This window comes from Hansschlegelia sp. KR7-227 (assembly GCF_049446035.1).
Classification (GTDB): domain Bacteria; phylum Pseudomonadota; class Alphaproteobacteria; order Rhizobiales; family Methylopilaceae; genus Methylopila.
The window spans coordinates 2,915,012-2,969,350 of the sequence record NZ_JBMSEA010000001.1 but is presented as its reverse complement, the minus strand read 5'-3'; the positions used below and the strand labels follow the sequence as shown (position 1 = coordinate 2,969,350).

Genomic DNA, 54,339 nt, shown 5'->3' with positions numbered 1-54,339 from the left:
AGGTCGGCGACCTCGTCGGTCAGCACGTCCGGCGTGTTGGTGACGACGATCCCGCGCGCCTTCGCGGCCGCGACGTCGATCGTGTCGTAGCCGACGGCGAAGGTCGCGATCAGCTCGAGCCTGGGCAGCCGGTCCATCAGCGTAGCGTCCGTCGGCCCGTGGCCACGCGTCGTCATGGCCCGGATCGCCGCGCCATGCTCCGCGATGATGGCGTCAAGCGTCTCGGGCGTCGCCGGCAGCACGGCGAAGCGGCGCGACAGCCGCTCCTCGACGCCCGGCATGAACGGTCCGAGGCACAGCACGGGTTCGGGTTCGCTGGACGGCATCGGCCTATCGATCTTCGGTAAGTTTCACGAGCCGCATGCCATCTTTGTGCGGCCAATGCCCAGTCGCGGTTGGAGCAGGATTCACCGCTTTGCGGCGCAGGTGGCCACAACTTTGTTGTCGGGATCTGCCCCTTGAACCTTCGTTGTGAACGCTCGGGCCGCGGCAAGGCATGCGTTTCGAGTCTCGAATTCTACGGTCGTCACGGCGAGGCTCTGGTATCCGCTTATCAATATGATCAGAACGTAGATCGCCACAGGTTGATCCTCCGTCGTGTCGCGGGGCACCCTACCATCGCCACCAATCGGCAACATCCGTAATGCCGCGGTCGCGCGAGGGGGGCTACGTTCAGCCTTCGCCATCGACGGCCTAACGAGCGGTCCGCGTAACGTCGCAGGCCAGCCCCAACGAGAGGCGGCCGAAAGGCCGAACGCCCATGCGTCGTCTACGCCGCGCCAAGATCGTCGCGACCGTCGGTCCCGCGAGCTCGTCGCCCCAGATGCTGAAGGCGCTGTTCGAGGCGGGCGTCGACACGTTCCGCCTGAACTTCAGCCACGGCGTGCAGGAGGACCACGCCCGGGTCCACGCCGCGATCCGGGCGCTCGAGGCCGAGACCGGCCGCCCGATCGGCATTCTGCAGGACCTGCAGGGCCCCAAGATCCGCGTCGGCGTCGTGAGAGACGGCGGGCTCGTGGTGGCGCCGGGCGACAAGATCGCCTTCACGCTCAATGGCGGCTCCGGCGAGAAGGACCAGATCCCGCTGCGGCATCCGGAGATCTTCGCGGCCGTCGAGCCCGGCCACCAGTTGCTGATCGACGACGGCCGGGTGCGGGTGCGCGTGACCTCGCCCGGCGCTGAACGGATCGAGGCCGAAGTGCTGGTCGGCGGCGTGATCTCGAACCGCAAGGGCGTCAACCTGCCGGGCACGGTGCTCGATTTGTCGCCGCTGACGGAGAAGGACCGCGCCGACCTCGCCTTCGGGCTGGAGCTCGGCGTCGACTGGGTCGCCCTGTCCTTCGTGCAGCGGGCGTCCGACGTGCTGGAGGCGCGCGGCCTCATCGGCGACCGCGCCGGCGTCATGTCGAAGATCGAGAAGCCGGCCGCGCTCGACCACATCGAGGAGATCATCCGCCTGTCCGACGCCATCATGGTCGCGCGCGGCGATCTCGGCGTCGAGATCCCGCATGAGGACGTGCCCGGCCGCCAGAAGGAGCTGATCCGCGCCTGCCGGCTCGCCGTGAAGCCGGTGATCGTCGCGACCCAGATGCTCGATTCGATGGTCGCCGCCCCGACGCCCACCCGTGCCGAGGCCTCCGACGTCGCCACCGCGATCTATGACGGCGCGGACGCCGTGATGCTCTCCGCGGAATCCGCGACCGGCGCCTATCCGCGCGAGACCGTCGAGATGATGGCGCGCATCATCAGCTCCACCGAGCGCCACAAGCTCTACCCGCAGATCATCAAGGCGACGGAGCCCGACGTCGAAACCACCCCGCCGCACGCGGTGGCCGCCGCCGCGGCCGATCTCGCCGAGGCGATCGGGGCGCCCGCGATCGTCGCCTTCACCTCGAGCGGCACAACCGCTGCGCGCATCGCGCGCAAGCGGCCGCCGATCCCGATCCTCGCCATGACGACCGAGGTCGCGACGGCGCGCCGCCTCAGCCTGCTCTGGGGCGCCCACAGCGTGCTGTCCGACGTGGTCAGGACCTATGACGACATGGTCGAAAAGGCGGGCGCCTGCGCGATCGCGGAAGGCTTCGCGAAACGGGCCGACCTCATCGTCGTGGTCTGCGGCATTCCCTTCGCGGTCGCCGGCACGACGAACAATCTGCGCGTGGTCCAGCTCTGACGCCCCGAATCGTGGTTATTTTTTCGTTAACGCCGCCCGCATACGTAGAATCGCGGATGACGGAAAGCGGCCGTTTTGCTTGCTTGCCGACTTGACGCTCGTCACGCCCGATCCCCTGGATGCGGCCGCGACGGGCGCGTGAGGGTCGGTCATGGACAAGCTCGTCGAAATCAGCGCGCAGGCCGTCGGCGGCGAGGACGCGCTGCGCACCCTTCGCGCCGCGGCGAGCCAGGGCGCGCTGTCCTTCGCCATCGCAGCCCTCGTCGCCGCGCCCCTCGTGGTCGTCGCGCTCGTGGGGCTCGGGCTGCGCTGACGGCGCAGGCGAAACCAGCCGCGCGGACAGATCAGCTAAGGCGTTCAGGGCTGACCGGACCGGTCGTACTTTGGTCGTGAGCCCGGAACTCTTTCCCAGGTCCGGCGGTTCGCTCCTCACCTGAAGCAAGCCGCGTCCGCAGACCCCCGGTTCGACCGGAGCGTCCGCCGCGCGAGCGACTGAGGAGCGATAAACCGTGCATCCGCTTGTTGGTACGCCGTTCGCGTTCTGGATGACCCAGATGATGTGCTGGAACGCCATGTTCCTGCAGCCCGCCCCGCGCCGATCGCAGCCCCGGTCGTAAGCGCCCTCCCGCCGCGAAGACCGTCATCCGAACTCGGACGGCTCCGCCGGCGCGCTTTCAGCTCAGATCACGCCTTGGCTTGCGCCGGCGATCCCGTTGCCCGGCGCTGTTCATCGCGCGGCGCCGGAACCGGCGGCGCGCGGGGACGTTTCACGCGAGGCGGACGGCATACGCCGCACCTGATCCGGAAAGGACACCGACATGGTCGACCGTTCGCGGGCGAACGCCCGATCGCTGGTCGCGCGCGCGGATTGCGCCGCCACGCTGCGTCTGGCCGCCGTCTGGGGCTTCGGGCTCTGGATCGCCGCGACGCTTCTCGCGGCGTGACGCGGCCTCCTCCCCGCCCGGTCCCCCGCGGTTCGGAGCAGCCGGGCGCGGCTCACGGGATAAGCGCCGCCATCCCGACGGCGTGACGCGCGGCCCGCAAGCCGCCGGAAGCAGGGAGAGTGACATGTCGATGATGCGCGCAATCGGCATCCCGTCGCTGGCGACGCTAGCGCTCGTCGCGGCCCTTGGCGCGGCCTCCGCGCAGAGCGGCGGCGGATCGGGCGGAAGCTCGTCCGGCGGGTCGGCGGGCGGCGGCTCGGGGACGAGCGGGTCCTCGGTCGGCGCAGGCGGGTCCGGCTCCGCGGCCGGCATGCCCTCGGTCTCGCGGTCGTCGCCATCGGTCCGCTCGGACCAGTCGACCGGCGCGTCGTCAGGCGGCGGAACGCACGCCCGCGGCGACACGACCGGCGGCCAGTCGACCGGCACGACGGATTCGGAAGTCCACGGCCGCACCGTTCATTGCCCGGACGGCACGCTCGGAAACACGGCTGCGGGCGGCTGTCTCGGCGGCTCTCCGACGCGCTGACGTCGAGCGGCGGCGGTCCGCGCGCGCAGGGCGCGACGCGGCCCGGCGCTTGACCTAGGCGCCGCGCGGCGCGATGGGACGTCCGCACGTCCCGTCGTCCGCGAGGAGCCGCTCATGTCATTCACGCTGGCCAAGACCGAACGCCTCGCCGCGATCCTGTCTCAGGCGCCCGTCATTCCGGTCCTGACCTTCCATGACGTCAAGACGGGCCTCGCTTGCGCGAAGGCGTTGCGCGACGGCGGGCTGACCGTGCTCGAAGTCACCATGCGCACCCGCCAGGCGCTCGAGGCGCTGAAGGCGATCGTCGACGAGGTCGACGGCGTCACCGTCGGCGCTGGCACCGTGCTCGAGCCCGAGCATGTCCAGGACGCGATCGTCGCCGGCGCGGCCTTCCTCGTCAGTCCCGGCTCGAGCTCCCGGCTGATGGCCGCGGGCAGCGAGGCGCCGATTCCCTACCTTCCCGGCGTATCCACCGTCTCGGAGGCGATGCAGCTCGCCGAGCGCGGCGCGACCTTCGCCAAGTTCTTTCCCGCAGGGCCCGCCGGCGGGCCGGCTTTCCTGAAATCGCTCGTCGCGCCGCTGCCGGGCCTGCATTTCTGCCCCACCGGGGGCATCGACCTGAAAAACGCGCCCGACTATCTCGCGCTCCGCAACGTGGTCTGCGTCGGCGGCTCATGGGTGACGCCGGAGGCCGCACTCGAGGCGGGGGACTGGGCGAAGGTCACGGCGCTCGCCAAGGAAGCCTCCGGACTGAAGGCGCGGCCCGGCGCCTGATCTTGCAGCAGCCCTGCTTCGGCACTACGTCCGGCGTCGTCCCATTTCCTGACCTGCCGGAGACCCCGACATGATCGACGCCAAGAAGATCCTCGATCAGTTCCTTGGCTCGAACGCCTCAGGCGGTCTCGGCGGCGCGCTGTCGCGCATGGGCGGCCCGGGCGCGCCCACCCGGCAGGAGCCCGCCACGCGCGGATCGGACGGCGGCGGATTCGGCGATCTTCTCAACCAGCTCGGCGGCGGGGCCAAGGGCGGCTCCGGCGGCGCTTTGGGCGGCCTGGGTGGTATCGGGGGCCTCGCCGGCGGCGCGCTCGCGGGCGGCCTCGCATCGATCCTGATGGGCAAGGGCAAGAAGTCTCTGCCGATCTCCGGCTCGGCCATGAAGCTCGGCGGCCTCGCGATCCTCGGCGGCCTCGCCTACAAGGCGTGGCAGAACCATCAGGCGAGCCAGCAGGCGGCCGGCGGCGGGCAGGCGTCCGCCCCGCAGCCGCTGCCGCGCGCCGAACCCGTGCCGGTCTCGCCGCCGCCTCCGGACTCGCCGTTCTCGCCCTCCTCGCCGGCGGAGGAGGAGCAGCTCGGTCTTCTCCTGGTGCGCGCGATGATCGCCGCCGCCCGCGCGGACGGCCATATCGACGGCGAGGAGATCGCGAAGATCCGTGAGGCGCTGAAGGCCTCGGGCGCCGGCGACGACGAACAGGGCTTCCTTCTGCAATATCTGGGCAAGCCGGACGATCTCGACGCCATAGCCGCCGAGGCGCGCGGCCCCGAGCTCGCCTCGGAGGTGTGGCTCGCCGCCCGTCTGACGGCCGACCCCGACACCCAAGCCGAGCAGGCCTTCCTGAAGACCTTCGCCGACAAGCTCGGCCTCGGCGCTCCGCTCGTCGCCCATCTCGAGGCGACCGCGGCGCAGGCGAAGCAGTCGGGCGTCTCGGCCGCCTGAGGGCCGATCGGAACGATCCCGGGCCGGCGTCGGTTCGGGCCACACAGTGAGCGAGAGGCTTTCTCATGTCCGAAACGGTCGTCACCCCCAAGCTCCGAGAGCGCGCCCGCAAGCTCTGGGTCGACGCCGGCTCGCCGAAGGGCCGCGAAGAGGACTTCCTCGAGCGCGCCAAGGAGCTCGCGGCGATGGAGTCGAACCCCAAGGCCGGGCTCGAGCCGAACCCGCTCGCCGACGGGATCGTCACCGACGCCGAGCGCGGCCGCTATGTCGAGGAGGCGAGCCTTCAGGACAATCTCGGCGAGTTCCCCGGCCTCCAGCGCGACCAGGGCGACAAGGACCCGACGCCCTGACGGGTTGAGCGTGGTCCCGGGCGGCGCGTAAGCGCAGCACGCCCGGGATCCCCTAGAACTTCGTCATGGTCCGGCTTGACCGGACCATCCATGCCGGACGCCGAGCGCGACGCCCGGCATGGGTCCTCCGGTCAAGCCGGAGGACGACGCGGCGTTTCATTCGCCCGTCGGAGAACCTGTCCAGATAGGCTGTCGGCCGCCGGGAAGACGTTTCTCGCGTCCTACGCCGCCGGCTTGCGCTCCTCCAGGAACCGCTTCATCCGCTGGAGCGCGCGTTCGATGTTCTCGGCCGAATTGGCGTAGGACAGCCGGACATAGCCCTCGCCGAGAATTCCGAAATCCGGGCCGCCGATGATCGCGACGCCTGCCTCCTCCAGCAGCGCGGAGGCGAGCGCCTTGGCCTTCCAGCCGGTCTCCTTGACGTTCGGGAAGGCGTAGAAGGCGCCCTTCGGCGTCGCCGCCGACACGCCCGGCAGCGCGTTCAGCCCCTCCGTCACCAGCTTGCGGCGTTTGTCGAATTCGGCGCGCATATGCGCGACGGCGTCCTGCGGGCCGTCGAGCGCGGCGATCCCGGCATATTGCGCGGACGCGTTCACGCAGGACCAGGCGTTGACCGCGAGCTTGCGGACGTCGTCGTACAGCGCCTTCGGCCAGACCGACCAGCCAAGGCGCCAGCCCGTCATGGCGTAGGTCTTCGACCACCCGTTCAGCACGATCAGCCGGTCGCGGATTTCGGGATAGGCGAGCAGCGTGCGGTGCTCCAGCCCGTCGAAGATCAGCTGGTCGTAGATCTCGTCGGACAGGATCGCGACGTCGGGGAAGGCTGCGAGGCCCTTGACGAGCTTCTCGATCTCGTCGGCCGGCGTGACGCCGCCGGTCGGGTTCGCCGGCGAGTTGATGATCAAGAGCCGCGTCTTCGGCGTGATCAGCGCCAGCGTCTCGTCCGCCGAGAAGGCGAAGCCGTTCTCCTCGCGGATCGGCACCGGGATCGGGTTGGCGCCGGTGTGCTCGATCATCGAACGGTAGATGGGAAAGCCGGGGTCCGGATAGAGGATGTCGACGCCGGGCTCTCCGAACAGGCGGATCGCGGCGTACATCGTGACCTTGCCGCCGGGCACGATCATCACGAGGTCGGGGTCGACCTCGACGCCGAACCGCCGGTGAAGGTCGCGCGCCACCGCCTCGCGCAAGGGCAGGATGCCCGTCGAGGGCGTGTAGCCGTGATGGCCGTCCCGGAGCGCCTTCACCGCCGCCTCCACGACATGCTCCGGCGTCGGAAAATCCGGCTGGCCGATGCCGAGATTGACGATGTCGCGGCCTTCGCCCGCGAGCTTGGTCGCGCGGGCGAGCACGGCGAAGGCGTTCTCCTCCCCGATCCGGTCGAAGGCGTCGACGGTCTTCAGCATGGGGGTCTCCGTTTGGCCGTGGCCGCCCCAAAGAACGTGGAACCATCCGCTGCGGCAAGTGTTCGATTCGAGGAGAGCCGGGTCGCGATGCGACCCCCGGCGGGCGCGCAGCCGAACGGCGCGACGCTCCCTCGGCTCGAGACAATTGAGGAGAACGACATGACCAACCGTCTCGACGGACGCAAGATCGCAGTTCTGGCCACCGACGGCTTCGAGCAGGTGGAGCTGACCGAACCCGTGAAGGCGCTGAAGGAGGCCGGCGCGACCGTGACGGTCGTAAGCCCGAAGAGCGGCGCCATCCAGGGCTTCAAGCACGACAAGCCGGGCGACCAGGTGCCGGTCGACCAGGATCTCGCAAGCGCCGACGCCGGCGCCTTCGACGGGCTGCTCATTCCCGGCGGGCTGTTCAATCCCGACGCGCTGCGCATCGACGACAAGGCGAAAGCCTTCGCCAAGGCGTTCTTCGACGCCGGCAAGCCGGTCGCCGCGATCTGCCATGGGCCGCAGGTGCTGATCAGCGCAGCGCTGGTGAAGGGCCGCAAGATGACGGCGTGGCAGGCCGTCCAGATCGACCTCGCGAACGCCGGCGCGATCGTCTCGGACGAGCCGGTCGTGGTCGATCAGGGCCTCGTCACGAGCCGCAAGCCCGACGACATCCCGGCCTTCAACGCGAAGATCATCGAGGAATTCGCGGAAGGCCGGCATCCGGGCCAGAGGCGCGCCGCCTGACGACAGGCGCCGCTTCCGACGCACTTATCGAACGGCGGGCGCAAGCCCGCCGTTTTTGCGTGCGAGAGGCAGGTGCACAGGGAGCTCGGACCCATGCGGAACGGACCAATCGTTGCGGCGCTCGCCGTCGCGCTGTCGGCGTCGCCGGCGCTCGCCGCGCCGAAAACCTTCGTGGTGGCGACCAAGGCCGGTCGCTCGAATGTCGAGGTGACGGTCGTGCTTCACCCCCAGGTCGACCGGTGCGCCAAACCGCTGGTCGCCGAGATCCGCAAGCAGGTCGCGCTGCAGGGCGCGGCGCATGTCCGCGCGCATCTGAAAACCGTGGTCAAGGCGAGCGGCACCGACGCGAGCGGCAAGGGGCAGTTCTTCGGCCTGAGCTTCCTCGCCGGCTGCCCGGCCGACGGCACGGCCTGGATCGCCTTCCCAGCGCAGGGCAAGGATAAGCAGGTATCGCGCTTCGCGCCCGGGCTCGGCTGGTCGCCGATGCAGCCGATCTGATCGACCCCATGCGGATCTGATCGACCCCATGACGAAAAATGGCTGGACGGGAGACGGCGCGACGGCGATGGACGGCGTCGACACCGTGCTCGGCGAGGCTGCCATGACGACCGCACCCGGACTCCAAGCCCCTGACGCCCTGCCGCGCGGGCCGGTCGTCGCCGGCGGCCCCTGTCCGCGCCCCGAGGCCGTGACGCTCGAGGGTCGGCATGTGCGCCTCGGACCGGTCGAGCCGGGCCGGGACGCCGCCGACCTGTTCGCCGCGACCTCCGGCCCGCAGAACGAGCGGCTCTTCGCCTATCTCTTCACCGGTCCTTACGCCGACGAAAGCCAGCTCACCGCCGAACTCGAGGCCGCGAAGGCCTCGAAGGACGTCGCGATCCTCGCAATCCGCGACCGGGCGAGCGGGCGGACCGTCGGGCGCGCCTCCTACATGCGCATCGAGCCTGCGCATCGCGTCGTCGAGGTCGGCTCGATCCTGTTCGCGCCCTCGCTCGCCCGCACGGCGGCGGCGACGGAGGCGATGCTGCTGATGGCGTCCCACGCCTTCGACACGCTCGGCTACCGCCGCTACGAGTGGAAATGCGACGCGCTCAACGCGCCCTCCCGGGCCGCGGCGCTGCGCCTCGGCTTCCGCTTCGAGGGGATCTTTTCAAAGCACATGATCGTCAAGGGCCGCAGCCGCGACACAGCCTGGTTCGCGATCGTCGACGATGAGTGGCCGCGCGTGAAGGCGGCGATGGAGGCCTGGCTGGCGCCCGGCAATTTCGACGCCGACGGCCGCCAGAAGCGCGCCCTCGCCGACATCCGCAAAGCCCTGTAGCCCGCGGGGGCCTATTCGTCCGGCTCGTCGTCGATGTCGGCCTCGGGCGTGGTCCCGCCGAGCCTGGTCGTGACGTTGCGCCCGATCTTGCGGAGCAGCTTGCGGAGCCGCTTTTTGTCCTTGCCGTCGAGATCGTCGACCGCCTCGCGCTCCAGCGTCTGCCAGATGTCCTCGACCGCGGCGGCGCGGCGCCTGCCCTCGTCGGTGAGCTCGACGCGCACCATGCGGCCGTCTCCGTTGGAGGTGCGGCGCTCGACGAGCCCCTGCGCGGCGAGGCGGGCGACGGTCTTCGACGCCGTCGGCGGCCGCACGCGCAGTTCGGCTGCGAGCTCGCTCATGGTGCGGCCGTTCTCGGCCGCGAGCAGCGTCAGCACCTGTTCCTGGCCGGGAAACAGCCCGATCTCCGTCAGCAGCTGCGCGCTGCGCACCCGGTGAAGCCGGGCGGCGTGCAGCAGCTCGTAGCCGACGCTCTTCGTATAGGGACTTTTCATGCGCATGCTCCCCCCAACCCGGCGGCGTATTCGCCTTGCCGACAAAGCATATGTTGTTCGTATGACGGTATGTCGAGCGATCCAAAGGATTGATGAATGAGCGGTTCCGCGGCGGGCGCCAGGTCTTTGCCGGCGAAGGGAGGAGGTTAGGCGTTGAGTCTGCTGATCACCGCCTTCGGCCGTTTCGACGGCGGCCCCAACTGCTCCGAAGCGCTGCTCGACCGACTGCGCGCCGAGCGCGGCGCGCTCGAGACGGAGTGGGGCGCGCCGGTGGCCTGCGAACTGCTCGCCGTCGACACCGCGGGCGTCGACGCCGCTCTGAAGGCCGCGCTCAGCACGCATCGGCCGACGCATGTCCTGCTCACGGGGCAGGCGGCCGGGCGCGACGCGCTGACCTTCGAGCGCGTCGCCCGCAACCGGCGCGATCTCGGCGTCGCCGACTGTCGCGGCCGGATCGGGCCGCTCGGGCCCGTGCGCGCAGGCGGTCCGGACCGTCGGGCCGCCACGTGGCCGGATCTCGACGGCCTCTGCGCCGCCCTGGCCGCGGACGGGCTTCCGGCGCGGCCGTCCGACGACGCCGGGACGCATCTCTGCAACCAGACGCTCTATCTCGCGCTGGAGGCGGCCGAGACGGCCGACCCGCCCTTCGTCGCGACCTTCCTGCATCTGCCGCTTCTGCCCGAGCAGGTGGCGGCCGCCGTGCCCGCCGCGGCGCGGCTAGAGGCCTGCTTCGCGCTGCCGCTCGACGACATGGCGCGTGCGGTCCGGCTCGTTCTGCGCCATACCCGGCGCGACGCCTGACGCCCGAGGGAGACCGCATGGCCCTGCCGCGCCGCCGCTGGACCGAGATGACGACCGAGGATTTTCGCGATCCCGACGTCGGATCGTGGATCGCGGTGCTGCCGGTCGCGGCCGTCGAGCAGCATGGCCCTCATCTCCCGCTCGGCGTCGACGCCCTGATCGGCGCGGCCTATCTCGCGGCCGCCGAGCCGCTGATCCCGGACGACCTGCCCGTCACGGTCCTGCCGATGCAGGCGGTCGGGACATCGGTCGAGCACGAGGCGTTCCCCGGCACGCTGGCGCTGTCGCCCGAGACGGTCGTCCGCGCCTGGATCGAGATCGGCGAGGCGGTGGCCCGGGCGGGCGTCCGCAAGCTCGTGCTGATCAACAGCCATGGCGGCAATTCGGCAGCCCTCGAGCTCGTCGCCCGCGCCTTGCGCGCTCGCTTCCGGATGCTCGCCGTGACCGCCTCCTGGAGCCGCTTCGGCTATCCCGACGGGCTGTTCTCCCCCGAGGAGATCCGTCACGGAATTCATGGCGGCGCGATCGAGACCTCGCTGATGCTCGCAGCCCATCCCGAACTGGTGCGGCGCGACAAGGTCCGCGCCTTCCCCTCGGCGGCGGCGGAGATGGAGCGCGGCTACGCCTGGCTGCGCCCGGACCGCCCCGCAGGCTTCGGCTGGATGGCGCAGGACCTCAATCCCGAGGGCGCCCTCGGCGACGCGACGGCGGCGACGGCCGAGGCCGGGCGCGCGGCGCTCGCGCACGGCGCCCGCGCCTTCGTCGAGCTGCTCGACGACGTCCGCCGCTTCCCGCTCGATCGGCTCCGGCCGGGGCCGGCGGGAGCGTAGGTCGAGATCGCCTCGCCCGACCCCGCACAAGATCCCCCGCCGTCATCCCGGGCCTGTCCCGGGATCCATTCCCGCCGCCGGCGACAAACCATTTCGAGCGCGGAGGATATGGGTTCCGGGACAGGCCCGGAACGACGCCGGCGCTGGACGCCGCGATTCCAACAACCTGGTCTGGTCTGCGAGGACGGGTCGACAATCGCGCCCCGGCGCACCACCATGGTCGAAACGCCGGCGGGCGAAAGAATTCTCAGGAAGGGGACGGCCTATGGGCGAAGTGCGACAGGACGAGCGGCTGATCGAGGGTCTCAGCGTCATCGAGACCTCCGAGACCGACAACGTGCTGCGCTGGGACGGAACCGCGCTCTATGTCGAGCACGACGTCTACCACAACGGCCAGCTGGTCCACCGCCGCTACCGCCGTCGCGTCACGGCGGAGGTCGCGCGGGTCCTGCTGTCGGTCATCGCCGGAAAGGCCTGAGCGCCTCGCTCATCCCTTCAGGAAAGCCATGATCCGCTCGAAGGCCGGCGCCGCGTTGGGCTCCGGCAACGACGTGAAGACATGCGCCGAGCCCGGCCAGAGCGAGAGCTCCGCCGCGCCGCCGGCCGCCGTCCAGCGCGCCGCCATGAACAGCGTGTCGTCGACCAGCGCGTCGCGGGTCCCCACCGTGAACAGCGCCGGCGGCATGCCTGAGAGATCGGCGTAGAGCGGCGACACGTCGGGATCGTCCAGGGCCTCGCCGTTCTGCAGGTAGTGCGCCGCGAACATGCGGATGTCGCGGGTGTTCAGCACCAGATGCTGCGTGCCGAACCGCCGCGCGCTCGGCGTCAGGCCGAGATCGTAGCTTCCGGCCGAGAGGTTGGCGCGCGCGAAGGGCGACAGCCCGTGCCGGTCGCGCAGCCGCAGCAGGGTGACGACCGCGAGATGGGCGCCGGCCGATTCGCCGCCGATCAGCAGCGTCTTCGCGCCGAACCGCGCCGCGGCCTCCCGCGCGACCCAGAGCGCGGCCGCCTCGCAATCGTCGGGGCCTGCGGGGTAGGGGTGTTCGGGCGCGAGCCGGTAGTGGACCGAAAGGCAGGCGATCCCGCATTCGGTCGCGAGCCGCTCGAGCCGCGGATCGTCCTGGTCGGCCGAGCCGAGCGTCCATCCGCCGCTGTGAACGTGAAGATAGACCGCCGACGGCGTCTCCGGCGCGATGACGCGGAGCGCAAGCGGGCCGCCGGGGCCCGCGATCGTCAGCGTCTCCGCCCGCTGGCTCTTCGGCTCGACCACGAACGGCGTCACCCCCTGCTTGCGCAGGTCGCGCACCGCCTGCGGCCCGAGCGACCAGATGTTCGGCGCCTTTTGCGCCGCCTCGATCAGGCGCTCATTGACCTCGATCGTGCCGGCCGGCGCGGCGTCGGGCCGAAAGGCCTCCGGATCGATCGTCAGCGGCGGTCGACTCATCGCGTCGGTCCTTGTTCGGGAAGGGCGCAGAAAACGCGGGATGGGGACTGGCCGCAAGTCCGGACCGGCCCATGATCCGGCCATGGATCGATCGACGCGCCGCCCTGACGTCGCAGCCGGCCCCGCCGGCCACCAGGCGATCGCGCGCTTCGAGGTCGAGACAAGCGGCCCCGGCCTCACCGACGTGACGTCCGAGGTCGCGCGGATGCTCGAAGATGGCGGGGCGGGCGATGGGCTCCTCACGCTCTTCGTCCGGCACACCTCGGCCTCGCTCACGATCCAGGAAAACGCCAGCCCGGAGGTGCGCGACGATCTCGTCGACGCGCTCGACCGGCTCGCGCCGCGCGACGCCGGCTGGCGGCACGACGACGAGGGCTCCGACGACATGCCGGCCCATGTGAAATCCGTGCTCACCGGCGTCTCCGTCGCCGTTCCCGTCATCGGCGGCCGCCTGGCGCTCGGGACGTGGCAGGCGATCTATCTGGTCGAGCACCGCGACCGGCCGCACCGCCGCTCGCTCATCGCTCATTTCATCGGCTCGAGGTCCGGCGGCTGACCGCGGGGGCGCCCTTCGGCGCGTTAATTCGGCAACGGATGCGGTTGCATGTGAATAGAGGCGTTCTATCGCATCGATTTTACGTTTGCGAAGCGGTATCACGTCCTCATGACGAGCGCCGATCCCGCCTATCGCCTTCTCATTGCTGACGATCATCCGTTGTTCCGCACAGCGCTCAAGGAAGCGATGTCGGGCGAGGCGGCCGCGATCCTCGAAGCCGGCTCCTTCGACGAAGCGTCGAAGACGCTTGAGGCCGACCCGACGCTCGATCTCGTGCTGCTCGACCTCAACATGCCCGGCGTCAGCGGCTTCTCCGGCCTGATGTATCTCCGCGCGCAGTACCCGTCGGTGCCGGTCGTGGTGGTCTCCGCCAATGAGGACCCCAAGGTGATCCGCCGCTGCATGGAGTTCGGCGCCTCGGGCTTCATTCCGAAGACGCTCGGCGTCGACGTGATGCGCAGCGCCGTGCGCGCCGTGCTCGAAGGCGACGAGTGGACGCCGCCCGGCATCGACCTCGCGGCCGCCGGCGACGACGAATCCGCTAAGCTCGCCCAGCGGCTCGGCACGCTGACGCCGCAGCAGGTGCGCGTGCTGATGATGCTGAGCCAGGGCCTGCTCAACAAGCAGATCGCCTATGAGCTCGGGGTCTCCGAGGCGACGGTCAAGGCGCATGTCTCGGCGATCCTCGCCAAGCTCGGCGTCGAAAGCCGCACCCAGGCCGTCATCGCCGCGGCGAAGATCGAAGCCGGCCAGTGGCCGGAGCGCGCCGCGAACTGACGCCGCCGTCGTTCCGGGCTCGTCCCGGAACCCACTGCCTCAGCGTTTCGCACGGATTGGCGCCGGCGGCGGGAATGGATCCCGGGATAAACCCGGGATGACCGGCGAGGATCTCGCGCTCCCGCCTACCGCGGCCCCGCATAAGGCCGCCGCGACTTGCCCGACTGCTTCCAGAACCGTTTCTGCCGCGTCCGCGCCTCCCGCGTGAGGTCGAGGCCGAATCCCTCATAGACCTCCGCGATCGTCGCGAGCGGGCGGGCGGTCAGCCGCTCGTAGCGCAGGCCGAGCGCCCGCCCGGGCGGCAGCGCGCGCCAGTCGGCGTCGAGCCTGTCCATGACGCGGGCGTGCAGCCTCTCCGCCTCGTCCGCCGAGAACGCCGGCGCCGCGCCCTGCAGGGAGAACATGCCGGCCATGCCGTCCATCATCCGGCGGAGCGAGCGCAGCGTCTCGTCGCGATCGCGGTCGATGCGCAGGAAGCGCGCCGTGGGGTAGAGCGCGGCGAGCTCGGCGATCCGCGTGGAGTTCGCGGGGTTCTTCAGCAGCGGCGCGCGCGTCGGATGCTTGACGCGCAGCGTCTTCAGGAAGCGGCCATGCGCCGTGCTCCAGGCACGCCACGGATCGCCGCCGCCCTCGAAGAACAGCGCCTCGTCGATCAGCCGCGCCCGCGCGCGCGGGAAGTAGAAGGCGTTGAAGAAGGAGGGCGCGCCGAGCTGGGCGAGCGCCCATTCCTCCTCCTGCGGGCGGGTCGGCGCGATCTCAACGGCGTCGAAGCCGCGGCTCGCCGGCAGGGTTTTCGCCACCAGCTCGCGCTTTCGCCCGAGCAGGAAGGGCGCGTCGGCCGGGCACAGCACGTCGAGCAGGCTGGGCGCCGCGAAGGATTTGTCGCAGGCCATCAGCTCGTGCAGCAGCGTCGTGCCGCTGCGCCAGAAGCCGACGATGAACAGCGGCGGGCAGGCGAGGTGCCAGTCGTCTTGAATTTCGGCCGCCGCGGCCGCCGTCTTCGCGATCCAGGCCCGGCGGCGGAAGCCGCCGAAGGCGGCGGCCGCGAGCAGAGGGAGATGGCCAAGCGTCGAGGCGCCGCCGCGCGCGAGCGCCGCGCGGGCCGAGGCGAGGTCGGCGGCGGCGAGCGGGTGGGCGAAGCCGCCGCGGGGCGCAGGCTTCGGCGCGGCGGACCGCGTCGCGGGAGCGGCGGGCGTCTCCGGCGTCATTCCGCGGCGATGCGCTGGGCGATCGTCTGCGCGAGCAAAGCGCGCAGCGCCGCCGGACGCAGCGGTTTGACCAGGAGATGGATGTCTCTGTCCGCCGCGGCCTGCCGCACGCCGGGCGAGCGGTCCGCCGTCACCAGCACGGCCGGGATCGGCCGGCCGAGCTTCCAGCGCAGGCTCACGATGGTCTCGATCCCGTCGCTCTCGTCGAGATGGTAGTCCGCGATCATCACGTCGGGGGCGCGGCCGCCGGCCTTCATCAGCCGTTCGGCCTCCTTGCGGCTCGACGCCGTCAGCGCCGTGCAGCCCCAGCCGGCGAGCAGCGTCGACATGCCGTCGAGGATCGCCGGCTCGTTGTCGATCGCGAGCACCACGAGCCCCTGAAGCGCGGCGTTGCGGGGCCCCGCGAAGGCGTCGGAGGGCTTCGGCGCCGGCAGCGCCGCGGAGGTCGGCGTCTCCAGCGCGAACACCGAGCCGACGCCCGGCCGCGACCGGAGCGTGATCGGATGCTCGAGCACCCGCGCGATGCGCTCGACGATCGACAGGCCGAGCCCCAGCCCCGGGGCGACCTTGGCGCCCTGCTCCAGCCGCTTGAACTCGCGGAAGACGAGCTTCTGCTGGCCCGAGGCGATGCCGAGCCCGGTGTCCCAGACCTCGATGCGCGCCTTGCCCCGCAGCCGCCTCACGCCGACCAGAACCTCGCCGCGCGGGGTGTATTTGATCGCGTTCGAGACGAGGTTCTGCAGCACGCGGCGCAGCAGCCGGCGGTCGGAGCGGACGCTGACGCTGGTCGCCATCACCGTGAGCTTCAGGCCCTTCTCCTCCGCGACCGGCGCGAATTCGCGGGCGAGCTGGCTGGTGATCTCGTCCAGCCGGAAGGAGGTGATCTCCGGCCGCATCGCGCCGGCGTCGAGACGGGAGATGTCGAGCAGCGTCGACAGGATCTCCTCGACGGCGTCGAGCGAGCTGTCGACGTTGCGGGCGAGCCGGGCGGGCTCGCCTTCGCCGGCGCGCTCGACCAGGCTGGTCGCGAACAGCCGGGCGGCGTTCAGCGGCTGCAGGATGTCGTGGCTCGCGGCGGCGAGAAAGCGCGTCTTCGAGATGTTGGCCTCGTCGGCCTCGGTCTTGGCGCGGGCGAGCTCCTGGTTGAGGCGGGTGAGCTCGCGGGTCCGCTCGCGCACCCGGCGCTCGAGGTCCTCGTTCACCCGTTCGAGCGCCTCCTGGGCGGCGACCGTGTCGGAGATGTCGGTGTAGGTCGTGACCACGCCGCCGCCGGGCATGCGGGCGGAGCGGATCTCGATGACGCGTCCCGAGGGCTGCAGCCGCGTCCGCAGCGTCTCCAGCCGCACGACGAAGCGCTCGATGCGGTCGGCGATGAAATGCTCGGCGTTGACCGGGCCGTAGAGCCCGCGCGCGGCGTTGAAGCGGAAGATGTCGTCGAGCCCGACGCCGAAATGGATCATCTCCTCGGGCAGGTCGAACAGCTCGCGGAACTGCCGGTTCCAGCACACGAGCTTCATGTCGCTGTCGATCGCGGTGACGCCCTGGCGGGCGTGGTCGAGCGCGTTCTGCAGCACGTCGCGGTTCGACTGCAGCGCGGCGGAGGCGTCGTCGAGCAGCCTGAGCGCGTCGGAGGTCGTGACGTTACGCCGAGTCAGCAGCATCGACAGCACAATGCGCGACGACGCCGCGCCGATCGCGGAGGCCAGCAGATGCTCGGCGAAGCGGATGGTCTGGAGGTCGGCCTCGGCCTTCGGCTCCAGCGTGCCGCCGCGCGCGATGGCGAAGCCGCGGAACGCGGTCTCGGCGCGCTCCGGCCCGAGATAGCGCGCGACCGTCTGCACCACCTCGGCGGAGGTGGCGCGCGAGCGCCAGGGCCGCACCTTCCCCTCCACCGCGCGGCCGGGCTCGCGCGGCTCGCCGGCGTCGCAGAACGCCGCGGCCTGCTGGCGCTCGATCGGCGTGGGCTGGCGCGACAGCGAGAAGGCGACGAAGGCTGCCGCGTTGACCGCGAGGCTGAAGAACAGGCCGTGGACCAGCGGGTCGGCGAAATCCGCGCCGAACAGCGCCTCCGGCCGCAGCCACCCGATCCCGAACGGTCCCGCCGTCATGATCTGGTCGAGCGCCGCCGCGTGCGGCGCGAAGGCCGGCAGCATCAGCGTCCAGGTCCAGACGGCGAGCCCGGCCCCGACGCCGGCGAGCGCGCCGCGGGCGTTGGCGCGCCGCCAGGCGAGCCCGCCCACGAAGGCCGGCGCGAGCTGCGCCACGGCGACCATCGAGATCAGCCCCATGCTGGCGAGCGAGGCGGCGCCGGACGCCTTGTGGACCGCGTAGGCGAGCAGCATGATCGCGACGATCGCCGCGCGCCGCACGCCGAGCAGGCTGCGCATGTTGGGCCGCCGACCTTCGCGCCGCCTGAGCAGGATCGGCATCGCGAGGTCGTTCGACGCCATGACCGACAGCGCGACGAGCTCGACGATCACCATCGCGCTCGCCGCCGACAGGCCGCCGATGAAGGCGAAGATCGAGAGCCAGCGCCAGCCGGACAGCAGCGGCAGCGTCAGGACGTAGGCGTCCGCCGGGATGCCTCCGGGGGATGCGAAGGACATCAGCCCCGCAAGCGCGATCGGCGCGACGAAGGCCGCGAACAGCAGCAGATAGAGCGGGAACAGCCAGCCCGCGGTCTTCAGGTCGCGCGCGCTGCGGCTCTCGACCACCGTCACGTGGAACTGGCGCGGCAGGATCAGCACCGAGACCAGCGACAGCAAAGTGAGCGCGATCCACTGCGGCAGAGTGGGGCCCTGCGCGAAGGGGGCGGCGACGCCCGACGCGATCGCCTTGCCGACGAGGTCGCCGAAGCCGTCATAGAGGCCGTAGACGGCGAACAGGCCGACGCCCACGAAGGCCGCGAGCTTGACCACCGACTCCGCCGCGACCGCGAGCATCAGCCCGTCCTGATGCTCGGTCGGCGCCACCTGGCGCGTCCCGAACAGGATCGCGAACAGCGCGAGCACCCCGGCCGCGATCAGCGCGGGGTCGACCGGCAGCAGCGAGATCCGGTCGAGCATCACGCCGAGCGACAGTTCGATCGCCTTCAGCTGGAGGGCGACATAGGGCGTGACGCCGACGATCGCGGCCGCCGCGACAAGCGCCGCGACCCGCTCGCTCTTGCCGTAGCGGGCGCCGATGAAGTCCGCGATCGAGGTCGAGTTGTTCGCCTTGGCGAGGGCGATGACATGGGCGATCAGCGGACGGAAGGCGAGGAATGCGATCGCCGGTCCGAGCGACAGCGCAAGAAAGCTCCAGCCGGACGTGACCGCGAAGCCGACCGCGCCGAAGAACGCCCAGGAGGTGCAGTAGACGCACAGGCCGAGCGCATAGACATGCGGGCGGAGCCGCCCGAGCGCCCAGGCCGGCCGGCGGCGGTCGACATAGGCCGCCAGCGCGAACAGCGCTCCGAGGTAGCCCAGCGCGACGGTGACGACGCCCCAGTCCTGCAATGCGGCTGTTTCCTCGCCCTGTCGCCCGGACCTTGCGGGTCGCGTCCCCGCGCGGCGCCGCTCCCGCGGTTGCCTTGCGCTCGGACTTCTCGTTAACGTCTAGCGGGTCGACCGGCCCGCTGTCATCAGCTTGCGTAAGGGGGAGTGCGCGCATGACGATCCTTCAGGAATTCAGGGAGTTCGCGCTCAAGGGCAACGTCGTCGACCTCGCGGTCGGCGTGATCATCGGCGCCGCCTTCGGCAAGATCGTCGAAAGCCTGGTCGGCGACGTCTTCATGCCGATCATCGGCGCGATCGTCGGCGGGCTCGACTTCTCGAACTACTTCATCGGCCTGTCGTCGGCCGTCACCGCCACGTCGCTGGCGGAGGCCAGGAAGCAGGGCGCGGTGATCGCCTATGGCAACTTTCTCACCATCGCGATCAACTTCGCCATCATCGCCTTCATCCTGTTCATGATCATCAAGGGCATGAACCGCATGAAGCGCCGGGAGGAGGCGAAGCCCGCTTCGGTCAAGGAGACGCCCGAGGACGTCAAGATCCTGACCGAGATCCGCGACCTGCTGGCCTCGCCCGCGCCGAGGGCCTGACGCCATGGCCGCCCGTTTCGTCCTGCACCACCATCCGCAGTCGCGCGCCCAGCGCATTCTCTGGCTGCTGGAGGAGACGGGCGCGCCCTATGAGCTCGTCGACGTCGACCTGCAGGCCGGCGCCCACAAGCGGCCGGAGTTCCTGAAGCTCAATCCCGACGGCAAGATCCCGACGCTCATCGACCGCGGACCGGACGGCTCGTCCGCGGTCGTCGTCACGGAGAGCTCGGCGATCGTGCTGCATGTCGCGGACGCGGTCCCGGAGGCCGGCCTCGCCCCGGCGCCCGGCACGCCCGAGCGCGGGCTCTACCTCAACTGGGTCTGCTACGCGGCGGCCGCGCTGGAGCCCGCCTTCGCCGACGCGCTGTTCCCGCGCGCCGCGCCGCCGCCGCCGATGGCGATCGGCTGGCCGCCCTACGAGCAGGCGCTGGCGCGGACGCTTGCGGCGCTCGCGCCGGGCCCCTGGCTGCTCGGCGAGCGCTTTTCCGGCGCGGACGTGATGGTCGGCGCGCTGCTCGGCTGGGTGCATTCCTGGGGCAAGCTGCCGGAGCCCGAACGCTTCCTGCCCTATCTCGACCGCATCGCGGAGCGGCCGGCGTACAAGCGGGCCTACGGCGCGCGCTGACGTCGGGCCGCCGGCCCGGCGCTCACGTTCCCGCGCTTTGGGCTGCCGCCGGGGGCCCGCCGCCCTAGGTCTCCCTCTCAAGACCAAGAACCAAACGAGGGAGGCCACGCCCGTGCGCATCGCGCGAACTCTGCTTGCGGCCCTGCTGATCGCGGCGCCGGGCGGCGGCGCCTCGGCCGCCGAACTCGAGAAGCTCTGGGAGCTCGACGGCCTGAAATGGCCGGAATCGGCGGCCCCGGACGCCTCGGGCGAGACGATCTATGTCAGCAATGTCGACGGCGACATGCGCGCCAAGGACGGCAAGGGCGCGATCTCTAAAGTGTCGGCCGACGGCCGGATGATCGAGGCGGACTGGGTCACGGGGCTCAACGCCCCGAAGGGCCTCGCCCTCGCCGGCGGCACGCTCTACGTCGCCGATATCGACGAGATCGTGGCGATCGACGTCGCGACGGCCAAGCCGACGAAGCGCTGGAAGGTCGAGGGCGCGGTGTTCCTGAACGACGTCGCGACGGCGCCGGACGGGCGCGTGTTCGTCTCCGACACCATGACCAACACCATCTGGCTGATCCAGGGCGAGGACGTCCTGCCCTGGCTGAAGCACGACCGGCTGAACGGCCCGAACGGGCTGCTGGTGGAGGACGATCGTCTCGTCGTCGCGCCGATCGGCACGCTGCCGAAGGACGGCGATCCCGGCCAGCCGGCGCATCTCGTCACGGTCGCCTTCGCGGACAAGACGATCCGCGACCTCGGCGACGGGAACCCGGTCGGCTTCCTGGACGGCCTCGTCGCGCTCGGCGCTGGCTCCTACCTCGTGGGCGACTTCGGACGCGGGCCGATCCATCGCGTCTCGTCCTCGGGCCAGGTCGAGACGATGGCGACGCTGCCGGCGAGCACCGCCGACATGGGCTATGTCGCCCCGAAGCGGCTGCTGGTCGTCCCGCATTCCTCCAGCGGCAAGCTGATCGGCTACCGCGTGCCCGAAACCCGCTGAACCGGCGGGCCTCGCCTCGCCGCGCGATCCGTGCTTTACCGCGCGCCCTGAATCGACCGAAGGAGGGCATCCATGACCGGACGCCGCACTCTCGCCGGCGCCGCGCGCGCAGGCCTCGTTCCGGGCCTCGCTTTGGGCCTCGCTTTGGGCTTCGCCGCCGAGGGCCTCGCGCAGGAGAAGCCCGCGGAGACCGCGCCCCCGGCCGCGGAAGCGCCTGCCGCGCCCGCGGCCGAATCACCCGCGGCTCCGGCCGCGGAAGCCCCCGCGAGCCCGGCCGGCCAGGACGCGCCCGCCGCCGCGGCGGAGCCGGTCGACACGCTCTCCGTTCCCGGCCCGCTGAAGCTGCAGGGCGTGGAGTATGCCCTCGCCTCCGCGGATTCGCCGTCGCCCGGCTACGTCCGCCAGGGCTATCTGCCGAAGGGCGAGACGCTCGAGACCTATGACCGGATGGTGATGGTCGAGGTCGTGCTCGGCGACCTTGACCCCTCGACGGCCGCCGCCGCCAAGGTGCGGGAGCTCGGCCTGCGCAAGGCGACCGACCCGACGGTGAACTCCGCCGCCATCCGCGACGACAAGACCGGCGAGGTGCTGCTCGACTTCACGCTCAGCGGCCAGACGCCGGACGGCGTGGGCATCGCGGAATGGAACGCCTACCGCTATTCGCCCTACAAGGCGGGCGACCAGAAGGGCGTCGTGCTGTTCGCGCTCAGCCGGCGGGCCTATGGCGACAAGCGCGCGGCCTTCTTCAAGAGCCTGAAGAAGACGCGGCCCGCCGCGATCAAGGCGCTGATCGCGACGAAGCCGCCCGCGGTGAAGGCGCCGTCCGTCGCGCAATAGCGGGCGGATCGGCCCGGCTGACGCGCCGGCGCGTCAGGTCGATTTGTCGACGATGCCGGCGAGGCCCTTGACGTAGATGCCGTCGATCACGGTCTTCGCCGCGGCCTCGGCGCCCTTGGGCTCGAACTGGCCGGACCAGGTGACGACCGCGCCGCCCTTGCCGTTGTCGGTGACCGCGATGGTCGAGATGTAGTTCTGGACCGGGAGCGGGCTCTCCAGGATCACGTAGCTGTATTTCATCGCGACGTCGTCGCGGCCGGTCTCCTGCTCGACGATGGTCCCGCCGCCCTTGAGCGAGAGCGTGCGGATCGGCTTGCCGCCCTGTTCGGACAGCGCGCAGCCTTCCACCGCCGGATGCCATTTGGCGATGCCGCAGAAGCCGCCGATCGTGGCCCACACCTTGGCGGCCGGGGCGTTGACGGGGGTGGATTCGGTGACGTCGGCCGCGAAGGCCGGGCCGGCCGCCAGCATGGCGGCGGCGACGAGCGTGAAGCGCTTGAACATCCCTGGAACTTCCTTCTTGTCCGACGGTCGTGGTCGCCGTCTGCGCAAAGGTGTAGCGCCGGGGCCGCCCGCTGGTAAGGGCCGGGCCGTCGCGAGGAGGCGGGACGGGCGACGCGCCGCCGTCAGAAGAACGCCTGAATCCCGGTCTGCGCGCGGCCGAGGATCAGCGCGTGGACGTCGTGCGCGCCCTCATAGGTGTTGACCGTCTCCAGGTTCTGGGCGTGCCGCATCACGTGGTACTCCTCGTGGATGCCGTTGCCGCCATGGGCGTCCCGCGCCATCCGCGCGATGTCGAGCGCCTTGCCGCAATTGTTGCGCTTGATCAGCGAGATCATCTCCGGCGCCGCCAGCCCCTCGTCCATCAGCCGTCCGACCCTGAGCGCCGCCTGCAGGCCGAGCGCGATCTCCGTCTGCATGTCGGCGAGCTTCTTCTGGACGAGCTGGGTCGCCGCCAACGGCCGGCCGAACTGCCTTCGATCGAGCGTGTAGGCGAGCGTGCGGCGCCAGCAGTCCTCGGCGGCCCCCATCACGCCCCAGGCGACGCCGTAGCGCGCCTTTGTGAGGCAGCCGAACGGACCCTTCAGGCCGGAGACGTTCGGCAGCAGCGCCTCGTCTCCGACCTCCACCCCGTCCATGACGATCTCGCCGGTGACGGAGGCCCGCAAGGAGAGCTTGCCGTGGATCTTGGGCGCCGACAGGCCTTTGGCGCCCTTCTCCAGCACGAAGCCGCGGACCGCGCCGTCATGCGCCGCCGACTTCGCCCAGACGATGAAAATGTCGGCGATCGGGGCGTTCGAGATCCACGTCTTGGCGCCGGTCAGCCGATATCCGCCGTCGATCGCCTCGGCGCGGGTCCGCATCGCGGCGGGGTCGGAGCCGGCGTCGGCCTCGGTCAGTCCGAAGCAGCCGATCCACGCGCCGCTGGCGAGCTTCGGGAGGCATCTCCGCCGCTGGGCGTCGTCGCCATAAGCCTGGATCGCGTGCATGACGAGCGAGGACTGCACGCTCATCATCGAGCGGTAGCCCGAATCGACGCGCTCCACCTCCCGCGCGACGAGGCCATAGGAGACGTGGGACGCGCCGGCCCCGCCGAACGCCTCGGGGACCGTGACGCCGAGCAGGCCGAGCGCGCCCATCTCCTGGAAGATCGCGCGGTCGGTCTTCTCCTCGCGATAGGCCTCGACGATCCGCGGCGCCAGCTTCTCCTGCGCATAGGCGCGCGCCGTCTCGCAGATCAGCCGCTCGTCTTCGGCGAGCTGCCGGTCGAGCCGCAGCGGGTCGGACCAGTCGAAGGCTCCGGGCGGGGTCTCGATCATGCCGTGCATCCCTGCGACGGGCGGGCCGTCATCCGCCGACAGTCCCAGATTGCGCCGCCGCGGGCGAGCGTCCGTCAGCCGCCGAGATAGGCCGCCCGCACATGCGGGTCGTCGATCAGCTCTGAACCCTTGCCGTGCTTCACCACGCGGCCGGTCTCGATGAGATAGGCGGCGTCGCAGAGCTCGAGCGCCGCGAAGGCGTTCTGCTCGACCAGCAGGACCGTGGCCCCGTCGTCGCAGATCGTGCGGATGATCTTCAGGGTCTGCTCGACGATGGTGGGCGCGAGCCCGAGCGAGGGCTCGTCGAACAGCACGAGCTTCGGCCGCGACATCAGCGCCCGGCCGATCGCGAGCATCTGCTGCTCGCCGCCCGACAGCGTGCCCGCCGCCTGCCCGCGCCGCTCCGCGAGGCGCGGGAAGTGGGAATAGACCCGGTCGAGGTCCTCCCGCACATGGACCCCGTCGCGGCGGAGATAGGAGCCCATCGCGAGGTTCTCCGCGACGCTCATGTAAGGAAACACCCGCCGCCCCTCCGGGCAGTGCGCGATGCCGAGCGCGAGCACCTTTGCGGGATCGGCGCGCGTGATGTCCTCGCCGCGGAAGCGGATCGAGCCGCCGCGCGGCTTCACGAGCCCGGAGATCGCGCGCAGCGTGGTCGACTTGCCGGCGCCGTTCGCGCCGATCAGCGCGATCAGCTGGCCCTCGGCGACGTCGAGCGAGACGCTCTTCAGCGCCACGACCGGCCCATAGGCGCATTCGAGGTCGCGGATCTCAAGCATGGGCGGCCTCCCTCCGGACGTCGCGGGCGGCGGCGCTCTTGCCGAGATAGGCTTCGATCACCGCCGGGTTCGCGCGGATGTCGGCCGGCGCGCCGTTCGCGATCAGCTTGCCGTGGTTCAGCACGACGATCCGGTCGGAGACCGCCATCACCATCGGCATGTCGTGCTCGACAAGCAGGATCGTCACGCCGCGGTCCCGGATCGAGCGGATCAGCTTAACGAAGCCGTGGGTCTCGGAGGCGTTCATCCCCGAGACCGGCTCGTCCAGCAGCAGCATCTGCGGGTCGGTCGCGAGCGCGAGCGCCACTCCGACCAGCCGCTGCTCGCCATAGGACAGCGCGCCGGCGCGCTCGTCGGCGCGCGCGCCGAGCCCGACCCAGTCGAGGATCTCGCGCGCCTTCTCCCGCCGCGCCGTCTCGCCGTCGCGCTCGCGCTTCAGGTTGAGGATCGCGTCGAGCAGCCCCGCGCCGCCGGCGTGGCGGTGCAGGCCGATCAGCACGTTGTCGAGCACCGTGTCGTCGGCGAACACGCTGGTGCGCTGGAAGGTGCGGGCGAGGCCGAGGCGGTTGATCTCGTGCGGCCCGAGCCCCGACAGCGTCCGGTCCCCGAAGCGCACAGCCCCTTGCGTCGGCTTGAGGAAGCCGGTGACGACGTTGAAGGCGGTCGTCTTGCCGGCGCCGTTCGGGCCGATCAGGCTGAGAATCTCGCCCTTGCGGACGTCGAAATGGAGGTCGGCGATCGCGACGAGGCCGCCGAAGCGCACCCCGACATGCTCGACCGACAGCGCGACCTCGCTCATGGCTGCGCCTCCAGCCGGGGACTGGCCGCCCGGCCCGCGCTTCGCGCCCGCCGGCGCTCGGCGAACCAGCCGTCGACGTAGGGCGCGATCCCGCGCGGCATCAGGAACAGGATCAGGATCAGCACCGCGCCGTAGACCATCCACTGCGCCTCGGGCGCCATGTAGGGCCGCAGCGCGACCGGCAGAGTCCCGAAGATCACGCCGCCGATGACGGGGCCGGCGAGCGTGCCCTTGCCGCCGCTCACCACCATGATCACGATCGTGACGGTGTAGGTGAACAGGAACACGTCCGGATCGATGATGCGGAAGTAATGGGCGTAGAGGCTGCCCGCGGCGCCTGCGATCGCGGCCGAGATGGTGGCGGCGATCGTCAGCGTCCGCGTGGCGTTGACGCCGACCGACATGGCGAGCGCCTCGTTCTCCTTCAGGCCCCGCATCGCGCGCCCGAGCCTGGAGCGCACGATCCGCGCCACCACGAGGTAAGCGAGCGTCGCGACGCCGAGCATCAGATAGTAGTTCTGGACCTTGGTGCGGAACGTCATCTCGCCGAGGCCGGGCAGCCCGAGCCGCATCTGCGGGATCGCGGTCAGCGCGAGCGGCCCCTGCGTCAGCTCCACCCAGTTCAGCGCCACGAGCCGCACCACTTCGGCGAAGGAAATGGTGACGATCACGAAATAGGCCCCGCGCACCCGGAACGAGAGCCGCCCGACCACATAGCCGCAGAGGCCCGAGATCAGGATCGCCATGACGAGGCCCGCGAGCGGCGGCCAGCCGGAATGGGTCATCCGCACGTCGCCGAACAGGCCCGCGTCGAAGCCTAGCGTGGTCAGCGCGCTCGCATAGGCGCCGATGCCGAAGAAGGCGATGTGGCCGAGGCTGAGCTGCCCGGTGTAGCCGAGCAGCAGGTTCAGGCTGATCGCGGCGATGGTGAAGATGCCGCCGGTGATCAGCGCGTTGAGGAGGTACGGGTCCTTCAGCCCGAGCGGCAGGAGCGCGAGCGCGACGAGCAGGATGGGGGGGAGGTATTTCGTCATCCGATCCGCTCCGCCCGTGCGAACAGGCCGGTGGGCTTGGCGAGCAGCACCGCGATGATGATCAGGAAGCCCATCGCGTCGCGGTAGCCGGACGAGACGTAGCCGGCGCCGAACTCCTCGGCGATCGCCAGGATGAAGCCGCCGATCGCGGCGCCCGAGATCGAGCCCAGGCCGCCCAGGATGACGATCGCGAAGGCCTTCACCGCCGCGAGGTCGCCCATCTGCGGGAACACGACATAGACCGGCCCGAGCAGCGCGCCGGCCGCGGCCGCGAGGCTGGAGCCCAGCGCGAAGGTCGCGGTGTAGATCAGCCGCACGTTGACGCCCATCAGCGCCGCGGTGTCGGCGTCCTGGAAGGTCGCGCGCATGGCGCGGCCGAGGCGCGTGCCGTTGATCAGCGCATAGGCCCCGCCGATCAGCGCGAGCGCCGCGGCGAGCACGAACAGCCGGAGCCAGGAGATCGACACCGAGCCGAGCTGCAGCGGCGCGTCGGGGAAGGGCGAGGGGATCGCCTTCGCGACGCCGCCGAACAGCCACAGCGTGCCGGACTGCAGGATGATGCCGGCGCCGATCATCACCAGCATGGTGGTGTCGATGTCGGCGCCGCGCATCGGCCGCAGCAGGACGATCTCGATCAGCGCGCCGAGCGCGAGCCCGGCGACGATCGAGAACGGCAGCGCCACGAAGAAGTTGAGCCCGAGCGACGTCGAGGCGATCCACATCGCGTAGGCGCCGAAGGTGTAGAGCGCGCCGTGGGTGAAGTTCACCACGTTCATGATGCCGAAGATCAGCGTCAGCCCGATGCCGAGCAGCGCATAGGCGCCGCCGAGAACCAGCGCGTTGACGAGATGCTGCAGGAGTTGGTCCACGGCGTGGGCCTTCCGTGTTGGCGTCGTCGGCGCGACCGCCGATCTCACCGCGACCGTCATGCCGGCGAGGCCGGGCATGACGGTCACGAGGGTTCAGGCGTGGGGCGTCAGAGCTTCACTTCGCCGATCTGGCCGTCGGCGATCTGGATCAGGTAGACGCTGGGCTTGCTCTGCCCGCTCTCCTTGCCCTCCGGCCCGGACTTGGCGAAGGCGATCGGGCCGTTGAGGCCGGTGAGCTTGACGTCCCAGAACGCCTTCTGGATCGCCTTGGGCTCGGCCGAGCCCGCCTTCTCGATCGCGGCCGCGATGGTGCGGATGCCGTCATAGCCGCGAAAGCTCTCGGTCGCGCCCGCGAAGGGGTGGCCGCGCTTCTTCCACTCGGCGAGGAAATAGGCGGTGGCCTTCGGGTCGGGGGTCGCGTCGGGCGACCACGGCAGGAAGGTGGTGAGGTGCATGGTCTTGTCGGCCGCGGCTCCCGCCTGGGCGACGATCTGGTCTGGGTTCTGCGAGCCGCCGGTGGTGATGACGCGCTTCTTCACGCCCATCGCCGCCATCTGCTTGAACACCAGCGTCAGCTGGTCGACGGCCGCCGTGATCATGATCGTGTCGGCGTCGGTGCCTTTGATCTTGGCGAGCTGGGCGCTCATGTCCTGCGCCGACGCGTCCATCGTCTCGGTCAGTCCGACATCGACGCCCTTGCCCTTCAGCATCTTGCCGAAGTCGGCCGCCGCGCCGCGGCCCCAGTCGTTGTTGATGACGAGGAAGTCGACCTTCTTGACGCCGATCTTCTCGACCATGGGCGCGAACGCCTCGGCCTCGAGCGCGGACGGCGGCGAGATGCGAAACACGAAGGGGTTGCCGGAGGTCGTGATCTTGCCCGAGGACGAGGTCTCGACCAGCATCGGCACCTCGTACTCCTCGAGCTTCGGCATCACCGCAAGCGTGAGGCTGGAGCCCCAGGCGCCCATCATCACCGGCGTCTCGTCGGAGGTGATGAGCTTCTCCGCGACGGCGGCGGCCTCGGTCGGGTTCGACTTGTTGTCCTCGATCACGAGCTGGAGCTTCTTGCCCAGCACGCCGCCCTTGGCGTTGATCTCGTCGGCGGCGATCTTGGCGCCGTTGACGACATAGGCGCCCGAGGCCGCGAACGGGCCGGTGAGCGGCTCGTTGATCCCGATCTTGATCGTGTCCTCGGCTCGGGCGCCGGTGGCGGCGAGGCCGAGAGCGAGCGCTGCGGCCGATGCTATGCGGAACGTCGTCGACATGGCGTTCTCCTTGGACGTGGTCAGTCGGAAGCGCCGCGGGAGCCGCGGACGCGCGTGAGCCAGGACGCCAGACGGCCGAACAGCAGGCCGGCGACGAGGCGGAACGGGTTGAGGCCCGAAGGCGCTGCGGCGGGCGTCGGCCCGGCGTCGCCGCGGCCGGCGAGCTTCGCCTCGAGGTTGCGCGCGAAATCGGCCGTGAGCCGCCCCGCGATGTCGCGGACGAGGCCCGGCCGTCCGAACTGCGCGAGCGGGCCTTTGAGCGTGTAGCCGACGGCGAGCGCGACCTCGGACGTCCCCGGCTCGGCCCCTTGCGCGACGCGGTAGCGGACCTCGCCCTGCGCGGCCGACCTCCCGTCGGCGCCGGCGCCGAGGATGCGGCCTTCGCGGCTCGCCTCGTCGCGGGTGATCGCGGCGGCGCCCCGGAAGGCGGCGGAGATCGGTCCGACCTTGACGCGGATCCCGCCCTCGACCCGCTCGGGCGAGGGGACGGCGTCGACGAAGGCGCCGGGGAGGCAGGCCGCGACCTCCTCGACCTTGCCGAACAGCGCGAAGACCTCGTCCGGCGGGAACGCCACGGCGAAGCGCTGCTCGAAGCTGTGGGCCGGCGTGAAGTCCTGGATGAACGCGGCCGGCGCGGCGGCGGCCGCCGCCCGCTCCGGCCCGGCCGGCGTCCGCGCGCGCTCGGTCGGCCGGGCGCGGCTCGGGCGCGCGCCCACCGGACCGAGCCCGCGCCCCCCGGCGCCGCCCGGCGCGACGCCGCGGGCGCGGCGCTCGGCGATCACCGATTGGATCGCCTTGACGATGCCGGCGTAGCCCGTGCAGCGGCAGAGATTGCCGGCGAGACCGACGCGGATGCGGCGCTCGTCCGCGTCGGGCAACCGCAGGGCGAGGTCGCGGGCCGCGACCAGCATGCCCGGCGTGCAGAAGCCGCATTGCAGCGCGTGCTCGCGGTTGAAGGCCGCCCTGAGCTCCGCCGTCACCTCGTCGTCGTCGAGGCCCTCGATCGTCGTGATCTCGGCGTCGTCGCAGGTCGCGGCGAAGGTCAGGCAGGAGCGGGCGGGCTCGCCGTCGACGAGCAGCGTGCATGCGCCGCAGACGCCGTGCTCGCAGCCGAGATGGGCGCCCGTGAGGTTCAGGTCCTCGCGCAGGAAATCGGCGAGATGGGTGCGCGGCTCGACCGTGGCCGAAACCGCGCGGCCGTTGACGGTGAGCGCGATCGTGCGGGCGTCGGTGGTGCGGACGATCATGTTCACGCCGCGGCCCTCACATCCGCCGGCGCGCCGCCTGCGGCCTGCAGAACGGCGCGGCGCAGGGCCTCGACGCGGATATGCGCGTCGACCGGGCCCGTGACGCCGGAGGCTCGGACGGCCTCGGCCGCCGCGTCGCGGTCGAAGTCGGCGGAGAAGCCCGGGCGGATCGCGCCGCCGAACACGGCGCGCGCGTCCTCGATCACGAGCGGGGGCTGGTCGGCGCCTCCGACCACGGCGCGGCCCACGCCGCGCTCCGGATCGATCAGCGCGACGCCGATCGCATGGGCGAACTCGCCGACCTTGCTCGCATGCTTGAAGTAGCCGAAGCGCGCGGCCGGCGACGGCGCGGGCACGCGCACGGCGACGACGAGTTCGTCGGGCTGAAGCGCCGTCGACAGCGCGCCGGCGATGAAGCGCGACAGCGGCAGCCGCTTGCGGCCGGCGCGGGAGGCGATCTCGACTTCGGCGCCGAAGGCCTGGAGCGCGGACAGCCAGTCGGCCGCCGGGTCGGCGTGGGCGAGGCTGCCGCCGATCGTGCCGCGGTTGCGCACCGCGCGGTAGGCGATGCCGGAGGCGACCCGCGCCAGCATGCCTGTCCCGACGTCCGGCGCGCGGCCGTCCTCGATGTCGGCGTGGGTGACGCAGGCGCCCAGAACCAGCGTGTCGCCCTCGCGTCCGACCTGCCGCAGCTCCGCGAGCCCGGCGATGTCGACCACGAGGTCGGGCTCGACGAGGCGCAAATTCAGCATCGGCCCGAGCGACTGGCCGCCGGCCAGAACCTTCACGACCCGCGAGCCCTCGCCGAGCAGCGCCAGCGCGTCGGCGAGGTCGCGCGGCCGTTCGAGCGCGAAGCGGGCGGCCTTCATGCCGCGTCCCTCCGCTCGGCGGCGGCGCCGCGGGCCGCGAGCACGGCCTCCACGATCCGCCGCGGGGTGACCGGCGACGCCAGCATCTCGATTCCGAGCGGGCGCAGCGCGTCGTTGATCGCGTTGGCGATGGCGGCCGGCGGCGCGATGGCGCCGCCCTCGCCGATGCCCTTCACGCCGAAGCGCGTGTAGGGCGAGGGCGTCTCCATGTGGTCGATGCGCGGGTTCGGCACCTCGGCCGCGCCCGGCAGCAGATAGTCGGCGAGCGTCGAGGCGAGCGGCTGCCCCGAGGCGTCGAACGGCATCTCCTCGAGCAGCGCCGTGCCGATCCCCTGCGCGAGCCCGCCGAGGATCTGGCCGTCGACCACCATCGGGTTCACCAGCACGCCGCCGTCCTCGACGATGACGTAGTCGAGGATCTCGACCGCGCCGAGCTCCGGATCGACCGCGAGCGTGACGGCGTGGGCGGCGTAGGAGAAGGTGCCGCTGTCGCGCACGGGCTTGTAGCCCGCCGTCACTTCGAGCCCGCCGCCATCGACGCCGGCCGGCAGGTCCTGCGGCCGCCGGTACCAGACGCGCGCGATCTCGGAGAGCGCGAGGTCGCCGTTCGGGCCGATCACACGGCCGTTCTGGAAGCGCACCTCGGCGAGCTCGGCCTGGAGCAGATGCGCGCCGATCGCCCGCGCGCGCTCGACCAGCGCCTCGCAGGCTGTCGCGACCGCGCCGCCCGCCATCACCATCATCCGCGAGCCCCAGGCGCCGGTGGAGTAGGGCGTCATCGCGGTGTCGCCATGCACCAGCCGGGTGCGCGCGACCGGCACGCCGAGGATCTGGTGCGCCACCTGGGCCAGCGTGGTCTCGAGCCCCTGGCCGTGCGAATGCGCGCCGATCCGGAGCTCCAGCCCGCCGTCGGGCGTGATCCGCGCGCCGGCCTGCTCATGCCCCGGCACCATCGGAATGCCCCAGCCGGAATAGACAGAGGTGCCGTGGGCCGCCTGCTCGCAATAGATCGACAGCCCGAAGCCGATGCGGCGGCCGTCCGGCTCGCCCTCCTTCTGGCGCGCGCGCACGGCCTCGACGTCGATCGCGGCAAGCGCGCGCGTCAGCGCCTGCGGGTAGTCGCCGCTGTCGAAATGCTTGTTGGTGATGTTGTCGAACGGCATCTGGTCGGGCCGCACGAGGTTCTTCAGCCGCACCGTCTCCGGCGGCAGGCCGGCTTCGGCCGCGACCGCGTCGAGCGCGAGCTCCAGCGCGAAGCACACGCCGGTCCGCGCCACGCCGCGATAGGGCAGGATCGGCGCCTTGTTGGTCGCGACCGACCAGGTGCGGCAGCGATAGGCGGGGAAGTCGTAGGGGCCGGGCAGGATGCTCGCGACCTGGGCCGCTTCGAGGCAGGCCGAGAACGGGTAGGCGGAGTAGCAGCCGCTGTCGACGGTCGCCTCGCAGTCGACGCCGCGAATGGTCCCGTCGCGGTCGGCGTAGACCGTGATCTCGTAATGGTGCTCGCGGCAGTTGGCGTTGCCGGTGAGGTGCTCCCGGCGGTCCTCCAGCCAGCGCACGGGATGGCCGCAGCGCAGCGCGAGCCAGCCGAGGCAGACCTCCTCGGCGAGCAGGATGCCCTTGTAGCCGAAGCCGCCGCCGACGTCGGGCGCGACGACGCGCACCCCGCCCTCGTCCATGCCGAGGCATTCCGAAAGCCCCGAGCGCACGATGTGCGGCATCTGGCAGGCGGTGTGCAGCGTGAGCTGCTCGAGCCGCCGGTCGTAATGCGCGACCACGCCGCGGCCCTCGATCGGCGCCATGCACTGCCGGCTGGTCGAGATCGTCCGGCTGACCTTGATCGGCGCGTCGAAGGCCGCCGCGATGTCGATGTCGACCAGCGTCTCCAGGAAGACGTTGTCGCCCCAGTGCTCGTGGACGAGCGCCGCGCCGGGCTCGCGCGCCTTGAGCATGTCGTGGACCGCCGGCAGCTCCTCGAGGTCGAGCTCGACCATGGCCGCGACGTCCTCGGCCTCGGCGCGGGTCGGGGCGACGCACATCGCGATCGCCTCGCCGACCTGCCGCACTTTTTCGGTCGCGAGCGGCGGCTGCTCGGAGGGCTTGAAGCCGGGCAGGCCCGACACCGCGCGGATCGGGCTGACGCCGACGAGGTCGGCGGCGACGAAGACGCGGTCGCGCACCGCCTCCGGGATCGTGATCCCGCGGATGCGGGCATGCGCCAGCGGCGAGCGCACGAAGGCGACGTCCTGCATCCCCGCCATGCGGATGTCGCCGACATACTGCCCGCGCCCGCGCATGTAGCGGTCGTCCTCCTTGCGCGGCAGCCGCGCGCCGACGCCTTGCGCCGCGGGGGACGGCCCGCCGGTCACGCCGGGGCCTTTCCGGTGAGCGCCTGCTTGAGGATGTCCTGCGCCGCGCGGACCAGAACCCCGTCCGGCGAGACGAACTCCTCCAGAATGCTGAAATGGTCGGCGCCTTCGACCACGATGAGCGCGCCGGGCGCCCCGCCGACCGCGCGGATCTCCGAAAGCTGCTCGGAGTCGCGCATCAGCGCCGGAAGCTCCGCCGCGCCATAGACGATCGCGAGGGGCTTCGGCGACGGCGGCAGCCTGAGCGGCGAGAGCGTCGCGATCTCGTCGTCGGTGAGGTTCAGCGCGCCGTTGAGGAAGGTGTCGCGGATCGGCGCGAGCTCGTAGACGCCGGAGACCGCCAGTCCGGCCTTCACCGCGGCGTGGTCGAGCAGCAGGACCGCGAGCTGCGCGCCCGCCGACCAGCCGGCGAGCACGATCGGCCCGTCGACCCCGTGCTGCCGGCCTTCGCGGGCGAGCCAGTCGAGCGCGTCGCCGAGTTCGGCGACGATGTCGGCGACGGTGACCTCCGGCGCCAGCGAGTAGCCGGGCATCGCGACCGACCAGCCGGCGGAGCGCAGCCCTTCGGCGTAATGGGCGAAGACCTCGCGCGAGTTCCGCTGCCAGTAGCCGCCATGGATGAAGACGAGGCAGGGGGAGGCGGGGTCGTCCGCGGGATAGAGGTCGATCGCCTGCCGCGTTTTCGGCCCGTAGGCGAGGTCGAGCTTCGCCGGGTGCTCGGCGCGGTAGGCCGCGGCGAGCGCGTCGCGGCGCACGATCATGCGCGCGCTGCCGGGCACGGCGGCGTTGTTGTTGTAGGCCGCGTCGCGCTCCTCCTGCGACAGGCGGCCCCAGACCTCCTGCGGGGCGTCGCTCACGCCGCGATGGCCTGCGGCAGGATCGGCGAGTCGGCGTCGAAGCGCTTGCCCGCGCGCAGACAGAAGGCCGGCGTCAGCAGCCGTTCGGCGACCACGCGATGATCCTCGTTGTCGCGCAGGATGAAGCGGCCGCGCTCGTCGTTCAGCACCGAGACGTCCGCCGTGCGGCCGACCGCGAGCGCGCCCAGCGTGTCGGTCATGCCCAGCATCTTGGCGGGGTTCACGGTGACCATCGGCACGACCTGGTCGAGGCTGAGGCCGAGCGTCATCATCGAGCTCATCGCCTGCGTCAGGCTGAAGCGCGCCTGGCCCTTGAAGGGATGGTTCTCGTCGTCGACATGCTCCTCCGGCGTGCCGGCCGGGGCCGGATGCTCGGGCACCTGGGTGTTGTAGCCGTGCATGTCGGCGCCCAGCGTGTGGGGCACGACGCCGGCGTCGAGCGCCATGCGGGCGAGCCGGTAGGAGAAGTGGCTGCCATGGCCGACGTCGACCTTGAGGCCGCGGTCGAGCGCCGCCTGGATGACGTGGTGCACCTCGCCCTCGCGGTTCACGAAGCCGCCGGGATGGCGCGTGAACGGATGGGCGAGCACGTCGCCCTCCTTGAGCAGCGGAATGACGCGTTCGAGGATGGTGTCGGCGTCCTCGCCATTGGCGCCGCTCTCCGGCAGGCCCCAGAGCTGGCCGAAATGGACGTAGAGCGGCAGGTCGGCGCGGCGGGCGATCTCGGCCGCCATCTCCATGACGCGGATGCCCCAGCGCGCGAAGCCGCCGATTTCGGCGTGGCCCTTGATGCCGCGCACGATGTCCTTGTTGGCGTTGGCGGAGCGCACCGTCGCCTCGATGTCGACGCCGTCGGGGCTGTAGAGGTTGGGATAGAAATGGCCCTCAAGCCCGCCGACGAGATAGGCGGAGAGAAAGGCCAGAACGTTGGTCTCGGAGCGCTCGACGATGAACTTCCGGAAGCCCGGCAGCGTCATGCAGGACGGGCCGCCCTGGTCGATCACGGTCGTGACGCCGGAGCGCACCCCGACCATGTCCGGATCGAGCCCGAAGCGCCCGGTGACGTATTGGTAGACGTGCCCATGCGTGTCGATCAGGCCGGGCAGGACGAGCTTGCCAGAGACGTCGACCACCTTCGCGGCGCTGCTCGGGAGGATCGCCTCCTCGATCGCCGCGATCTTGCCGCCCTTGATCGCGATGTCGCGCACGCCGTCGAGGCCCGACGCGGGGCACATCACCCGTCCGCCCTTGAGCAGCAGGTCGTAACCGGTCGCTTCCGCCATTGTCGTTCTCCGTCACGCGACCGCCGGAGGCTTGCCCCCGCAGTCGAAAAAGCGAAGTATGCTTCGCAATTGGACATGCAGTCCGCATGCCAGTCAAGGGAACGAGATGAAGGCCGAACGCGCGGAAATCCCGCTGGACGCTGAGGAAAGCCAAGCGGCGTCAAACGCTTCTAACGAGACATGGCCTCTGCTGGAGCGGCCCGGTTTTCTCGTGCGTCGCCTGCATCAAATTCATGTCAGCCTGTTCGCAGAGCTCTGCGCCGAGTTCCGCATGACGCCGCTGCAGTACAGCCTGCTGTCGGCGCTCTCGGAGCGCGGCGTCGCCGACCAGACGACGCTCGCGCGCGCCGTAGCCCTCGACCGCACGACGACGACCGGCGCCCTGAAGCGCCTGGAGGCGCGCGGGCTGGTGCAGCGCGTCGTCTCCGAGCGCGACCGGCGCGCCCAGGCCTGCCGGATGACGCCGGAGGGCGAGGCGCTGCTCGCAGCCATGGAGCGCTCCGCCCGCGCAGCCCATGCGGCCACCGTCGAGGTTCTCAGCGAGAGCGAGCGCGCGACCTTCATCGCCCTGCTCAAGCGCATCGTCGACGCCCATGAGGGCAGCCGCGCCGCGACCCTGACCGATAAATAGGCGGAAGTTGCGCGTCTGTTGGGCGACCGGTCGCGCGGCGCCCGTCGGCGCCGGGATTTGCCGCGCGGGTTTCGCGCGGCTATCGGTCGGCGCCGTCCGTTTCTCATCAAAGGTCCGACCGTCATGACCGGAGCTGACACGAGGGGCCCCGACGGCCCTCTCGCCGGCCTGCTGGTCGTCTCGCTGGAGCAGGCGGTCGCCGCCCCGATGTGCACGATGCGGCTCGCCGACGCCGGCGCCCGCGTGATCAAGCTCGAGCGCCTCGACGGCGACACCGCCCGGCACTACGACCGCTCGGTCCAGGGCATGAGCGCGTATTTCGCCTGGCTGAACCGGGGCAAGGAAAGCGCGGCGCTCGACCTGAAGAACGAGCAGGACCTCGCGGTCGCGCGCGCCCTCGTCGCCAAGGCCGACGTGTTCGTCCAGAACGTCGCGCCGGGCGCGAGCGTCCGCCTCGGGCTCGGCGCGAAGGACCTCGTCGCGCGCCATCCCCGGCTGATCGCGCTCGACATCGTCGGCTACCGCCAGTCGACGCCGGCGAAGGGGCGCCGGGCCTACGACATGCTGGTGCAGGCCGAGAGCGGGATCTGCAGCGTGACCGGATCGCCGGACGAGGCCGTCAAGGTCGGCGTGTCGATCGCCGACATCGGCGCCGGCATGAACGCCCACGCCGCGATCTGCCAGGCGCTTTATGAGCGCGAGCGCACCGGCCGCGGCAAGGCGATCGAGATCGCCATGTTCGACTCCATGGCCGAATGGATGGCGGTGCCCTTCCTGCAATACGAGCAGGCCGGCCGCGTCACGCCGCGCACAGGCCTGTCCCATGCGGTGATCTTCCCCTACCACGTCGCGCAATGCCGCGACGGCGGGGTGGTGATCGCGGTGCAGAGCCCGGCGGAATGGCTCCGCTTCTGCGACGGCGTCATGGAGCGGCCGGCGCTCGCGGCCGACCCGCGCTTCGCCGACAACCCGGCGCGGCTCGCAAACCGCGACGCACTGGTCGCGATCATCCAGGAGGTGTTCGGGCCGGCGACGCGCGCGGAGATGATCGCGAGGCTCGAGGCGCGCCAGCTCGCCTGGGCGAACGTCTCCGACATAGCCGACCTCGCCGCCCACCCCGCGCTCACCCGCATGACGATCCCGCTCGACGACGGCGGGAGCTTCGACGTGCCGACCTCGCCGCTCACCGTGGCGCGAGAGGGCCGCAGGCCCCCGGCGCTCGGCGAGCACACCGCGGCGATCCGCGCGGAGGTGGCGCTGGGGGCATGACGTGTTCCCGGCGCAGTGGCGGCGCCGCGCCGGGGCAGCGAACGCGCCCCGGATCGCCGCCCCGGGCTAGAGCGCGATCACGTCCCCGGTATCGTCCGTCTCGCCCCGCGGCCGTCGTTCCGGGCTTGTCCCGGAACCCATTTCCTCGGCGTGGTCAATGGCATACCGCCGTCGGCGGGAATGGATCCCGGGACGAGCCCGGGATGACGGGCGAGGATCTTTCGCTTCAAAGCGAGGCGACCGCGCTCTAGGGCGCGATCACGTCCCCGGTATCGTCCGTCTCGCCCCCGCAGCCGTCGTTCCGGGCTTGTCCCGGAACCCATTTCCTCTTCGTGGTCAATGGCGTGCCGCCGTCGGCGGGAATGGATCCCGGGACAAGCCCGGGATGACGGGCGAGGATCTTGCGCTTCAAAGCGAGGCGACCGCGTTCTAGGGCGCGATCACGTCCCCGGTATCGTCAGTCTCGCCCCCGCAGCCGTCGTCCCGGGCTTGTCCCGGAACCCATTTGCTCTTCGTGGTAATTGGCATACCGCCGTCGCGGGAATGGATCCCGGGACAAGCCCGGGATGACGGGCGAGGATCTTTTCGCTTCAAAGCGAGGCGACCGCGCTCTCGACGCCTGCCTGTGCTCGCCGCGAAAGGACGAGCGATTGCAACGGGATACCGGGTCGTGCGGTCATCCGCCCGGGATCAACTTTTCGAGAGCGCCGCCCAGGCGGGTCATTTTCCTGTCATGGCCGGCTTGAGCTGGCATGCCACATGTGGCATTCCAGATACCGCATACCAGCCATGCGCTGACAAGGCGGCTCCGCCGTCTCGTTCAGCGCCGACGCGGGAGACACGCGTGGGCCGATCCTATCCTGCAAGCGACCGTAACGCGCCGGGCGTCGTCCGGCCATGCGGCCCGGGCCGTCAGGCCCCGCGCGGACGAACGCCGTCCGATCCGCTTCTCCCCTCCCGACCGCCGCGCGCGTGACGTCGCGCGGGGCCTGAGCGCCCTTCGCGCCGCGCTTTCGCGCGCCGAACGCCCCGAACAATCCAGTCCTCCCCACCGCCGCAGCGCGAGCGCGCCGCAGCGCCCGCAACCGCTTATCCCTTTGTCGGGATAGCCGAATTTCCACTACCCAATTCGCCGAACCACCGTCACGACAATCGGCCGACATGAGCCGAAGTCAAAACTTCGAGGGAACGCCACATGAGTGAAGCCACCGCCGCCGCGGCGCCGCCGACGGTCTCCAACTCCAAACGTTGGACCCAGATCGTCGTCGGCGTCATCTGCATGATCGCGACCGCGAACATCCAATACGCCTGGACGCTGTTCGTGCCGGAGATCCAGCAGACCTTCGGCTGGGAGCGCGCCTCCATCCAGTTCGCCTTCACGATCTTCGTCCTGGTGCAGACCTGGCTGACGCCGATCGAAGGCTACTTCATCGACAAATACGGCCCGCGCTTCATGGTCGCCACCGGCGCCGTGTTCATCGGCCTGGCCTGGGTGCTGAACTCCTACGCGACCTCGCTGATGGGCTTCTATGTCGGCGCGGCCGTCGGCGGCGTGGGCGTCGGCTGCATCTACGCGACCTGCATCAACAACGCGCTGAAGTGGTTCCCGGACCGCCGCGGTCTCGCGGTCGGCCTCACCGCCGGCGGCTACGGCGCGGGCTCGGCCGCCACCATCCTGCCGATCGCCGCGATGATCGAGACCGCCGGCTTCCAGCAGGCCTTCTTCACCTTCGGCATCATCCAGGGCCTGCTCGCCTTCTGCGCCGCCTGGTTCCTGCGCTCGCCGGAGAAGTCCGAGGTCCGGTCCTCCCACAAGGTGAACCAGACCCGCCGCGACTACACGCTCAAGGAGGCGATGAGCACCAAGCTGTTCTGGCTGATGTTCCTGATGTTCATCTGCGTCGTCACCGGCGGCATGATGGCGGTCGCCCAACTCGGCGTCATCGCGCAGGACCTCGGCGTCAAGAACTTCTCGGTCAACCTCTACTTCATCACCATGGCGGCGCTGCCGCTCGCCTTGATGCTCGACCGGGTCATGAACGGAATCTCGCGCCCGCTGTTCGGCTGGATCTCCGACCAGATCGGCCGCGAGAAGACCATGCTGATCGCCTTCACGCTCGAAGGCCTCGGCATCATCGCGCTCGGCTATTTCGGCTCCAACCCCTACGCCTTCCTGATCCTGTCGGGCGTGGTGTTCCTGGCCTGGGGCGAGGTCTACTCGCTGTTCTCGGCGCTCGCCGGCGACGCCTTCGGCACCAAGCACATCGGCAAGATCTACGGCGTGCTCTATTGCGCCAAGGGCATCGGCGCGCTGTTCGTGCCCGTCGGCAATCTGCTGATGGAGGCGACCGGCACCTGGTCGAGCGTGCTCTACACCGTCGCCGCCATGGACCTGTTCGCGGCCTTCCTCGCGATCGTGGCGCTGCGCCCGGTGCTCGCGGCCCATGTCGCCCGCTCGACGCTCGCCAAGCCCGACGTCGCGCTCGACGGCGAACCGGCGCTCGCCCGCGCCTGACCGGCCGTCGACACGTCCCCCGGCCATTGGCCGGGGGACAAGGGGAAGGGGCAGGCGTGTCGGCGCCTGCCCCTTTTTCATGCGCTTAGAGACCCCGCAGGCGGCGGAGGCCGCAGGGCGCGGGGCCGAACGACCTCATAGCCATCCGCGGCCGGTCTGCGGTACTCATGGGCGATGACCGCCCTTCAGACGTGCCTCGCCGCCCTGGCCGCCGCCGCCGCCAAAACGCCCGGCGAGGCCAAGGCGCTGTCGATCGACGCCATCGAGCGCTTCGCGGCCGGCGGCCCTCCGGAGGAGGCGCCCGCCCGCCTCCAGACGCTCGCCGACGGCTACGACGCGCTGAAGCTGGAAGGGGCCGTCGCGGTCCTGGTCCGGGATGCGATCGCGCGGCGGATCGCGCTGCTCGAGGGCGAGGGCTCCTCGCCCGCGGCGTAGTCCGTCAGCCCTGCGACAGCCGCACGACGTTCGCCTGCACGATCGCGCGATAGTCCTCGATGATCCGGTCGAGCGATCCGCCCGCGAGAAAGGCCGGCCCGTGGCGCAGCGCCGCCTCGGTCTTTTCCGACATCATCAGGATCGCCTCTTCCCCGGCGGCGGCCCCGCCCATGGCGGCCTTCATCATCCGCATGCCGATCACCTGGTGGCACTCGGCCGTGAGCAGGACCATGCTGTAGAGCGTGTCGAACATCTGCGCGCCTCCGGCAGAGACGCGTTCCGCTGCGTGCTGCAGCGCGTCAACGCCAGCGGCGCCCGGAGGTTCCCGCCTACCGTTCGTCCCCGCGCACGGACGGGCCGAAGATCCGGCGCACCTGGACGTCGGCCGCTCCCGCCGTCTCGAGGGAGGCGCGCAGCCTGAGCGCCGAGTCGAGCGTCGGCGCCTCCATCTCGATCCGTTTCGCGCCGTCCAGAAAACTCACGACAAACATCGCTTCGCGCCCCCGCTCGGCGAGCTTACGCGTGAGGCCGGCAAAAGGTTGCGCGCGATCTTCGCGCGCGCGTCAGGCGCGGCGCTCGGAACGAAACGCCCCGCCGGCCGCTGTCTCGGAAGGACACGGGAGGCCGGCATGGGCACGAGCCTGGACCAGACGACGCTCGACGCGATCGGCGAGATGCTGCGCGCCCGGCTGAGCGCGATCGAACGCCAGCCGCTGCCGCTGTCGCTCCTGCTGCTCACCGTCGAGCTCGAAATCCTCGCCGAGGCGCGCAAGGCCTTCGGCGAGGAGTAGCGCCGCCGCCGTGTCGGCCGCCGCCGCAGGCCCGCGCGTGCGCGCTTCCCGGTCATTTCGCGCGGGGCGCGCCCGCGGCGGCGCGCGCGACGCCCTATATGCTTACGACGACCATATGGGAGCGACGATGACGGGCCAGGGCAAGACGCTGTATGTCAGCGAGAACGGCGACCGCTGGGACCTGCTCCGCAACCCGGACGGCGAGATTTTCGTGCGGCACACCGGCAACGTCTCGTCCGGCGGCCACGTCGCCGACATGGGCCTCGGAATCTTCCTCACCCTCGGCCGCAACGGCCCCGAGCACCAGGCGATGTGGCGCCTGATCGGAACGCTGCTGGACGAGGGGGAGTAAAGGCTTGGGCGCAGCGCACGGTCTGCTCCGCCTCGATGCGGCGAGCCCGTGCGCATGCGGCTTTCGTTCATTCAGGGAGTATGGCTGCTGGCCGGCTCGACGTCCGGCGCCGCAGGCGGGACGTGATCCGCCGCAGGCGCGTGTCCGGGACCGGTGATCTCGGGACGAAACGCATCGCCCATATGCGACGAGGGCGCCGAGACGCCGCCGCTGAGCGAGAAGGGCTGATCCTTAGAGCGGATCACGGCGGGCGTGAGCGCCTTCAGGCGCCTGGCGATCGCCCGCTGCACCTTCTCGTCTATGGGCCTGCCGCTGGCCTGCATGAAGAAGGAGAGCTGCAGAAGCCGCAGGCCCTTCGTCTGCGAAACGGCGTCCGAGGCGTATCCCGCCAGAAACGTGCTGATCGCGATCTGCCCGCGAGGCAGCCCTTTCGGACCAAGCTCGGCAAGGGAGCTCAGGCAGGTGTCGAGAATCGGCATGTCGGGACGGTAGGATTTCGACTTTCCGTCCACAAGCCAGCGCCCAATACCTTTGGCGGGGCGCCCCTATCAATCGAGGTCGAGGGACCGCTCGAGAGCGGACGCGCTCACCTCCTTGTCGTCCTTGCCGAGCACGACGATGTCCCTGAAGCCTCGCCTCGCCAGCTCATGCGACCTCTCGAGCGCCTGCTCCGCGGTTCCGCACGCGAAGGTGACGGCGCGGCCGGTGTGGTCGACGGCTTTGACCTTGAACAAACAGAGCCTCCCTACATGCGTGGCGCCGAGCATAGAGGAGGCGAGCCCGATCCACGAGGGTCGTCAACCGCTGGCAGTTTCAAAATGAGACGCTGCCCGGCGATGGGAGATTGTGGAGATTGCAGCGGGAGGGCACGACCAAGACCGAATTGCAGGCGATCATCCGCGCCAACGCCGATCGCGAGCCCGCATCATGTCCGACGAAGGCCGTTGGCGCCCGGTTGCTGTCACCTCCGGAGGCCGACCCCCTTCGCTCGGCGGCGATTTGCGTTCGGGGCTACACGGGATCAGACTCCATCCCATGAGCAAAGATCCGCCGCCGCAAAGCCAAATCGACGAGTTCCGCGCCGCCGCCCGCGAACTAGGGACGGACGACGATGCAGAGCGGTTTGCTGAAAGGGTGCGAAAGCTGGTTAAGCCCAAAGCCACGATGTCACCTGCACAAGGCAGCGTTCGCTCTACCAAGCCGAACGCATAACGGTGACTTACTATCCTGTTTTCGACGTTTCGGCATGGCAAGCGTACCGCCCTGAAGCGCTTGGAACAAAAGAAAAGCGCTGGCTGACGTCACCCGCGGAGCATTCGCTGCCAGGCAGAATGCACCTTTTCAAGATCGGGCGAGCCGGCACTGGAGAAAACTGGTCTGAGAAGGTCGTTTCCGAAATCGCAAAAGGTATGGGCCTGCCATGTGCTCAGTATGATTTTGCGACCTCGGATAATGAAAAAGGAGTTATTACGCCTCGGTTTCTCGCTGATGGCGGAACGTTCTTCGCAGGAAATTTTCTACTTTCAACTATTACAGACGGGTACGACGGAGAAAAGCGCTTTCAGCAGATAAAGTACACGATTGATCGAGTGGTAAGCGTACTAAAGTCGCTACCTCTATTACATAGATATGACGGATTTGATAACCCAACAAATATAACTCCTATTGAGGTATTTTTAGGGTACCTTATATTGGATATATTAGTTGGAAATACAGACAGACACCATGAAAATTGGGGTGTTATAGCTAACGTAGGCGAGCGCGATGTCTCATTGCGACTTGCCCCAACCTTCGACCACGCATCATCTCTTGGGCGAAACGAGCCCGACGATCGACGGCGAATGAGATTGTCCACAAATGACAGGAGGGCGACGGTTTGCTCCTACGCACACAGAGGGAAATCCGCCTTCTATGCCGGGAAAAGCGAAAAACATACTCTTCTTTTGCGAGACACATTAGGTGTCATTAAATATTTGAACCCAAAGGCCTGTAGATACTGGGCTGAGACAGCAGTTGGACTTACGGAGACATTCTTTGAGGAGATTTTTTTACAGATCGATCCTTCTCTGATAGAATCATCGGCGATAGATTTTGCACTTGCAATGTTAAAATGCAACCAACGAACTATAAGGGAGGTGGGTCTTGACGCGTAGATTGTTTGTCGCATGGCAGGACGAGCAATCCCGAACGTGGCACACTATTGCACGCCTCACGAAAAGCGACTCATCTTATGAACTAGTGTTTACAAAGGGTGCCAGGCAACTCAAAGATCTGACTCAAGTTTTATTTGGAATGAATATGGGATATAGATATCAGTTTGATACTTTGATTCCTCTACTCAAAAATAAACTGCCCCCTAAGTCCCGCCTGGACTACCCGGCAATGCTTCGCTGGTTGAATCTTTCTCAACATGAAACCGAATTTGACCTGATCGCAAAATTCGGGCTCATTCCGGGGTCTGATTCTCTTATTATTTACCCGGAGCCTTCCGTTATTGGCGGGTTTTTTGAGTTGGAGTTTTTTGTCCACGGAATTAGGTATATGCATAGGGATGTAATGTCTTGGTGCTCTGGCACCAAGGAGGAGATAGAATTATTTCCAATGCTTGATGTTTGCAACCCATTTGACAATGACGCAGTCGCGCTCCGCCTCCGGGACGGAGGGCTAATTATCGGGTATGTTCCTATTTTCTATTCCCCCGTTATTTCGAATATTCTAAGAGATGAAACTTCACGCCGGACGTGCAGGATTGAGATCGTCCGATGTAACGACGACGCACCAAATCAACTAAAAATTCTTTGCAAAATTACTGCAGATGTCCCGATCAATTTTGATCCAGCGAGCGCTGAAGAGCAGCAGCCCGTTGACGCCTTTATCGCCTCATCTTTAGACGCGGCACCATCTACGCCTCGTAGCGTCTTTTACCGCCACTCAGAAAATTTTCCATTTAAGACGAGCTAGTAAGGTACGCCCCCCGAAAAAGGGCGGCCTTGAATGGTTCAAGCGCAATCTCGCCTAACGCGTTTGCAAGCTACATAATCGCGCCCGCTTGTTAAGAAAACAAAGAACAAGTCTTCCCAGACGTCGTGGATGCCCGGCTTCGCCGAGCATGACGGCGCAACGCCGCGCATCGGTCAGGCGCCGCCTCACCCCGCCAGCTCCCGCATCACCGTGATCAGATCCGCCTTGCCTTCAAACCCGATGCCCGGGAGCTCCGGCATTGTGATGCGACTGTTCTCGACCCGGACCGTGTCGGGGAATCCGCCATAGGGCTGGAACAGATCGGGGTAGCTTTCATTGCCGCCGAGGCCGAGGCCGGCCGCGATGTTGAGCGACATCTGGTGGCCGCCATGGGGGATGCAGCGCGACCAGGACCAGCCGGCGACCTTGAGCGCCTGAAGGGTGCGCATGTATTCGCACAGGCCGTAGGAGAGCGCGCAGTCGAACTGCAGCCAGTCACGGTCCGGCCGCATGCCGCCATGGCGGAGCAGGTTGCGGGCGTCCTGATGCGAGAACAGGTTCTCGCCGGTCGCCATCGGGCCGGGGTAGAATTCGGCGAGCGCCGCCTGCAGCGCGTAGTCGAGCGGGTCGCCCGCCTCCTCGTACCAGAACAGCTTGTACGCCCGGAGCGCCTTGGCGTAGGCGATCGCGGTCTCCAGGTCGAAGCGGCCATTGGCGTCGACGGCGAGCCTTGCCTCGGAGCCGATCTCGGCCAGAACCGCCTCGATGCGCCGGCAGTCTTCGGCGAGAGGCGCGCCGCCGATCTTCATCTTCACGACTGTGTAGCCGCGGTCGAGATAGGAGCGCATTTCTCCGCGCAGCTGCGTGTCGTCCTTGTCCGGATAGTAATAGCCGCCGGCGGCGTAGACGAAGACGGACGGGTTCGCCTCGACCCCGTTGCGCTCCGCGAGCAGCCGGAACAGCGGCTTCTCCGCGATCTTCGCGACCGCGTCCCAGATCGCCATGTCGAGCGTGCCGACCGCGACCGAGCGCTCGCCATGGCCGCCCGGCTTCTCATTGGTCATCATCGCGGCCCAGGCGCGGTCGGGGTCGAAATTGTCGCCGGCCTCGTTCAGCAGGGTCTTGGGGTCGGCCTCCAGAAGGCGGGGCGCGAAGCGTTCGCGGATCAGCCCGCCCTGGCCGTAACGGCCGTTCGAGTTGAAGCCGTAGCCGACGACCGTCCGCCCGTCGCGGACCACATCGGTGACGACCGCGACCAGGCTCGTCGTCATCTTTGAGAAATCGATATAGGCGTTGCGGATCGGCGAGGCGATCGGTTGCGTGATCTCGCGGACGTCGACGATGCGCATGAGGCCCTCCCAGGCGGCGCCGCGGGCGTTGCGCATGGTTGCGCGCGCCTTGCGCCGAATTGACCCGGCGTTTCACATGAATTGCGGCCCGCCTCCAATGCCGATGCGGCGCGTCGCCATGCCGGATCGGCATCGAGCCCGTGATAGGATGCCGCCTCGTGAGGCGGTTCGGGAGCGGCGGCGGTGGAGCTCGTCTGGCTGGAGGATTTCTTCGCGCTCACCGAGACGCGCAATTTTTCGCGCGCGGCGGAGGCGCGGCACGTCACCCAGCCGGCCTTCAGCCGCCGGGTGCGCGCCTTCGAGGACTGGATCGGGGCGCCTTTGTTCGAGCGCGGGCCGCGCGGGGCGGAGCTGACGGCGGCGGGCGAGCGGGTGCGGGCCAGCGGCGGCGAGATCGTCCGGCGCATCCATGATCTGAGGCGCGAGGTCCGCGCGCTCTCGGGCCGCGAAGCGGACGCCGTGCGCTTCTGCTGCACCCACGCGCTGTCCTTCACCTTCTTTCCCGGCTGGGTGCGGGGGGCGGCTCCCGGCCTCGGCGCGATCCGGCTGATCTCGGACAATCTCGCGGCCTGCGAGCAGGTGCTGCGGCGCGGCGAGGCCGAATTCCTTATCTGCCACAATGATCCGCAGGCGCCGGAGCGGATCGGGGAGGGGCGGCTTTCGAGCGTCGTGGTGGGGCGGGACCGGATCCTCGCCGTGAGCGCGCCGGAGGCCGGGGGCGGCCCGCTCTGGGCGCTGCCGGGCCCTGCGGGCGGGCGCGTCCGGCTGCTCGCTTACGCCGAACAGTCCGGGATCGGGCGGATCGTCGCCGCGCGGGTCCTGCCGCCCGCGGAGGCCGACATCGTGTTCACGAGCCATCTCGGCGCGACGCTGATGTCGATGGCGCTGGCGGGCGAGGGCGTCGCCTGGCTGCCGCTCGCGCTCGCAGGCGACGCGCTGCGCGACGGCCGGCTGGTGCCGGCGGCCGGCTCCGGCGAGGGGGACGCGATCGACGTCGAGATCCGCCTGTTCCGCGCCGAGGGCCGGCTCGGCCGCGCGGCGGAGGCGCTGTGGTCGGGGCTTGTGGGCTGAGCGCGGAGCGCTGAGCGCGGAGCCATACCGTTCGGGCATGGCGGCGGCGCGGCGCGCCTCAGCCCCTCCCAAGCGCTCCGGCGACCTCCCTGGATACCTCTATCGCGGTCGCGATCCCGTCCGTGTCGACGTCGAGATGGGTGGTGGCGCGGATCTCATAGGCGTCGGTCGCCCGCATCCGGACGCCCCGCTCGAGGCAGGCGCGCGCGAAGGCGTCGGCGGTAACCCCAAGAGATTGAACGGAAAACCGCAGGATGTTGGACTGCGTGGGGGCGGCGATCACGATCCCCTCGATCGCCCTGAGGCCGGCGTCGAGGGCCTGCGCGTTGGCGTTGTCGATTCTGAGCTGCTCGACGTGATGGTCGAGCGCATAAAGCCCCGCCGCCGCCAGAATTCCCGACTGCCGCATCGCCCCGCCCAGCCGGTACTTCCAGCGCCACGCCTCAATTATCAACGGTTTCGAGCCGCACAGCACCGCCCCGACCGGGCAGCCCAGCCCCTTCGACAGGTCGATCCAGGCGGTGTCGAAGCCCTGGACGTAGTCCGCAGCCGAAATCCCGGTCGCCGCGACCGCGTTCAGAAGCCGGGCCCCGTCGACATGCGCGGCGAGCCCGTGGCGCTTCGCGACGTCCCGGACGGCCCGCATGGTCGCGAGCGGCCAGACTGAGCCGCCGGAGAAAGCCGTTGTGTTTTCAACGGAAATCAGCGCCGACCGCGGCGCCGTGCGGATCTTCGGCCGCACCGCCGCCTCGGCGTCGGAGGCCGAAAACACGCCGTCCGCGGTCGTGATCGGCAGGCTCGAGACGCCCGCGATGGTCGCCGCGCTCGCCGCCTCGGTGTTGAAAATGTGCGACGAAGCGTCGACCACGATCTCGTCCCCCGGCCGCGTCTGCGCGAGGATCGCGGCGAGGTTGCACATCGTCCCCGACGGCATGAACACCGCGTCCTCCATGCCGAGCAGCTCCGCGACCCGTGCGCACAGCGCGTTCGTCGTGGGGTCCGCGCCCGCCTGCTCGTCGCCGACCTCGGCGCGCGCCATCGCCTCGCGCATGCCCGGCGTCGGCCGGCTCTGGGTGTCGGAGAACAGATCGATCACGTCAGCAAGCTCCCGGAGATCTCAGCGGGCTTCGGCGGCCACGGCGAAGTCGCATATAATATGTCAGTTGCACATCAATTTGCGCTGAATTAGGATCGCCACAAAAGGGGATGCGAGCAACGCGTCCTAACATGGGGAGGACTACATGAAGGCGTCCGCGCTCGCGGCTCTCGCGATTCTTGCGTTCCCGACCCTCGCGCAGGCGTGGGAGCCGACCAAGGCGATTGAGATCGTCGTTCCGTTTGGGCCCGGGGGCGCCTCCGACCAGATGGCCCGCACCGTGCAGGGCATCGTCCAGAAGCACAATCTCGCGCCGCAGCCGATCGTCGTCGTCAACAAGCCCGCCGCGACCGGCGGCGAGGCGATGATGGACATCCAGAAGTCGGTCCGCGATCCGCACAAGCTTCTGACGACGTCGAGCGGCATCTACATGACGCCGTTGTCGACCAAGCTTCCGGTGAACTGGCGGAACTTCACGCCGGTCGCGATGCTCGCGCAGGACGAGTTCCTGGTGTGGGTGAAGAGCGACGCGCCTTACAAGACCGTCCAGGACCTGCTGACGGAGGCCAAGACCGCCTCGCCCGCGCTCAAGATCGGCGGCGGCGGCTCGAAGCGCGAGGACGACCTCATCGTCTCCGCGATCGCGGCGGAATCGGGCGTGAAGCTGACCTACATTCCCTACAAGTCGGGCGGCGAGGCCACCAGCCAGCTCGCCGGAGGCCATGTCGCGGCCGACACCAACAATCCCTCGGAAGACGTCGCGAACTGGCGCGGCGGCGCGACACGGCCGCTCTGCGTGCTGTCGCCGAAGCGCATCGCCTATACCGGGAAGATCGCCGGCGATATGGCTTGGTCCGACGTCCCGACCTGCGGCGAACAGGGCCTCAAATTCACCTACAACATGCTGCGCGGCATCTTCATGCCCGGCGGCGTGACCGACGAACAGCAGACCTATTACGTCGAGCTGTTCAAGAAGGTCGCCGGGACGCCGGAGTGGAAGGAATACCTCGAGCGCAACGCTCTGTTGCCAGATCTCCGCTTGGGCAAGGACTTCGAGGACTTCCTGACGACCGATGAGGCTCTGCATAAGGACCTGATGGCGAAGGCCGGATTCCTCGCGACCAATTGATGTCTCGCGCTCCGGCCGGCTCGGGAGACCGGCCGCCCGGAGCGCTTGCACGTCGTTTGAAACGATCTGACACGGGGAGCGCCGTCATGTCGGCAGAGCAACACGCCGCGGGCGGGTCCGGCCCGTCGCGTCGATCGGTCGAAATCGTGGTCGCCGGCGCGATCCTCGTGCTCGCCGCCATGGTGCTGTGGGACAGCTACGGCCGCGGCGCGGGGTGGGATGGCGGGCCCCAATCCGGCTTCTTCCCCGCCCGCGTGGGATGGATTCTGGCCATCGCGTCGGCCTTCGCGCTCATCAACGCAATCCGCCGGCGCGACCAAGGGACATTCGCGACCTGGGGCCAGCTTGCGCTGGTGGCGCAGATCTTCGCGCCGCTCGCGATCTATGTCGCGGCGATCGAATGGATCGGGATTTACGTCTCGTCGGCGATCTTCATGGCGGCGTTCATGGTGTTCCTCGGCTCGTTCCGCTGGTGGACGACGCTGGTGATTTCGGCGCTGACGCCTGTCATCGCCTTCTGGGTGTTCGAGCTGCAGTTCCGGGTGCCGCTGCCCAAGGGCCCGTTCGAAGCTTGGCTCGGCTACTGAGGCGATAGCGACCGATGGACGATCTCTCCTCGCTCCTGCACGGCTTCGAGGTCGCGCTCAGCTGGCACAATGTCGGCTTCATGATCGTGGGCGTTCTGCTCGGCATCGTGGTTGGCGTGCTGCCCGGCCTCGGCGGCCCGAACGGCGTCGCGATCCTTCTGCCCATGACCTTCGGCATGGATCCGACATCGGCGATCATCCTGCTGTCGTCGATCTATTGGGGGGCGCTGTTCGGGGGCGCGATCACCTCCATCCTGTTCAACATTCCCGGCGAGGCCTGGTCGGTCGCGACCACGTTCGACGGCTATCCTATGGCCCAGCAGGGGCGAGCGGGCGAGGCGCTGACCGCCGCCTTCACGGCGTCCTTCATCGGCGCGCTCTCGGGCGTGGTCCTGATCACCTTCGTCGCGCCGCTGGTCGCAAAATTCGCGCTCAGATTCGGGCCGGCCGAGTTCTTCGCGGTTTTCCTGCTGACCTTCTGCTCTTTCATCGGCATGGGGCGCGAGAACCGCACCAAGATCGTCATCTCGCTCGCGATCGGCTTTCTGCTGGCCGGCGTCGGCATGGACACGATTTCCGGCGACCTGCGCATGACCTTCGGCTCGATGGAGCTGATGCGCGGCTTCGATTTCCTCGTCGTCGTGATCGGGCTCTTCGGCGTCTCCGAGATTCTTCTGACGATCGAGGAGGGGCTCGAGTTCAAGGGCAAGAAGGCCGCGATCGACCTGAAGGTCGTGCTGAAGACCTGGGCGAGCCTCCCCCGGTATTGGGCGACGCTGGTGCGCTCCTCCGTGGTCGGCATGTGGATGGGCGTCACGCCGGGCGGCGCGATAGCCGCGTCCTTCATGGGCTACGGGCTGGCGAAGCGGTTCTCGAAGAGCGGCGACCGGTTCGGTCAGGGCGAGGTCGAGGGCGTGCTGGCGCCTGAAACCGCGGCCCATGCCGCCGGCACCTCGGCGCTGCTGCCGATGCTGGCGCTCGGCATCCCGGGGTCGGCGACGGCGGCGGTGCTGCTCGGGGGCCTCATGATCTGGGGTCTGCAGCCCGGGCCGATGCTGTTCGTCGAGCAGAAGGAGTTCGTCTGGGGCCTGATCGCGAGCATGTATCTCGGCAACGTCGCCGGCCTCATCATCGTGCTGGCGACGGTGCCGCTGTTCGCGGCGATCATGCGCGTGCCGTTCGCGATCGTCGCGCCGATCATCCTGATCGTCTGCGCGATCGGGGCGTACACGGTCGGCAACTCGACCTTCGACATCTGGCTCATGCTGGCGTTCGGCGTGGTCGGCTACGTCTTCAAGAAGCTCGACTATCCGCTCGCGCCGATGGTGCTCGCGCTGGTGCTGGGCGATCGCGCCGAGGACGCCTTCCGGCAGGCTTTGCTCGGCTCCGGCGGCAGCCTCCAGGTGTTCTGGGCCAACGGGCTGGTTACGACCCTGATCATCCTCTCGGCGCTGCTCCTGTTCTGGGGGCCCGTCGGGGACCTCATCGGAAAGATGCGCGGCGGGCGCGGCAAGCCGGCGATGGGGACGGCCGAGTGAGGACGCCGGACAGGTTTCCGCAAGGGACGCCGTGATGCTGGACAGCGTTCGCCAGGAGACGCGTGTCTGGAACGCGCTCGAAACCAGCTACCGCGAGCGGCTGGCGCGCGGCGCCGCCTTCGCCGACGGCAAGATCGCGCGCCGCGACGAGATCGTGGCGTTCCTCGAAGCGGTGATCGAGCCATACGATCGCATCTGCATCGAGGGCAACAATCAGAAGCACGCTGATTTTCTGGCGGAATCGCTCGCGAAGACCTCGGTCGACAAGATCCACGACCTGCACGTCGTGCAGTCGAACATCGCCCTAAGCGCGCATCTCGACGTGTTCGAGCGCGGCACGGCGCGCAAGCTGGACTTCTGCTACGCCGGCCCGCAGGGGCTGCGGATCGCCCGGCTGATCAAGGAAGGGAAGGTCGAGGTCGGGGCGATCCACACCTATCTCGAGCTCTACAGCCGCTATTTCTGCGACCTCACACCTCAGGTCAGCTTCGTCGCAGCCGACGCCGCGGACGCCGACGGCAATCTCTACACCGGGCCGAACACCGAGGACACGCCGGCGATCGTGGAGGCGACCGCCTTCAAGTCCGGCGTGCTGATCGCGCAGGTGAACCGCCTGGTCGACAAGGTCCCTCGGGTCGACGTGTCCGGCGACTGGGTGAGCTTTGTCGTCGAGGCGCCCAAGCCGCATTACATCGAGCCGATCTTCACCCGCGACCCCGCCGTCATCACCGAGGTTCAGGTGCTGATGGCGATGATGGTGATCCGCGGGATCTACGAGAAATACGGCGTGGCGCGGCTCAACCACGGCATCGGCTTTGACACCGCGGCGATCGAGCTGATCCTGCCGACCTACGCCGCGGACCTCGGCCTCAAAGGCAAGATCTGCCGCTACATGTCGGTCAACCCGTGTCCGACGCTGATCCCGGCGATCGAGGCGGGCTTCGTCGAAGGCATCCACTGCGCGGGCTCGGAGCTCGGCATGGAAGCCTATACGGCGGCGCGCTCCGACGTGTTCTTCATCGGCCGCGACGGCACGATGCGGTCGAATCGCGTCTTCTGCCAGCTCGCCGGCCACTACGCCGACCTGTTCATCGGCTCGACGCTTCAGATCGACCTCGAGGGAAACTCCTCGACGGCGACGCTTGCGCGCATCACCGGTTTCGGCGGCGCCCCGAACTTCGGTTCGGACTCGCGCGGCCGGCGCCACGGCAGCGAGCCCTGGCTCAAGGCCGGCGCCGAGCAGCGGCGCGAAGGGACGATGCCGCGCGGACGCAAGCTCGTCGTGCAGATGGTCGAGACCTTCGGGGACGGCATGTCGCCGACCTTCGTCGAGACCCTCGACGCCTGGGAGCTGCAGAAGACGTTCGGCATGCCGCTGCCGCCGGTGATGGTCTATGGCGACGACCTCACGCACGTCCTCACCGAGGAGGGCATCGCGAACCTGCTGCTCTGCGACACGCTGGCGGAGCGCGCGCAGGCGATCCGCGGCGTCGCGGGCTACACGCCGGTCGGCATGAAGCGCGACAAGGCCATGGTGGAGCGGCTGAGGCAGAAGGGCGCGGTGCAGTACGCCGAGGACATCGGCGTCGACAAGCGGCTCGCGACGCGCGACCTGCTCGCCGCGCGCTCGATCAAGGATCTCGTGGCGTGGTCCGGCGGCCTGTACGACCCGCCGTCCCGCTTCCGGAACTGGTGAGGAGCCTCCGATGGAGCACCTGGAGTTCGACTATCCCGGAGGGGGGACGAGGCCCGCGCGCCCGAACGCCCTGGTCGGCGTGGTGGGCTCGGGCAATCTCGAGGTCATGATCGAGGCAGCGAGCCTCGGCGGGCGCTGCTCGGCGGTCGTCGACACGTCGGTGCGCGGCTTCGGCGGAACCTGGGAGCGCGTGCTGGAGGATTTCTTCGCTCGCCACCGGTTCGAGGACGTCCGCATCTCGATCAACGATGGCGGCGCGACGCCGGCGGTCGTCAGCTTGCGGCTCGACCAGGCGGCCTCCGAGATCAAGGGATCGGCCGCGTGAGGGTCGCCCGCAACAGTTTCTACGAGGCGACGGCGCGTGGCCGCGTGCGGGCGCTGCTCGACGCGGGATCCTTCACCGAATTCTGCCCGCCCGCCGAGCGGCGCGTCAGCCCGCATCTGCCGGCGCTCGGCCTTCCCGTGGCGTTCGACGACGGCGTCGTGGTGGGCGAGGGGACGCTCGGCGGCCGGCCGGTCCTGATCGCCGCGCAGGAGGGCGGCTTCATGGGCGGAGCGGTCGGCGAGGTCCATGGCGCCAAGATCACCGGCATCCTCGAGCGCGCGACGGACGTGAAGCCGGACGCCGTCGTGCTGCTGCTCGACACTGGCGGGGTGCGCCTTCACGAGGCCAACGCCGGTCTTGTGGCGATGGGCGAAATCCAGCGCGCGGCGCTCGGCGCTCGGCACGCGGGCGTGCCGGTCATCGTCGCGATCGGCGGCAAGAACGGCTGCTACGGCGGCATGTCGATCGTCGCGCGCTCCTGCGACTGGATCATCGCGAGCGAGGAGGGGCGCCTGTCGATTTCCGGCCCGGAGGTCATCGAGGCGGTCGAAGGCATCGAGGAGTTCGACGCGCAGGACCGCGCGCTGGTCTGGCGTACGATGGGCGCGAAGCATCGCCGGCTGATCGGCGAGATCGACGCGCTCGTCGCCGACGACGTGGAGGCGTTCCGTACGGCGATCGCGGGCTTCCTCGGGCGCAGCCGCCCGCTCGATCTCGACGCGCTCGAAGCGGAGCACGCTGCGCTCCGTCGACGGCTCGAACGCTTCGCCGACTGCGCCGACGGGACCGACGTCTGGGCGCGTCTCGGCGTCAACGACCCCGGCGCGGTGCCTTCGCTTGACGCGGAGCGCTTCAACAGCCTCGTCGACGCGCTCGGGCGGGCGCCGTGAGCGGCCTGGCTGACACGCCGGTCGGCCGCGTGCTGGCCGAATTGTTCGGCGCGGATCACGGGATCGCCCGCAAGGGCAGCGTGGTGTCCGGAGTCGCCCGTTTCGACGGTCGCGCCGTCACGGTCGTCGGGACGCTGGAGCGCGCGACCATCGGCGCCGACGTCGCGCTCGATCTCGCCCGCCCGGTGCTCGACGCGATGCGGGACGAGCCGGGGCGGCCGATCCTCGTCATCGTCGACAACGCCGGCCACCGCCTCAGCCGCTGGGACGAACTGATGGCGAACAATGGCTGCATCGCCCATCTCACGCGCTGCTTCGACGCCGCGCGGCGTCGTGGCCACCGCGTGATCGGGGTGGTGCACGACCTTGCAGTCTCCGGCGGCTTCATGGCGACGGGGCTGTCGACCGACCTGTGCTACGCGCTCCCAGGCGCGGAGGTCCGGGTCATGGCCCCTGCGGCGATGGCGCGGGTGACCAAGATTCCGGTCGAGCGGCTCGCGGAACTCGCGGCCGTCAACCCGGTGCTCGGCCCCGGCGTGGAGAACTTCATCCGCGTCGGCGGTCTCGAAGGCGTTTGGGACGGGGACCTCAAGGCGCGCTTCCGCGACGCGCTCGAGCAGCCTCTCCCGCAGGACGATCCGCGCCGCGCGCTCGGCGCCGAACGGGGCGGACGCCGTCTCGCGCAGGACGTCGCCGCCCGGGTGCG

Annotated in this window: 59 protein-coding genes (2 of these 59 only partly in view); 35 read left to right on the top strand and 24 right to left on the bottom strand. The window is 69.6% G+C overall.

All coding sequences use genetic code 11. The features are described from left to right. On the bottom strand, positions 1-326 hold the beginning of the coding sequence (locus ACO2RJ_RS13895) for a 2-hydroxyacid dehydrogenase (protein ID WP_423268596.1). It extends 643 nt beyond the left edge of the window; 326 of the gene's 969 nt are visible here — the first part of the coding sequence; its start codon is at positions 324-326; the stop codon falls past the left edge of the window. 434 nt (positions 327-760) lie between these two features. Here ACO2RJ_RS13895 and pyk point away from each other — a divergent pair, with 434 nt between their 5' ends. From pyk to ACO2RJ_RS13860, 7 genes are all read left to right on the top strand, one after another. After that, positions 761-2,173 (top strand): pyruvate kinase, encoded by a 1,413-nt coding sequence (gene pyk / locus ACO2RJ_RS13890; RefSeq protein WP_423268595.1) that lies wholly within the window; start codon positions 761-763, stop codon positions 2,171-2,173. A 151-nt stretch (positions 2,174-2,324) separates the two neighbouring features. Next, on the top strand, positions 2,325-2,486 hold the full coding sequence (locus tag ACO2RJ_RS13885) for a hypothetical protein (protein ID WP_423268594.1): 162 nt from the start codon (positions 2,325-2,327) through the stop codon (positions 2,484-2,486). A 505-nt stretch (positions 2,487-2,991) separates the two neighbouring features. Beyond that, positions 2,992-3,117 carry a hypothetical protein gene (locus tag ACO2RJ_RS13880; RefSeq protein ID WP_423268593.1) on the top strand — a complete coding sequence of 42 codons (126 nt, stop codon included), beginning with the start codon at positions 2,992-2,994 and terminating at the stop codon, positions 3,115-3,117. Positions 3,118-3,241: 124 nt separating this feature from the next. After that, the gene (locus tag ACO2RJ_RS13875) at positions 3,242-3,643 is read left to right on the top strand and encodes a hypothetical protein (RefSeq protein ID WP_423268592.1); all 402 of its coding nucleotides are present in this window, start codon (positions 3,242-3,244) and stop codon (positions 3,641-3,643) included. 114 nt (positions 3,644-3,757) lie between these two features. Beyond that, positions 3,758-4,417 carry a bifunctional 4-hydroxy-2-oxoglutarate aldolase/2-dehydro-3-deoxy-phosphogluconate aldolase gene (eda, locus tag ACO2RJ_RS13870; protein WP_423268591.1) on the top strand — a complete coding sequence of 220 codons (660 nt, stop codon included), beginning with the start codon at positions 3,758-3,760 and terminating at the stop codon, positions 4,415-4,417. A gap of 70 nt (positions 4,418-4,487) precedes the next feature. Next, the gene (locus ACO2RJ_RS13865) at positions 4,488-5,357 is read left to right on the top strand and encodes a tellurite resistance TerB family protein (protein WP_423268590.1); all 870 of its coding nucleotides are present in this window, start codon (positions 4,488-4,490) and stop codon (positions 5,355-5,357) included. Positions 5,358-5,422: 65 nt separating this feature from the next. After that, positions 5,423-5,707, top strand: a complete 285-nt coding sequence (locus ACO2RJ_RS13860) for a DUF2934 domain-containing protein (protein WP_423268589.1) — start codon at positions 5,423-5,425, stop codon at positions 5,705-5,707. A 221-nt stretch (positions 5,708-5,928) separates the two neighbouring features. Here the strand turns inward: ACO2RJ_RS13860 and ACO2RJ_RS13855 are convergent, their stop codons facing one another. After that, entirely contained in the window at positions 5,929-7,113 is a 1,185-nt protein-coding gene (locus ACO2RJ_RS13855) for a pyridoxal phosphate-dependent aminotransferase (protein WP_423268588.1), read from the bottom strand. Positions 7,114-7,272: 159 nt separating this feature from the next. Between ACO2RJ_RS13855 and ACO2RJ_RS13850 the strand changes: the two genes are divergently transcribed. The 3 genes from ACO2RJ_RS13850 to ACO2RJ_RS13840 all read left to right on the top strand — a co-directional run bounded on the left by ACO2RJ_RS13850 (position 7,273) and on the right by ACO2RJ_RS13840 (position 9,163). Then, entirely contained in the window at positions 7,273-7,842 is a 570-nt protein-coding gene (locus ACO2RJ_RS13850; RefSeq protein WP_423268587.1) for a type 1 glutamine amidotransferase domain-containing protein, read from the top strand. A 93-nt stretch (positions 7,843-7,935) separates the two neighbouring features. Further along, on the top strand, positions 7,936-8,340 hold the full coding sequence (locus tag ACO2RJ_RS13845; RefSeq protein WP_423268586.1) for a hypothetical protein: 405 nt from the start codon (positions 7,936-7,938) through the stop codon (positions 8,338-8,340). A gap of 28 nt (positions 8,341-8,368) precedes the next feature. Further along, positions 8,369-9,163, top strand: coding sequence for a GNAT family N-acetyltransferase (locus tag ACO2RJ_RS13840; RefSeq protein WP_423268585.1), 795 nt, complete (start codon positions 8,369-8,371; stop codon positions 9,161-9,163). Between the two features lie 11 nt (positions 9,164-9,174). On the opposite strand, the gene ACO2RJ_RS13835 is transcribed toward ACO2RJ_RS13840, so the two are convergent. After that, positions 9,175-9,654 (bottom strand): MarR family winged helix-turn-helix transcriptional regulator, encoded by a 480-nt coding sequence (locus ACO2RJ_RS13835; RefSeq protein WP_423268584.1) that lies wholly within the window; start codon positions 9,652-9,654, stop codon positions 9,175-9,177. Between the two features lie 153 nt (positions 9,655-9,807). On the opposite strand from ACO2RJ_RS13835, the gene ACO2RJ_RS13830 reads away from it, so the two are divergent. The 3 genes from ACO2RJ_RS13830 to ACO2RJ_RS13820 all read left to right on the top strand — a co-directional run bounded on the left by ACO2RJ_RS13830 (position 9,808) and on the right by ACO2RJ_RS13820 (position 11,763). After that, the gene (locus tag ACO2RJ_RS13830) at positions 9,808-10,455 is read left to right on the top strand and encodes a hypothetical protein (protein WP_423268583.1); all 648 of its coding nucleotides are present in this window, start codon (positions 9,808-9,810) and stop codon (positions 10,453-10,455) included. 17 nt (positions 10,456-10,472) lie between these two features. Beyond that, entirely contained in the window at positions 10,473-11,285 is an 813-nt protein-coding gene (locus tag ACO2RJ_RS13825; RefSeq protein ID WP_423268582.1) for a creatininase family protein, read from the top strand. Between the two features lie 265 nt (positions 11,286-11,550). Next, entirely contained in the window at positions 11,551-11,763 is a 213-nt protein-coding gene (locus ACO2RJ_RS13820) for a hypothetical protein (RefSeq protein ID WP_423268581.1), read from the top strand. Between the two features lie 9 nt (positions 11,764-11,772). Here ACO2RJ_RS13820 and ACO2RJ_RS13815 read toward each other — a convergent pair whose 3' ends face one another. Next, on the bottom strand, positions 11,773-12,729 hold the full coding sequence (locus ACO2RJ_RS13815; protein ID WP_423268580.1) for an alpha/beta hydrolase: 957 nt from the start codon (positions 12,727-12,729) through the stop codon (positions 11,773-11,775). Positions 12,730-12,811: 82 nt separating this feature from the next. Between ACO2RJ_RS13815 and ACO2RJ_RS13810 the strand changes: the two genes are divergently transcribed. Together ACO2RJ_RS13810 and ACO2RJ_RS13805 are read left to right on the top strand one after the other, a co-directional pair. Next, positions 12,812-13,285, top strand: a complete 474-nt coding sequence (locus ACO2RJ_RS13810; RefSeq protein ID WP_423268579.1) for a secondary thiamine-phosphate synthase enzyme YjbQ — start codon at positions 12,812-12,814, stop codon at positions 13,283-13,285. A 108-nt stretch (positions 13,286-13,393) separates the two neighbouring features. Then, the gene (locus tag ACO2RJ_RS13805; RefSeq protein ID WP_423268578.1) at positions 13,394-14,062 is read left to right on the top strand and encodes a response regulator; all 669 of its coding nucleotides are present in this window, start codon (positions 13,394-13,396) and stop codon (positions 14,060-14,062) included. Between the two features lie 125 nt (positions 14,063-14,187). Here ACO2RJ_RS13805 and ACO2RJ_RS13800 read toward each other — a convergent pair whose 3' ends face one another. Further along, positions 14,188-15,270, bottom strand: coding sequence for a sulfotransferase family protein (locus ACO2RJ_RS13800; protein WP_423268577.1), 1,083 nt, complete (start codon positions 15,268-15,270; stop codon positions 14,188-14,190). Continuing rightward, positions 15,267-18,767, bottom strand: coding sequence for a NahK/ErcS family hybrid sensor histidine kinase/response regulator (locus tag ACO2RJ_RS13795; RefSeq protein WP_423268576.1), 3,501 nt, complete (start codon positions 18,765-18,767; stop codon positions 15,267-15,269). Before ACO2RJ_RS13795 ends, ACO2RJ_RS13800 begins: the two co-directional genes overlap by 4 nt. Before the next feature lie 158 nt (positions 18,768-18,925). Between ACO2RJ_RS13795 and mscL the strand changes: the two genes are divergently transcribed. The 4 genes from mscL to ACO2RJ_RS13775 all read left to right on the top strand — a co-directional run bounded on the left by mscL (position 18,926) and on the right by ACO2RJ_RS13775 (position 21,807). Next, entirely contained in the window at positions 18,926-19,354 is a 429-nt protein-coding gene (mscL, locus tag ACO2RJ_RS13790) for a large conductance mechanosensitive channel protein MscL (RefSeq protein ID WP_423268982.1), read from the top strand. 4 nt (positions 19,355-19,358) lie between these two features. Further along, positions 19,359-19,979, top strand: a complete 621-nt coding sequence (locus tag ACO2RJ_RS13785; RefSeq protein WP_423268575.1) for a glutathione S-transferase family protein — start codon at positions 19,359-19,361, stop codon at positions 19,977-19,979. Positions 19,980-20,091: 112 nt separating this feature from the next. Continuing rightward, entirely contained in the window at positions 20,092-20,970 is an 879-nt protein-coding gene (locus tag ACO2RJ_RS13780) for an SMP-30/gluconolactonase/LRE family protein (protein ID WP_423268574.1), read from the top strand. A gap of 72 nt (positions 20,971-21,042) precedes the next feature. Next, positions 21,043-21,807 (top strand): hypothetical protein, encoded by a 765-nt coding sequence (locus ACO2RJ_RS13775; RefSeq protein WP_423268573.1) that lies wholly within the window; start codon positions 21,043-21,045, stop codon positions 21,805-21,807. 33 nt (positions 21,808-21,840) lie between these two features. Here ACO2RJ_RS13775 and ACO2RJ_RS13770 read toward each other — a convergent pair whose 3' ends face one another. The 12 genes from ACO2RJ_RS13770 to ACO2RJ_RS13715 all read right to left on the bottom strand — a co-directional run bounded on the left by ACO2RJ_RS13770 (position 21,841) and on the right by ACO2RJ_RS13715 (position 34,998). Beyond that, a complete protein-coding gene (locus tag ACO2RJ_RS13770; protein WP_423268572.1) occupies positions 21,841-22,311 on the bottom strand; it encodes an SRPBCC family protein in 471 nt (156 codons plus the stop codon). Between the two features lie 122 nt (positions 22,312-22,433). Further along, on the bottom strand, positions 22,434-23,627 hold the full coding sequence (locus tag ACO2RJ_RS13765; protein ID WP_423268571.1) for an acyl-CoA dehydrogenase: 1,194 nt from the start codon (positions 23,625-23,627) through the stop codon (positions 22,434-22,436). A gap of 74 nt (positions 23,628-23,701) precedes the next feature. Further along, on the bottom strand, positions 23,702-24,406 hold the full coding sequence (locus ACO2RJ_RS13760) for an ABC transporter ATP-binding protein (protein ID WP_423268570.1): 705 nt from the start codon (positions 24,404-24,406) through the stop codon (positions 23,702-23,704). Beyond that, on the bottom strand, positions 24,399-25,205 hold the full coding sequence (locus ACO2RJ_RS13755) for an ABC transporter ATP-binding protein (protein WP_423268569.1): 807 nt from the start codon (positions 25,203-25,205) through the stop codon (positions 24,399-24,401). Before ACO2RJ_RS13755 ends, ACO2RJ_RS13760 begins: the two co-directional genes overlap by 8 nt. Beyond that, positions 25,202-26,239, bottom strand: coding sequence for a branched-chain amino acid ABC transporter permease (locus ACO2RJ_RS13750; protein ID WP_423268568.1), 1,038 nt, complete (start codon positions 26,237-26,239; stop codon positions 25,202-25,204). Before ACO2RJ_RS13750 ends, ACO2RJ_RS13755 begins: the two co-directional genes overlap by 4 nt. Continuing rightward, the gene (locus ACO2RJ_RS13745) at positions 26,236-27,108 is read right to left on the bottom strand and encodes a branched-chain amino acid ABC transporter permease (protein ID WP_423268981.1); all 873 of its coding nucleotides are present in this window, start codon (positions 27,106-27,108) and stop codon (positions 26,236-26,238) included. The genes ACO2RJ_RS13750 and ACO2RJ_RS13745 overlap by 4 nt, the downstream gene beginning before the upstream one ends. Before the next feature lie 107 nt (positions 27,109-27,215). Then, positions 27,216-28,373 carry an ABC transporter substrate-binding protein gene (locus ACO2RJ_RS13740; RefSeq protein ID WP_423268567.1) on the bottom strand — a complete coding sequence of 386 codons (1,158 nt, stop codon included), beginning with the start codon at positions 28,371-28,373 and terminating at the stop codon, positions 27,216-27,218. Positions 28,374-28,393: 20 nt separating this feature from the next. After that, entirely contained in the window at positions 28,394-29,620 is a 1,227-nt protein-coding gene (locus ACO2RJ_RS13735) for a xanthine dehydrogenase family Fe-S subunit (protein ID WP_423268980.1), read from the bottom strand. A gap of 2 nt (positions 29,621-29,622) precedes the next feature. Then, positions 29,623-30,489, bottom strand: coding sequence for an FAD binding domain-containing protein (locus ACO2RJ_RS13730; RefSeq protein WP_423268566.1), 867 nt, complete (start codon positions 30,487-30,489; stop codon positions 29,623-29,625). After that, entirely contained in the window at positions 30,486-32,786 is a 2,301-nt protein-coding gene (locus ACO2RJ_RS13725) for a xanthine dehydrogenase family protein molybdopterin-binding subunit (protein WP_423268979.1), read from the bottom strand. The genes ACO2RJ_RS13730 and ACO2RJ_RS13725 overlap by 4 nt, the downstream gene beginning before the upstream one ends. 68 nt (positions 32,787-32,854) lie before the next feature. Next, complete coding sequence (locus tag ACO2RJ_RS13720; RefSeq protein WP_423268565.1) at positions 32,855-33,715, bottom strand: alpha/beta hydrolase; 861 nt, start codon at positions 33,713-33,715, stop codon at positions 32,855-32,857. Then, entirely contained in the window at positions 33,712-34,998 is a 1,287-nt protein-coding gene (locus ACO2RJ_RS13715; RefSeq protein ID WP_423268564.1) for an amidohydrolase/deacetylase family metallohydrolase, read from the bottom strand. Before ACO2RJ_RS13715 ends, ACO2RJ_RS13720 begins: the two co-directional genes overlap by 4 nt. 211 nt (positions 34,999-35,209) lie before the next feature. Between ACO2RJ_RS13715 and ACO2RJ_RS13710 the strand changes: the two genes are divergently transcribed. The 4 genes from ACO2RJ_RS13710 to ACO2RJ_RS13695 all read left to right on the top strand — a co-directional run bounded on the left by ACO2RJ_RS13710 (position 35,210) and on the right by ACO2RJ_RS13695 (position 39,848). Then, the gene (locus tag ACO2RJ_RS13710) at positions 35,210-35,629 is read left to right on the top strand and encodes a MarR family winged helix-turn-helix transcriptional regulator (protein WP_423268563.1); all 420 of its coding nucleotides are present in this window, start codon (positions 35,210-35,212) and stop codon (positions 35,627-35,629) included. A gap of 123 nt (positions 35,630-35,752) precedes the next feature. Next, a complete protein-coding gene (locus tag ACO2RJ_RS13705) occupies positions 35,753-36,898 on the top strand; it encodes a CaiB/BaiF CoA transferase family protein (protein WP_423268562.1) in 1,146 nt (381 codons plus the stop codon). 1,195 nt (positions 36,899-38,093) lie between these two features. After that, positions 38,094-39,413 (top strand): oxalate/formate MFS antiporter, encoded by a 1,320-nt coding sequence (gene oxlT, locus ACO2RJ_RS13700; RefSeq protein ID WP_423268561.1) that lies wholly within the window; start codon positions 38,094-38,096, stop codon positions 39,411-39,413. 174 nt (positions 39,414-39,587) lie between these two features. After that, entirely contained in the window at positions 39,588-39,848 is a 261-nt protein-coding gene (locus ACO2RJ_RS13695; protein WP_423268560.1) for a hypothetical protein, read from the top strand. 4 nt (positions 39,849-39,852) lie between these two features. On the opposite strand, the gene ACO2RJ_RS13690 is transcribed toward ACO2RJ_RS13695, so the two are convergent. Both ACO2RJ_RS13690 and ACO2RJ_RS13685 read right to left on the bottom strand, forming a co-directional pair. Beyond that, on the bottom strand, positions 39,853-40,101 hold the full coding sequence (locus ACO2RJ_RS13690; RefSeq protein ID WP_423268559.1) for a hypothetical protein: 249 nt from the start codon (positions 40,099-40,101) through the stop codon (positions 39,853-39,855). 76 nt (positions 40,102-40,177) lie between these two features. Beyond that, positions 40,178-40,330, bottom strand: a complete 153-nt coding sequence (locus ACO2RJ_RS13685) for a hypothetical protein (RefSeq protein WP_423268558.1) — start codon at positions 40,328-40,330, stop codon at positions 40,178-40,180. Positions 40,331-40,477: 147 nt separating this feature from the next. Here ACO2RJ_RS13685 and ACO2RJ_RS13680 point away from each other — a divergent pair, with 147 nt between their 5' ends. Beyond that, positions 40,478-40,639: a hypothetical protein gene (locus ACO2RJ_RS13680; RefSeq protein WP_423268557.1), complete on the top strand. Its 162-nt coding sequence runs from the start codon at positions 40,478-40,480 to the stop codon at positions 40,637-40,639. 127 nt (positions 40,640-40,766) lie between these two features. Beyond that, complete coding sequence (locus tag ACO2RJ_RS13675) at positions 40,767-40,991, top strand: hypothetical protein (RefSeq protein WP_423268556.1); 225 nt, start codon at positions 40,767-40,769, stop codon at positions 40,989-40,991. 71 nt (positions 40,992-41,062) lie between these two features. Here the strand turns inward: ACO2RJ_RS13675 and ACO2RJ_RS13670 are convergent, their stop codons facing one another. Both ACO2RJ_RS13670 and ACO2RJ_RS13665 read right to left on the bottom strand, forming a co-directional pair. Further along, positions 41,063-41,503 carry a hypothetical protein gene (locus ACO2RJ_RS13670; RefSeq protein WP_423268555.1) on the bottom strand — a complete coding sequence of 147 codons (441 nt, stop codon included), beginning with the start codon at positions 41,501-41,503 and terminating at the stop codon, positions 41,063-41,065. A 36-nt stretch (positions 41,504-41,539) separates the two neighbouring features. Continuing rightward, positions 41,540-41,725, bottom strand: a complete 186-nt coding sequence (locus tag ACO2RJ_RS13665) for a hypothetical protein (protein ID WP_423268554.1) — start codon at positions 41,723-41,725, stop codon at positions 41,540-41,542. Positions 41,726-42,205: 480 nt separating this feature from the next. Between ACO2RJ_RS13665 and ACO2RJ_RS13660 the strand changes: the two genes are divergently transcribed. Both ACO2RJ_RS13660 and ACO2RJ_RS13655 read left to right on the top strand, forming a co-directional pair. Next, positions 42,206-43,144 (top strand): HipA domain-containing protein, encoded by a 939-nt coding sequence (locus ACO2RJ_RS13660; protein ID WP_423268553.1) that lies wholly within the window; start codon positions 42,206-42,208, stop codon positions 43,142-43,144. After that, positions 43,134-43,952 carry an HIRAN domain-containing protein gene (locus tag ACO2RJ_RS13655; RefSeq protein ID WP_423268552.1) on the top strand — a complete coding sequence of 273 codons (819 nt, stop codon included), beginning with the start codon at positions 43,134-43,136 and terminating at the stop codon, positions 43,950-43,952. Before ACO2RJ_RS13660 ends, ACO2RJ_RS13655 begins: the two co-directional genes overlap by 11 nt. A gap of 185 nt (positions 43,953-44,137) precedes the next feature. Here the strand turns inward: ACO2RJ_RS13655 and ACO2RJ_RS13650 are convergent, their stop codons facing one another. Then, positions 44,138-45,301, bottom strand: coding sequence for a mandelate racemase/muconate lactonizing enzyme family protein (locus ACO2RJ_RS13650; protein ID WP_423268978.1), 1,164 nt, complete (start codon positions 45,299-45,301; stop codon positions 44,138-44,140). 183 nt (positions 45,302-45,484) lie between these two features. Between ACO2RJ_RS13650 and ACO2RJ_RS13645 the strand changes: the two genes are divergently transcribed. Then, positions 45,485-46,372 carry a LysR family transcriptional regulator gene (locus tag ACO2RJ_RS13645; RefSeq protein ID WP_423268551.1) on the top strand — a complete coding sequence of 296 codons (888 nt, stop codon included), beginning with the start codon at positions 45,485-45,487 and terminating at the stop codon, positions 46,370-46,372. A 58-nt stretch (positions 46,373-46,430) separates the two neighbouring features. On the opposite strand, the gene ACO2RJ_RS13640 is transcribed toward ACO2RJ_RS13645, so the two are convergent. After that, positions 46,431-47,468, bottom strand: a complete 1,038-nt coding sequence (locus tag ACO2RJ_RS13640) for a threonine aldolase family protein (protein ID WP_423268550.1) — start codon at positions 47,466-47,468, stop codon at positions 46,431-46,433. 145 nt (positions 47,469-47,613) lie between these two features. Between ACO2RJ_RS13640 and ACO2RJ_RS13635 the strand changes: the two genes are divergently transcribed. The 7 genes from ACO2RJ_RS13635 to ACO2RJ_RS13605 form a co-directional block, all read left to right on the top strand. After that, positions 47,614-48,597, top strand: a complete 984-nt coding sequence (locus ACO2RJ_RS13635; RefSeq protein ID WP_423268549.1) for a Bug family tripartite tricarboxylate transporter substrate binding protein — start codon at positions 47,614-47,616, stop codon at positions 48,595-48,597. Positions 48,598-48,683: 86 nt separating this feature from the next. Beyond that, on the top strand, positions 48,684-49,184 hold the full coding sequence (locus tag ACO2RJ_RS13630; RefSeq protein WP_423268548.1) for a tripartite tricarboxylate transporter TctB family protein: 501 nt from the start codon (positions 48,684-48,686) through the stop codon (positions 49,182-49,184). A 14-nt stretch (positions 49,185-49,198) separates the two neighbouring features. Next, a complete protein-coding gene (locus tag ACO2RJ_RS13625) occupies positions 49,199-50,722 on the top strand; it encodes a tripartite tricarboxylate transporter permease (protein ID WP_423268547.1) in 1,524 nt (507 codons plus the stop codon). Positions 50,723-50,756: 34 nt separating this feature from the next. Next, a complete protein-coding gene (gene mdcA, locus ACO2RJ_RS13620) occupies positions 50,757-52,418 on the top strand; it encodes a malonate decarboxylase subunit alpha (protein ID WP_423268546.1) in 1,662 nt (553 codons plus the stop codon). 10 nt (positions 52,419-52,428) lie between these two features. Further along, the gene (gene mdcC / locus ACO2RJ_RS13615; protein ID WP_423268545.1) at positions 52,429-52,743 is read left to right on the top strand and encodes a malonate decarboxylase acyl carrier protein; all 315 of its coding nucleotides are present in this window, start codon (positions 52,429-52,431) and stop codon (positions 52,741-52,743) included. Beyond that, positions 52,740-53,633: a biotin-independent malonate decarboxylase subunit beta gene (locus ACO2RJ_RS13610; protein ID WP_423268544.1), complete on the top strand. Its 894-nt coding sequence runs from the start codon at positions 52,740-52,742 to the stop codon at positions 53,631-53,633. The genes mdcC and ACO2RJ_RS13610 overlap by 4 nt, the downstream gene beginning before the upstream one ends. Next, on the top strand, positions 53,630-54,339 hold the 5' portion of the coding sequence (locus tag ACO2RJ_RS13605) for a biotin-independent malonate decarboxylase subunit gamma (RefSeq protein ID WP_423268543.1). It continues 19 nt past the right edge of the window; 710 of the gene's 729 nt are visible here — the first part of the coding sequence; it begins with the start codon at positions 53,630-53,632; the stop codon falls past the right edge of the window. The genes ACO2RJ_RS13610 and ACO2RJ_RS13605 overlap by 4 nt, the downstream gene beginning before the upstream one ends.

Excerpts from the sequence above, each read along its gene's own strand:
- pyk (WP_423268595.1), top strand. The coding sequence starts at position 761 with ATGCGTCGTCTACGCCGCGCCAAGATCGTCGCGACCGTCGGTCCCGCG.
- ACO2RJ_RS13885 (WP_423268594.1), top strand. The coding sequence starts at position 2,325 with ATGGACAAGCTCGTCGAAATCAGCGCGCAGGCCGTCGGCGGCGAGGAC.
- ACO2RJ_RS13880 (WP_423268593.1), top strand. The coding sequence starts at position 2,992 with ATGGTCGACCGTTCGCGGGCGAACGCCCGATCGCTGGTCGCGCGCGCG.
- ACO2RJ_RS13875 (WP_423268592.1), top strand. The coding sequence starts at position 3,242 with ATGTCGATGATGCGCGCAATCGGCATCCCGTCGCTGGCGACGCTAGCG.
- eda (WP_423268591.1), top strand. The coding sequence starts at position 3,758 with ATGTCATTCACGCTGGCCAAGACCGAACGCCTCGCCGCGATCCTGTCT.
- ACO2RJ_RS13865 (WP_423268590.1), top strand. The coding sequence starts at position 4,488 with ATGATCGACGCCAAGAAGATCCTCGATCAGTTCCTTGGCTCGAACGCC.
- ACO2RJ_RS13860 (WP_423268589.1), top strand. The coding sequence starts at position 5,423 with ATGTCCGAAACGGTCGTCACCCCCAAGCTCCGAGAGCGCGCCCGCAAG.
- ACO2RJ_RS13855 (WP_423268588.1), bottom strand. The coding sequence starts at position 7,113 with ATGCTGAAGACCGTCGACGCCTTCGACCGGATCGGGGAGGAGAACGCC.
- ACO2RJ_RS13850 (WP_423268587.1), top strand. The coding sequence starts at position 7,273 with ATGACCAACCGTCTCGACGGACGCAAGATCGCAGTTCTGGCCACCGAC.
- ACO2RJ_RS13845 (WP_423268586.1), top strand. The coding sequence starts at position 7,936 with ATGCGGAACGGACCAATCGTTGCGGCGCTCGCCGTCGCGCTGTCGGCG.
- ACO2RJ_RS13840 (WP_423268585.1), top strand. The coding sequence starts at position 8,369 with ATGACGAAAAATGGCTGGACGGGAGACGGCGCGACGGCGATGGACGGC.
- ACO2RJ_RS13835 (WP_423268584.1), bottom strand. The coding sequence starts at position 9,654 with ATGAAAAGTCCCTATACGAAGAGCGTCGGCTACGAGCTGCTGCACGCC.
- ACO2RJ_RS13825 (WP_423268582.1), top strand. The coding sequence starts at position 10,473 with ATGGCCCTGCCGCGCCGCCGCTGGACCGAGATGACGACCGAGGATTTT.
- ACO2RJ_RS13820 (WP_423268581.1), top strand. The coding sequence starts at position 11,551 with ATGGGCGAAGTGCGACAGGACGAGCGGCTGATCGAGGGTCTCAGCGTC.
- ACO2RJ_RS13815 (WP_423268580.1), bottom strand. The coding sequence starts at position 12,729 with ATGAGTCGACCGCCGCTGACGATCGATCCGGAGGCCTTTCGGCCCGAC.
- ACO2RJ_RS13810 (WP_423268579.1), top strand. The coding sequence starts at position 12,812 with ATGGATCGATCGACGCGCCGCCCTGACGTCGCAGCCGGCCCCGCCGGC.
- ACO2RJ_RS13805 (WP_423268578.1), top strand. The coding sequence starts at position 13,394 with ATGACGAGCGCCGATCCCGCCTATCGCCTTCTCATTGCTGACGATCAT.
- ACO2RJ_RS13800 (WP_423268577.1), bottom strand. The coding sequence starts at position 15,270 with ATGACGCCGGAGACGCCCGCCGCTCCCGCGACGCGGTCCGCCGCGCCG.
- ACO2RJ_RS13785 (WP_423268575.1), top strand. The coding sequence starts at position 19,359 with ATGGCCGCCCGTTTCGTCCTGCACCACCATCCGCAGTCGCGCGCCCAG.
- ACO2RJ_RS13775 (WP_423268573.1), top strand. The coding sequence starts at position 21,043 with ATGACCGGACGCCGCACTCTCGCCGGCGCCGCGCGCGCAGGCCTCGTT.
- ACO2RJ_RS13770 (WP_423268572.1), bottom strand. The coding sequence starts at position 22,311 with ATGTTCAAGCGCTTCACGCTCGTCGCCGCCGCCATGCTGGCGGCCGGC.
- ACO2RJ_RS13765 (WP_423268571.1), bottom strand. The coding sequence starts at position 23,627 with ATGATCGAGACCCCGCCCGGAGCCTTCGACTGGTCCGACCCGCTGCGG.
- ACO2RJ_RS13760 (WP_423268570.1), bottom strand. The coding sequence starts at position 24,406 with ATGCTTGAGATCCGCGACCTCGAATGCGCCTATGGGCCGGTCGTGGCG.
- ACO2RJ_RS13755 (WP_423268569.1), bottom strand. The coding sequence starts at position 25,205 with ATGAGCGAGGTCGCGCTGTCGGTCGAGCATGTCGGGGTGCGCTTCGGC.
- ACO2RJ_RS13750 (WP_423268568.1), bottom strand. The coding sequence starts at position 26,239 with ATGACGAAATACCTCCCCCCCATCCTGCTCGTCGCGCTCGCGCTCCTG.
- ACO2RJ_RS13740 (WP_423268567.1), bottom strand. The coding sequence starts at position 28,373 with ATGTCGACGACGTTCCGCATAGCATCGGCCGCAGCGCTCGCTCTCGGC.
- ACO2RJ_RS13735 (WP_423268980.1), bottom strand. The coding sequence starts at position 29,620 with ATGATCGTCCGCACCACCGACGCCCGCACGATCGCGCTCACCGTCAAC.
- ACO2RJ_RS13730 (WP_423268566.1), bottom strand. The coding sequence starts at position 30,489 with ATGAAGGCCGCCCGCTTCGCGCTCGAACGGCCGCGCGACCTCGCCGAC.
- ACO2RJ_RS13725 (WP_423268979.1), bottom strand. The coding sequence starts at position 32,786 with ATGCGCGGGCGCGGGCAGTATGTCGGCGACATCCGCATGGCGGGGATG.
- ACO2RJ_RS13715 (WP_423268564.1), bottom strand. The coding sequence starts at position 34,998 with ATGGCGGAAGCGACCGGTTACGACCTGCTGCTCAAGGGCGGACGGGTG.
- ACO2RJ_RS13705 (WP_423268562.1), top strand. The coding sequence starts at position 35,753 with ATGACCGGAGCTGACACGAGGGGCCCCGACGGCCCTCTCGCCGGCCTG.
- oxlT (WP_423268561.1), top strand. The coding sequence starts at position 38,094 with ATGAGTGAAGCCACCGCCGCCGCGGCGCCGCCGACGGTCTCCAACTCC.
- ACO2RJ_RS13695 (WP_423268560.1), top strand. The coding sequence starts at position 39,588 with ATGACCGCCCTTCAGACGTGCCTCGCCGCCCTGGCCGCCGCCGCCGCC.
- ACO2RJ_RS13690 (WP_423268559.1), bottom strand. The coding sequence starts at position 40,101 with ATGTTCGACACGCTCTACAGCATGGTCCTGCTCACGGCCGAGTGCCAC.
- ACO2RJ_RS13680 (WP_423268557.1), top strand. The coding sequence starts at position 40,478 with ATGGGCACGAGCCTGGACCAGACGACGCTCGACGCGATCGGCGAGATG.
- ACO2RJ_RS13675 (WP_423268556.1), top strand. The coding sequence starts at position 40,767 with ATGACGGGCCAGGGCAAGACGCTGTATGTCAGCGAGAACGGCGACCGC.
- ACO2RJ_RS13650 (WP_423268978.1), bottom strand. The coding sequence starts at position 45,301 with ATGCGCATCGTCGACGTCCGCGAGATCACGCAACCGATCGCCTCGCCG.
- ACO2RJ_RS13635 (WP_423268549.1), top strand. The coding sequence starts at position 47,614 with ATGAAGGCGTCCGCGCTCGCGGCTCTCGCGATTCTTGCGTTCCCGACC.
- ACO2RJ_RS13630 (WP_423268548.1), top strand. The coding sequence starts at position 48,684 with ATGTCGGCAGAGCAACACGCCGCGGGCGGGTCCGGCCCGTCGCGTCGA.
- ACO2RJ_RS13625 (WP_423268547.1), top strand. The coding sequence starts at position 49,199 with ATGGACGATCTCTCCTCGCTCCTGCACGGCTTCGAGGTCGCGCTCAGC.
- mdcA (WP_423268546.1), top strand. The coding sequence starts at position 50,757 with ATGCTGGACAGCGTTCGCCAGGAGACGCGTGTCTGGAACGCGCTCGAA.
- mdcC (WP_423268545.1), top strand. The coding sequence starts at position 52,429 with ATGGAGCACCTGGAGTTCGACTATCCCGGAGGGGGGACGAGGCCCGCG.